The sequence below is a fragment of the Serpentinimonas sp. SMBJO2 genome (genome assembly GCF_056341105.1).
In genome coordinates this window covers 521,211-575,789 of record NZ_CP150628.1, presented here as the reverse complement: position 1 = coordinate 575,789, position 54,579 = coordinate 521,211, and the positions used below count along the sequence as shown (strand labels likewise).

General features: G+C 64.7%; 54 protein-coding genes, 3 tRNA genes, 1 pseudogene and 1 riboswitch. Of the genes and pseudogenes, 29 read left to right on the top strand and 29 right to left on the bottom strand.

All coding sequences use genetic code 11. The annotated features are described in order from the left end of the window. Positions 1–82 precede the first annotated feature (82 nt). Positions 83–1,006: a 23S rRNA (adenine(2030)-N(6))-methyltransferase RlmJ gene (locus AAAZ40_RS02635; RefSeq protein ID WP_476661034.1), complete on the top strand. Its 924-nt coding sequence runs from the start codon at positions 83–85 to the stop codon at positions 1,004–1,006. A gap of 106 nt (positions 1,007–1,112) precedes the next feature. Here the strand turns inward: AAAZ40_RS02635 and metF are convergent, their stop codons facing one another. Both metF and ahcY read right to left on the bottom strand, forming a co-directional pair. Beyond that, a complete protein-coding gene (metF, locus tag AAAZ40_RS02630) occupies positions 1,113–1,946 on the bottom strand; it encodes a methylenetetrahydrofolate reductase [NAD(P)H] (RefSeq protein WP_476661033.1) in 834 nt (277 codons plus the stop codon). A gap of 110 nt (positions 1,947–2,056) precedes the next feature. Continuing rightward, positions 2,057–3,493, bottom strand: coding sequence for an adenosylhomocysteinase (ahcY, locus tag AAAZ40_RS02625; protein ID WP_476661032.1), 1,437 nt, complete (start codon positions 3,491–3,493; stop codon positions 2,057–2,059). A gap of 75 nt (positions 3,494–3,568) precedes the next feature. Further along, positions 3,569–3,677, bottom strand: a riboswitch (S-adenosyl-L-homocysteine riboswitch). A 206-nt stretch (positions 3,678–3,883) separates the two neighbouring features. Between ahcY and AAAZ40_RS02620 the strand changes: the two genes are divergently transcribed. Together AAAZ40_RS02620 and AAAZ40_RS02615 are read left to right on the top strand one after the other, a co-directional pair. Next, positions 3,884–4,813: a polyprenyl synthetase family protein gene (locus tag AAAZ40_RS02620; RefSeq protein WP_476661668.1), complete on the top strand. Its 930-nt coding sequence runs from the start codon at positions 3,884–3,886 to the stop codon at positions 4,811–4,813. Positions 4,814–4,864: 51 nt separating this feature from the next. Then, positions 4,865–4,941: transfer RNA gene (locus AAAZ40_RS02615), tRNA-Pro, on the top strand. Positions 4,942–4,974: 33 nt separating this feature from the next. Here AAAZ40_RS02615 and AAAZ40_RS02610 read toward each other — a convergent pair. After that, positions 4,975–5,871 (bottom strand): AraC family transcriptional regulator, encoded by an 897-nt coding sequence (locus AAAZ40_RS02610; protein ID WP_476661031.1) that lies wholly within the window; start codon positions 5,869–5,871, stop codon positions 4,975–4,977. A gap of 292 nt (positions 5,872–6,163) precedes the next feature. Here AAAZ40_RS02610 and AAAZ40_RS02605 point away from each other — a divergent pair, with 292 nt between their 5' ends. Then, entirely contained in the window at positions 6,164–6,604 is a 441-nt protein-coding gene (locus tag AAAZ40_RS02605) for a protoglobin domain-containing protein (protein WP_476661667.1), read from the top strand. Here the strand turns inward: AAAZ40_RS02605 and AAAZ40_RS02600 are convergent. After that, the gene (locus AAAZ40_RS02600) at positions 6,566–6,985 is read right to left on the bottom strand and encodes a hypothetical protein (protein ID WP_476661030.1); all 420 of its coding nucleotides are present in this window, start codon (positions 6,983–6,985) and stop codon (positions 6,566–6,568) included. The genes AAAZ40_RS02605 and AAAZ40_RS02600 overlap by 39 nt on opposite strands. A 29-nt stretch (positions 6,986–7,014) precedes the next feature. Here AAAZ40_RS02600 and AAAZ40_RS02595 point away from each other — a divergent pair. Then, positions 7,015–7,621, top strand: a pseudogene (locus AAAZ40_RS02595) (type IV toxin-antitoxin system AbiEi family antitoxin domain-containing protein). A 183-nt stretch (positions 7,622–7,804) separates the two neighbouring features. On the opposite strand, the gene AAAZ40_RS02590 reads toward AAAZ40_RS02595, so the two are convergent. The 7 genes from AAAZ40_RS02590 to AAAZ40_RS02560 all read right to left on the bottom strand — a co-directional run bounded on the left by AAAZ40_RS02590 (position 7,805) and on the right by AAAZ40_RS02560 (position 18,352). After that, complete coding sequence (locus AAAZ40_RS02590) at positions 7,805–8,920, bottom strand: Fic family protein (protein ID WP_476661029.1); 1,116 nt, start codon at positions 8,918–8,920, stop codon at positions 7,805–7,807. A gap of 261 nt (positions 8,921–9,181) precedes the next feature. Further along, positions 9,182–10,339 carry a Wadjet anti-phage system protein JetD domain-containing protein gene (locus AAAZ40_RS02585; RefSeq protein WP_476661028.1) on the bottom strand — a complete coding sequence of 386 codons (1,158 nt, stop codon included), beginning with the start codon at positions 10,337–10,339 and terminating at the stop codon, positions 9,182–9,184. After that, entirely contained in the window at positions 10,326–13,700 is a 3,375-nt protein-coding gene (locus tag AAAZ40_RS02580) for an ATP-binding protein (RefSeq protein ID WP_476661027.1), read from the bottom strand. The genes AAAZ40_RS02585 and AAAZ40_RS02580 overlap by 14 nt, the downstream gene beginning before the upstream one ends. Next, the gene (locus tag AAAZ40_RS02575) at positions 13,697–14,416 is read right to left on the bottom strand and encodes a DUF4194 domain-containing protein (protein ID WP_476661026.1); all 720 of its coding nucleotides are present in this window, start codon (positions 14,414–14,416) and stop codon (positions 13,697–13,699) included. The genes AAAZ40_RS02580 and AAAZ40_RS02575 overlap by 4 nt, the downstream gene beginning before the upstream one ends. Further along, positions 14,403–15,863 carry a DUF3375 domain-containing protein gene (locus AAAZ40_RS02570; protein WP_476661025.1) on the bottom strand — a complete coding sequence of 487 codons (1,461 nt, stop codon included), beginning with the start codon at positions 15,861–15,863 and terminating at the stop codon, positions 14,403–14,405. Before AAAZ40_RS02570 ends, AAAZ40_RS02575 begins: the two co-directional genes overlap by 14 nt. Before the next feature lie 447 nt (positions 15,864–16,310). Then, complete coding sequence (locus tag AAAZ40_RS02565) at positions 16,311–17,534, bottom strand: nucleotidyl transferase AbiEii/AbiGii toxin family protein (protein ID WP_476661024.1); 1,224 nt, start codon at positions 17,532–17,534, stop codon at positions 16,311–16,313. Next, positions 17,531–18,352: a type IV toxin-antitoxin system AbiEi family antitoxin domain-containing protein gene (locus AAAZ40_RS02560; RefSeq protein WP_476661023.1), complete on the bottom strand. Its 822-nt coding sequence runs from the start codon at positions 18,350–18,352 to the stop codon at positions 17,531–17,533. Before AAAZ40_RS02560 ends, AAAZ40_RS02565 begins: the two co-directional genes overlap by 4 nt. A 436-nt stretch (positions 18,353–18,788) precedes the next feature. Between AAAZ40_RS02560 and AAAZ40_RS02555 the strand changes: the two genes are divergently transcribed. Both AAAZ40_RS02555 and AAAZ40_RS02550 read left to right on the top strand, forming a co-directional pair. Further along, on the top strand, positions 18,789–20,075 hold the full coding sequence (locus AAAZ40_RS02555; protein WP_476661022.1) for a tyrosine-type recombinase/integrase: 1,287 nt from the start codon (positions 18,789–18,791) through the stop codon (positions 20,073–20,075). Positions 20,076–20,290: 215 nt separating this feature from the next. Next, entirely contained in the window at positions 20,291–20,488 is a 198-nt protein-coding gene (locus AAAZ40_RS02550; protein WP_476661021.1) for a helix-turn-helix domain-containing protein, read from the top strand. Positions 20,489–20,529: 41 nt separating this feature from the next. On the opposite strand, the gene AAAZ40_RS02545 is transcribed toward AAAZ40_RS02550, so the two are convergent. The 3 genes from AAAZ40_RS02545 to AAAZ40_RS02535 all read right to left on the bottom strand — a co-directional run bounded on the left by AAAZ40_RS02545 (position 20,530) and on the right by AAAZ40_RS02535 (position 21,316). Then, the gene (locus tag AAAZ40_RS02545; RefSeq protein ID WP_476661020.1) at positions 20,530–20,802 is read right to left on the bottom strand and encodes a type II toxin-antitoxin system RelE family toxin; all 273 of its coding nucleotides are present in this window, start codon (positions 20,800–20,802) and stop codon (positions 20,530–20,532) included. Then, a complete protein-coding gene (gene relB / locus AAAZ40_RS02540) occupies positions 20,786–21,010 on the bottom strand; it encodes a type II toxin-antitoxin system RelB family antitoxin (protein WP_476661019.1) in 225 nt (74 codons plus the stop codon). The genes AAAZ40_RS02545 and relB overlap by 17 nt, the downstream gene beginning before the upstream one ends. Positions 21,011–21,082: 72 nt before the next feature. After that, positions 21,083–21,316, bottom strand: coding sequence for a hypothetical protein (locus tag AAAZ40_RS02535; protein WP_476661018.1), 234 nt, complete (start codon positions 21,314–21,316; stop codon positions 21,083–21,085). 606 nt (positions 21,317–21,922) lie between these two features. On the opposite strand from AAAZ40_RS02535, the gene AAAZ40_RS02530 reads away from it, so the two are divergent. The 5 genes from AAAZ40_RS02530 (at position 21,923) to AAAZ40_RS02510 (ending at position 26,295) form a co-directional block, all read left to right on the top strand. Continuing rightward, positions 21,923–22,933, top strand: a complete 1,011-nt coding sequence (locus AAAZ40_RS02530; RefSeq protein ID WP_476661017.1) for a hypothetical protein — start codon at positions 21,923–21,925, stop codon at positions 22,931–22,933. Between the two features lie 71 nt (positions 22,934–23,004). Further along, entirely contained in the window at positions 23,005–23,295 is a 291-nt protein-coding gene (locus AAAZ40_RS02525) for a hypothetical protein (protein ID WP_476661016.1), read from the top strand. Between the two features lies 1 nt (position 23,296). Further along, positions 23,297–24,034, top strand: coding sequence for a nucleotide-binding protein (locus AAAZ40_RS02520; RefSeq protein WP_476661015.1), 738 nt, complete (start codon positions 23,297–23,299; stop codon positions 24,032–24,034). Positions 24,035–24,330: 296 nt separating this feature from the next. Next, entirely contained in the window at positions 24,331–25,704 is a 1,374-nt protein-coding gene (locus AAAZ40_RS02515; protein WP_476660395.1) for an IS1380 family transposase, read from the top strand. A 330-nt stretch (positions 25,705–26,034) separates the two neighbouring features. Continuing rightward, a complete protein-coding gene (locus AAAZ40_RS02510) occupies positions 26,035–26,295 on the top strand; it encodes a hypothetical protein (protein ID WP_476661014.1) in 261 nt (86 codons plus the stop codon). Between the two features lie 139 nt (positions 26,296–26,434). Here AAAZ40_RS02510 and AAAZ40_RS02505 read toward each other — a convergent pair whose 3' ends face one another. Further along, positions 26,435–27,550 (bottom strand): IS5 family transposase, encoded by a 1,116-nt coding sequence (locus AAAZ40_RS02505; protein ID WP_476659922.1) that lies wholly within the window; start codon positions 27,548–27,550, stop codon positions 26,435–26,437. Between AAAZ40_RS02505 and AAAZ40_RS02500 the strand changes: the two genes are divergently transcribed. The 3 genes from AAAZ40_RS02500 to AAAZ40_RS02490 all read left to right on the top strand — a co-directional run bounded on the left by AAAZ40_RS02500 (position 27,527) and on the right by AAAZ40_RS02490 (position 29,727). Then, entirely contained in the window at positions 27,527–27,796 is a 270-nt protein-coding gene (locus AAAZ40_RS02500) for a hypothetical protein (protein ID WP_476661748.1), read from the top strand. The genes AAAZ40_RS02505 and AAAZ40_RS02500 overlap by 24 nt on opposite strands. Before the next feature lie 88 nt (positions 27,797–27,884). Next, positions 27,885–29,258: an IS1380 family transposase gene (locus tag AAAZ40_RS02495; protein ID WP_476660395.1), complete on the top strand. Its 1,374-nt coding sequence runs from the start codon at positions 27,885–27,887 to the stop codon at positions 29,256–29,258. A 295-nt stretch (positions 29,259–29,553) separates the two neighbouring features. Beyond that, on the top strand, positions 29,554–29,727 hold the full coding sequence (locus AAAZ40_RS02490) for a hypothetical protein (RefSeq protein ID WP_476661013.1): 174 nt from the start codon (positions 29,554–29,556) through the stop codon (positions 29,725–29,727). Between the two features lie 139 nt (positions 29,728–29,866). Here AAAZ40_RS02490 and AAAZ40_RS02485 read toward each other — a convergent pair whose 3' ends face one another. Further along, positions 29,867–30,982 carry an IS5 family transposase gene (locus tag AAAZ40_RS02485; RefSeq protein WP_476659922.1) on the bottom strand — a complete coding sequence of 372 codons (1,116 nt, stop codon included), beginning with the start codon at positions 30,980–30,982 and terminating at the stop codon, positions 29,867–29,869. Between AAAZ40_RS02485 and AAAZ40_RS02480 the strand changes: the two genes are divergently transcribed. The 5 genes from AAAZ40_RS02480 (at position 30,959) to AAAZ40_RS02460 (ending at position 33,074) form a co-directional block, all read left to right on the top strand. Further along, entirely contained in the window at positions 30,959–31,531 is a 573-nt protein-coding gene (locus AAAZ40_RS02480) for an ATPase, T2SS/T4P/T4SS family (RefSeq protein WP_476661012.1), read from the top strand. The genes AAAZ40_RS02485 and AAAZ40_RS02480 overlap by 24 nt on opposite strands. Positions 31,532–31,653: 122 nt before the next feature. Beyond that, positions 31,654–32,058: a hypothetical protein gene (locus AAAZ40_RS02475; RefSeq protein ID WP_476661011.1), complete on the top strand. Its 405-nt coding sequence runs from the start codon at positions 31,654–31,656 to the stop codon at positions 32,056–32,058. Beyond that, positions 32,055–32,294, top strand: a complete 240-nt coding sequence (locus AAAZ40_RS02470) for a hypothetical protein (protein WP_476661010.1) — start codon at positions 32,055–32,057, stop codon at positions 32,292–32,294. Before AAAZ40_RS02475 ends, AAAZ40_RS02470 begins: the two co-directional genes overlap by 4 nt. A gap of 2 nt (positions 32,295–32,296) precedes the next feature. Further along, entirely contained in the window at positions 32,297–32,503 is a 207-nt protein-coding gene (locus tag AAAZ40_RS02465) for a hypothetical protein (RefSeq protein WP_476661009.1), read from the top strand. Beyond that, entirely contained in the window at positions 32,487–33,074 is a 588-nt protein-coding gene (locus AAAZ40_RS02460) for a C40 family peptidase (RefSeq protein ID WP_476661008.1), read from the top strand. The genes AAAZ40_RS02465 and AAAZ40_RS02460 overlap by 17 nt, the downstream gene beginning before the upstream one ends. A gap of 68 nt (positions 33,075–33,142) precedes the next feature. Here AAAZ40_RS02460 and AAAZ40_RS02455 read toward each other — a convergent pair whose 3' ends face one another. From AAAZ40_RS02455 to AAAZ40_RS02440, 4 genes are all read right to left on the bottom strand, one after another. After that, on the bottom strand, positions 33,143–33,469 hold the full coding sequence (locus tag AAAZ40_RS02455; RefSeq protein WP_476661007.1) for an H-NS histone family protein: 327 nt from the start codon (positions 33,467–33,469) through the stop codon (positions 33,143–33,145). Positions 33,470–33,505: 36 nt separating this feature from the next. Further along, positions 33,506–35,341, bottom strand: coding sequence for a TraI/MobA(P) family conjugative relaxase (traI, locus tag AAAZ40_RS02450; protein ID WP_476661006.1), 1,836 nt, complete (start codon positions 35,339–35,341; stop codon positions 33,506–33,508). A gap of 87 nt (positions 35,342–35,428) precedes the next feature. Further along, positions 35,429–36,031 carry a hypothetical protein gene (locus AAAZ40_RS02445; RefSeq protein WP_476661005.1) on the bottom strand — a complete coding sequence of 201 codons (603 nt, stop codon included), beginning with the start codon at positions 36,029–36,031 and terminating at the stop codon, positions 35,429–35,431. Positions 36,032–36,033: 2 nt separating this feature from the next. Further along, positions 36,034–36,171, bottom strand: coding sequence for a hypothetical protein (locus AAAZ40_RS02440; protein ID WP_476661004.1), 138 nt, complete (start codon positions 36,169–36,171; stop codon positions 36,034–36,036). A gap of 239 nt (positions 36,172–36,410) precedes the next feature. Here AAAZ40_RS02440 and parA point away from each other — a divergent pair, with 239 nt between their 5' ends. Further along, positions 36,411–37,046, top strand: coding sequence for a ParA family partition ATPase (gene parA / locus AAAZ40_RS02435; RefSeq protein ID WP_476661003.1), 636 nt, complete (start codon positions 36,411–36,413; stop codon positions 37,044–37,046). Further along, on the top strand, positions 37,043–37,312 hold the full coding sequence (locus AAAZ40_RS02430; protein WP_476661002.1) for a hypothetical protein: 270 nt from the start codon (positions 37,043–37,045) through the stop codon (positions 37,310–37,312). Before parA ends, AAAZ40_RS02430 begins: the two co-directional genes overlap by 4 nt. 243 nt (positions 37,313–37,555) lie before the next feature. Here AAAZ40_RS02430 and AAAZ40_RS02425 read toward each other — a convergent pair. Beyond that, positions 37,556–37,631: transfer RNA gene (locus tag AAAZ40_RS02425), tRNA-Phe, on the bottom strand. A gap of 143 nt (positions 37,632–37,774) precedes the next feature. Between AAAZ40_RS02425 and AAAZ40_RS02420 the strand changes: the two genes are divergently transcribed. Beyond that, a tRNA-Arg gene (locus tag AAAZ40_RS02420) sits at positions 37,775–37,850 on the top strand. A gap of 98 nt (positions 37,851–37,948) precedes the next feature. On the opposite strand, the gene purB is transcribed toward AAAZ40_RS02420, so the two are convergent. Continuing rightward, positions 37,949–39,379, bottom strand: a complete 1,431-nt coding sequence (gene purB, locus AAAZ40_RS02415; RefSeq protein WP_476661666.1) for an adenylosuccinate lyase — start codon at positions 39,377–39,379, stop codon at positions 37,949–37,951. A 95-nt stretch (positions 39,380–39,474) separates the two neighbouring features. Beyond that, positions 39,475–42,189, bottom strand: a complete 2,715-nt coding sequence (locus AAAZ40_RS02410) for a cation-transporting P-type ATPase (RefSeq protein WP_476661001.1) — start codon at positions 42,187–42,189, stop codon at positions 39,475–39,477. Positions 42,190–42,341: 152 nt separating this feature from the next. Here AAAZ40_RS02410 and AAAZ40_RS02405 point away from each other — a divergent pair, with 152 nt between their 5' ends. Then, positions 42,342–42,959: a glutathione S-transferase C-terminal domain-containing protein gene (locus AAAZ40_RS02405; protein ID WP_476463695.1), complete on the top strand. Its 618-nt coding sequence runs from the start codon at positions 42,342–42,344 to the stop codon at positions 42,957–42,959. Here AAAZ40_RS02405 and chrA read toward each other — a convergent pair. From chrA to AAAZ40_RS02390, 3 genes are all read right to left on the bottom strand, one after another. Beyond that, complete coding sequence (gene chrA / locus AAAZ40_RS02400) at positions 42,956–44,167, bottom strand: chromate efflux transporter (RefSeq protein ID WP_476661000.1); 1,212 nt, start codon at positions 44,165–44,167, stop codon at positions 42,956–42,958. The genes AAAZ40_RS02405 and chrA overlap by 4 nt on opposite strands. Before the next feature lie 112 nt (positions 44,168–44,279). After that, positions 44,280–45,686: a Y-family DNA polymerase gene (locus AAAZ40_RS02395; RefSeq protein ID WP_476661665.1), complete on the bottom strand. Its 1,407-nt coding sequence runs from the start codon at positions 45,684–45,686 to the stop codon at positions 44,280–44,282. Positions 45,687–45,715: 29 nt separating this feature from the next. Then, positions 45,716–46,276, bottom strand: a complete 561-nt coding sequence (locus tag AAAZ40_RS02390) for a LexA family protein (RefSeq protein ID WP_476660999.1) — start codon at positions 46,274–46,276, stop codon at positions 45,716–45,718. A 95-nt stretch (positions 46,277–46,371) separates the two neighbouring features. Here AAAZ40_RS02390 and AAAZ40_RS02385 point away from each other — a divergent pair, with 95 nt between their 5' ends. From AAAZ40_RS02385 to ruvC, 5 genes are all read left to right on the top strand, one after another. Next, the gene (locus AAAZ40_RS02385; protein WP_476660998.1) at positions 46,372–48,627 is read left to right on the top strand and encodes an EAL domain-containing protein; all 2,256 of its coding nucleotides are present in this window, start codon (positions 46,372–46,374) and stop codon (positions 48,625–48,627) included. A 61-nt stretch (positions 48,628–48,688) separates the two neighbouring features. Then, positions 48,689–49,528, top strand: a complete 840-nt coding sequence (locus AAAZ40_RS02380) for a creatininase family protein (protein ID WP_476660997.1) — start codon at positions 48,689–48,691, stop codon at positions 49,526–49,528. Next, positions 49,525–50,388 carry an energy transducer TonB gene (locus AAAZ40_RS02375; RefSeq protein ID WP_476660996.1) on the top strand — a complete coding sequence of 288 codons (864 nt, stop codon included), beginning with the start codon at positions 49,525–49,527 and terminating at the stop codon, positions 50,386–50,388. The genes AAAZ40_RS02380 and AAAZ40_RS02375 overlap by 4 nt, the downstream gene beginning before the upstream one ends. Continuing rightward, positions 50,385–51,116, top strand: coding sequence for a monofunctional biosynthetic peptidoglycan transglycosylase (mtgA, locus tag AAAZ40_RS02370; protein ID WP_476660995.1), 732 nt, complete (start codon positions 50,385–50,387; stop codon positions 51,114–51,116). Before AAAZ40_RS02375 ends, mtgA begins: the two co-directional genes overlap by 4 nt. 17 nt (positions 51,117–51,133) lie before the next feature. After that, complete coding sequence (gene ruvC / locus AAAZ40_RS02365; protein WP_476661664.1) at positions 51,134–51,781, top strand: crossover junction endodeoxyribonuclease RuvC; 648 nt, start codon at positions 51,134–51,136, stop codon at positions 51,779–51,781. 10 nt (positions 51,782–51,791) lie between these two features. Here ruvC and AAAZ40_RS02360 read toward each other — a convergent pair whose 3' ends face one another. From AAAZ40_RS02360 to lpxC, 3 genes are read right to left on the bottom strand one after another with little or no spacing between them, the layout of a single operon-like run. After that, positions 51,792–53,333 carry an ATP-binding protein gene (locus AAAZ40_RS02360; protein WP_476660994.1) on the bottom strand — a complete coding sequence of 514 codons (1,542 nt, stop codon included), beginning with the start codon at positions 53,331–53,333 and terminating at the stop codon, positions 51,792–51,794. A 45-nt stretch (positions 53,334–53,378) separates the two neighbouring features. Then, positions 53,379–53,573 carry a hypothetical protein gene (locus AAAZ40_RS02355; RefSeq protein WP_476660993.1) on the bottom strand — a complete coding sequence of 65 codons (195 nt, stop codon included), beginning with the start codon at positions 53,571–53,573 and terminating at the stop codon, positions 53,379–53,381. Positions 53,574–53,586: 13 nt separating this feature from the next. Then, positions 53,587–54,510: a UDP-3-O-acyl-N-acetylglucosamine deacetylase gene (gene lpxC, locus AAAZ40_RS02350; RefSeq protein ID WP_476660992.1), complete on the bottom strand. Its 924-nt coding sequence runs from the start codon at positions 54,508–54,510 to the stop codon at positions 53,587–53,589. Positions 54,511–54,579 lie beyond the last annotated feature (69 nt).

Sequence of the window (54,579 nt, the reverse complement as noted above, 5' to 3'; positions counted from 1 at the left end):
CTAACGCCAAACACACCACCCAGGCAAGCAAAATTCAAGGCCGCTGCGGTTTGCGCGCATGGCTGTGGTTTACCATGCGCCCATGTTCAGTTATCGCCACGCCTTTCATGCCGGCAACCATGCCGATGTGCTCAAACACCTGACGCTGGTGGCCTGCCTGCAGTACCTGGCCCAAAAAGACGTGGGCCTGCTGCTGGCCGACACCCATGCGGGCGCGGGCATTTACCGGCTCGACCAGGAGCTGGCGCGCACCTCGGGCGAATCCGGGCGCGGCATCGTGCGCGTGGCCGCTGCGGCGGCGCAGGCTCGGGCGCAGGGCCAGCCGCTGCCGGCGGCGGTGCAGGCCTACCTCGAGCTGGTGCAGACCTACAACCTGGGCAGCGACAGCCTGCGCCACTATCCCGGCTCGCCCTGGATCTGCCAGACGCTGCTGCGCCCCCAAGACCAGCTCAAGCTGTTCGAGGTGCACCCGACCGACGCGCGCCTGCTCGAACGCCACGTCGCCGACCTCGGGCGCGGCAAGCAGATCGAGCTGCGCCGCAGCGACGGCTTTGCCGGCCTGCGCGCGCTGCTGCCACCGCCCACGCGGCGCGCGCTGGTGCTGATCGACCCAAGCTACGAGCTCAAGACCGACTACGCCGCCGTGCTCGACTGCCTCGAAGACGCGCTCGAGCGCTTCCCCACCGGTTGCTACGCGGTCTGGTACCCGGTGATCGCGCGGCCCGAGTCGCACGCGCTGGCGCGCAAGCTCAAGGCGTTGAGCACGCGGGTGCAACGGCCCTGGGCACAAGCGCTGCTCGATGTCGGGCAGGCCCCCACCAGCGGCCGCAGCGCCGAGGTGGCGCGTGGCCAGGCGCGCACGCCCCTGCACGCCAGCGCCATGCACCTCATCAACCCGCCCTACGCCTTGGCCGAGCAGTGGCGCGCGGCGCTGCCGTGGCTCAGCACCGCCCTCGAGGAAGGCCCAGGGGCACGGTGGCAGGTCGAGCACACCCCATCGGCCTGATGACCCCGACGCCAACCACACGCGCCAACGCTGCGCAGCCCGGTACGGGCCGCTGAGCTGCGAGCGCCGCGTGGGCGCCCGAGGTTGCGCCCCCCACTGCACTGCACTAGAGCCGCAGCCGCTCGCACAGCGCCAGCGTGGGCGCGCTCTGGTTCATGGTGTAGAAATGCAGCCCCGGCACCCCGGCCAGCTGCAGCCGCTCGCACAGGTTGCCCACCACCTCGCGCCCAAAGGCCTGGATGCTGGCCACGTCGTCGCCATAGCCCAGCAGGCGCAAGCGAATCCAGCGCGGCACCTCGGCTCCGCAGGCGTCGGAAAAGCGCAGCAGCTGGCTCGAGTTGGTGATGGGCATGATGCCGGGCACGATCGGGATCTCGATGCCCAGCGCGTGCGCTTCATCGACGAAGCGGAAATAGGCGTCGGTATTGAAAAAATACTGCGTGATGGCGCTGTCGGCACCGGCGCGCACCTTGGCCAGCAGCGCCTGCAGATCGGCCTGCGGCGAGCGCGCTTGCGGATGCACCTCGGGGTAGGCCGCGACCTCGATCTGAAAGGTGCTGCCAAACTCGGCCCGGATAAAGGCCACCAGGTCGCTGGCGTACTGGAACTCGCCCCCCAGGCCGTAGCCGCTGGGCAAGTCGCCGCGCAAGGCCACCAAGCGCCGCACCCCCATGCCCTGCAACTGGCGCAACTGCTCGCGCACCCCGGCGCGGGTGGCGCCGATGCACGAGAAATGGGCCGCCGCCGGCACGCCCTCGGCCAGAATCTCGGCCACGGTGGCAAAGGTGCCCTCTTGGGTCGAGCCCCCGGCGCCGTAGGTGACCGAGCAAAACTCGGGCCGCTGGGCGTAGAGCTGCTGGCGCACGGCGCGCAGCTTGACCGCGCCCTCGGGCGTTTTGGGCGGAAAAAATTCAAAACTGATGGGCAAGGCCTGGGCCATGATCGTGCTCCGTGGGGCCGGGCCGCCACGCCGCAGCGGCCCGATGCAAAGCCGGCGCGGGCGCCGCCCCCTGTTTGGGCAGCCAGGCGCAGCGCCAGCCTGAGAGGGGCTCAGTAGCGGTAGCTGTCGGGCTTGTACGGGCCTTGCTTGGGCACGCCGATGTAGGCCGCTTGCTCGTCCGACAGCTCGGTGAGCATGGCGCCGACTTTCTTCAGGTGCAGGCGCGCCACTTTTTCGTCCAGGTGCTTGGGCAGCACATAGACCTTGCCGGCGTCGTAGCCGTCGGGGTGGCCGTAGAGCTCGATCTGGGCGATGGTCTGGTTGGCAAAGCTCGAGGACATGACGAAGCTCGGGTGCCCGGTGCCGCAGCCCAGGTTCACCAACCGGCCCTTGGCCAGCAGGATGATGCGCCGCCCCGAGGGGAAGATGACGTGATCGACCTGCGGTTTCACCTCTTCCCACTGGCAGCGGGCCTCGAGCTCGGTGACCTCGATCTCGTTGTCGAAGTGGCCGATGTTGCACACGATCGCCTGGTCTTTCATGCGCGCCATGTGCTCGTAGGTGATCACGCCCTTGTTGCCGGTGGCGGTGACGAAAATATCGGCGTGCTCGGCGGCGTAGTCCATGGTCACCACGCGGTAGCCTTCCATGGCGGCTTGCAGGGCATTGATGGGGTCGATCTCGGTCACCCACACCTGGGCCGAGAGCGCGCGCAGCGCCTGCGCCGAGCCCTTGCCGACGTCGCCATAGCCCGCCACCACGGCCACCTTGCCCGCGATCATGACGTCGGTGGCGCGCTTGATGCCATCGACCAGCGACTCGCGGCAGCCGTACAGGTTGTCGAACTTGCTCTTGGTGACCGAGTCGTTGACGTTGATGGCGCGAAACAGCAGCGTGCCCTTGGCCGACATTTCTTTCAGGCGGTGTACGCCGGTGGTGGTCTCTTCGGTCACGCCGATGATCTGCGCGCCCTTGCGGCTGTACCAGGTGGCGTCGGTGGCCAGCTTGGCACGGATGGCGGCATACAGAATGCGCTCCTCGTCGCTGCCGGGGTTGGCCAGCACCTCGGGGTGGCGCTCGGCCTGTTTGCCCAGGTGCATGAGCAGCGTGGCGTCGCCGCCGTCGTCGAGGATCATGTTCGGGCCTTCGCCCTCGGCGCCCGCTGGGCCAAAGTCAAAGATGCGGTGCGTGTAGTCCCAGTACTGCTCCAGCGTCTCGCCCTTGAAGGCAAACACTGGCGTGCCGCTGGCGGCAATGGCGGCGGCGGCGTGGTCCTGGGTGCTGAAGATGTTGCACGAAGCCCAGCGCACCTGCGCGCCCAGCGCCTGCAGGGTCTCGATCAGCACGGCGGTCTGGATCGTCATGTGCAGGCTGCCGGTGATGCGCGCGCCCTTGAGCGGCTGGCGCGCGGCGTATTCTTCGCGGATCGCCATCAGGCCGGGCATTTCGGTTTCGGCGATGCGGATTTCTTTGCGCCCCCATTCGGCCAGGCCGATGTCGGCGATCACGCAATCGGCGAGGAGGGGGGATTTCAAGGCAGCATTCATGGGCTAGGCTCCGGCACAACAGGGTTGGGTTCAGACCACCGCTCGCGGCTGCCATGCAGCGCTCACCGCACGAGGAGTGGGTGAGCGTCGTTGCGGGTGGGCCAGCAGCAGCGGGTGCTGCGGCCGGTTTCGAGCCTCACACCGCCGCCGCTTGGGGCTCGGTGCTGCAACGCTCCTCGAAACACGCGCGGATTATAGGCCAAACAGATGAGGCAGGCCCAGATGGGGCCGGCCCGGACGGCGGGGCACGCAGGCGCTTCCCTATAATGCCGGCACATACTTTTCGCTACGCACAGAGCACCCGATCAATTGAGCGCCGCGCCCTTCTCCGCAACCGCCCCGCTTGCCACCGCCTCCCCCGCTCCTGCCTTGGCGCTGGTCGCGCACGACATGCAAGTGGTCGATGGCGTGATCCGCCAGCAGCTGGGCAGCGAAGTGCTGCTGGTGGGCCAGGTGGCCGAATACCTCATCGGCGCCGGCGGCAAACGGGTGCGCCCGGCGCTGCTGCTGCTCATGTGCCAGGCGCTGGGCTGCACCGACGCACGCCGCCACAGCTTGGCGGCGGTGGTCGAGTTCATCCACACCGCCACCTTGCTGCACGACGACGTGGTCGATGAGTCGGCCCTGCGCCGCGGCCGCGACACCGCCAACCACCTTTTTGGCAACGCGGCCAGCGTGCTGGTGGGCGACTTTCTGTATTCGCGCGCCTTCCAGATGATGGTGCAAGCCGGGCTGATGCGCGTCATGGACGTGCTCGCCGACGCCACCAACGTGATCGCCGAGGGCGAGGTGCTGCAACTGATGCAGATGCACGACGCCGCGCTCGACGAAGCCGCCTACCTGCGCGTGATCCGCGCCAAAACCGCCAAACTGTTCGAAGCCAGCGCCCGCCTAGCCGCCATCTTGTCCCACAGCGACGCCGCCACCGAAGCCCACTGCGCCGATTACGGCCAGTCGCTCGGCGCCGCCTTCCAGGTCATCGATGACGTGCTGGACTACGAAGGCGAAGTCGATGAAATGGGCAAAAGCCTGGGCGACGACCTGCGCGAAGGCAAGGTCACGCTGCCGCTGATCTGCACCCTGCAGCGCTGCCGCCCGGACGAAGCGGCCCTCATCCGTGCCGCCATCGAGCAGGGCAACAGCGCCCAACTGCCCGAGATCATCCAAATCGTGCGCCGCAGCGGCGGCCTGGCCGACGCGCGCCTGGCCGCCCAGGCGCAGGCCCAGCGCGCCATCGCCGCCGCCCAAACCCTGCCGCCCAGCCCCGGCCGCGAGGCTTTGGTACAATGGGCGGCTGGACTGCTGGAGCGCCGCTCCTAGCGCAAACCGCCCCCAGGCACGGGGTGCGTTGCAAGGTGCAAAGTCCACACACGGGGTGTAGCTTAGCCTGGTAGAGCGCTACGTTCGGGACGTAGAGGCCGGAGGTTCGAATCCTCTCACCCCGACCAGAATTTTCCGGCGCAGGTTGACCAGCCCGGGGCTCAGGGCGGGGACAACCCTGCCTCGGCCACCGCTGCACCCCACTGCCGCGGCCCGACCCCGTGGCGCCGCCTGAACGCCCGCGACAGCGACGCCGACCCGGAAAAACCAACCTCGCCGGCGATGCACTTTAAGGGACGGCCTTCGCGCAACAGCGAGGCGGCCAGACTCAACCGCCAGTCGCCCAGATAGCGTGCCGGCGTGACCCCGGTGGCTTGCTTGAAGTTCGCCGCAAACGCGCTGCGCGACATCCCCGCCGATGCCGCCAGCCCTGCGAGCGACCAGTCGCGCGCCGGCTCGCCGTGCATCGCGACGATGGCGCGCGCCAAGCGGGGGTCGGCGAGCCCGGCGAGCATGCCGCCGGTGATTCCGGCCTCGGCCGGGTGGTCGAGCAGCCAGCGCAGCAACTGGATGACGACGACCTCGAACAGCCGCTCGACAAGCACCGCCGAGCCACAGCGCATGCGGTCGGTCTCGGCAAACAGCAGGCCCAGCGCCGGCTGCAACCCTTCGATGCGCGCCAGCGGTACGCACACCAGCGGCGGCAGCGACTGCACGATCGGGTTGTGCGGCGCGCCGTCGAACTCGAGGACGGCGCAGGTCAGGCTCGCCCAGTCGCCGCCGGGCAGCACGAATTCGTGGGCCAGCGGCCGCGCATAGAGCAACACGGCGGGCTCGCGCAGCGTGAGCACCGGCGCGACCCCGGCGTGCCTGTCGTGGTGGACGACCAGCGCGCCGCGCCGCAACACATGCAGGTAGGCCTGCCCGGCCTCGTGGTCGTGGCCGATGCGCCCGCTCAGCGCGCCGCTGTGCAGGAGTCGCGCACGCAGCCGGAAGCGGTGCAGCAACAGCGACAGGCGGTCGATCGGCTCGAGGGTCGGCGCGGCCGGCTGCGACATACAGAATATGGATTCTGGGTTAAGTGTTTTGGACTTTTAGTGACCAATTGTACAGAAATCGCACCTATTATTGCATCGGGCATACCCGCCCAGTCTCGTTCCACTCACCGGGAGACCGCCATGAACCCCTCCGCCACGACCGCCCGCGCCAGCGTCGCAGGCTACGCCTACGGCGGCGCGCAGCTCGCGCGCGCGCCCTACACCCTGGCCGACCTGGCCTCGCTGCAGAAGACCCTGCTGTTCGGCGACGACGACGTGCAGGCGTTGCGCCAGAGCCAGCCAATCCTGGCCGATCAGACCGAGGCCATCCTCGACGTTCTGGTACGGCTTCGTCGCAGCCACCCCCGAGCTGCTTGTCTACTTCAGCGATGCCCGCAGCGGCCAGCCCGACGCCGCGTACCTGGCGGCGGTGCGCCAGCGCTTTGCGCTCTGGATCCTCGACACCGCCGCCGCGAACTACGACCAGGCATGGCTCGACTGGCAGTACGAGATCGGCCAGCGCCACAGCCGCATCAAGAAGAACCGCACCGACGGCGTCGACTGCGCGCCGCTGGTCCACTTGCGCTACCTGCCGGCGCTGACCATCCCGATCACGACCACGCTCAAGCCCTTCCTCACCTGCAAGGGCGCAGCGGCTGAGGATGTCGAGCGCATGCACGCAGCCTGGGTCAAGTCGGTGCTGCTGCAGACCATCCTATGGAGTCACCCGTACGTCAAGGACGGGGAGTTCTGACCTCGCCAAGAGCTGATAATTTGACACGAGGCTGGCATCGAAGACCCGCTGCAGCGCACCATGTAGCCCCACGACTGAGTAGCTCAGTCCGGTGGTGAGGGCCAAATCCAAGGTGCTCAACCCGTCTTTTTGGTCAGCGCAGGCAAGCTGAAACTTTACGCGGAACGTGGTTTCGTGGTTTTCGGCAAGGTAAAGCCCGGGTGTCGGAGCCAGCGTCCCCTCTTCCACTCTGCGCCTGGGCAGCGTCTTCATCAGGCGCTCGTACTGCTGCAAACGCAGCATGCACCACCCCAGCCAACGCTGGACATCGAACAGGCCTTGGGGGTCTGTGATGGTCATGGCGGCACGAATTTGTTCCGGGTTTTCGTCAAAATATTGCATTGGAAGAAAAAACGGAACATACTTCCGTCATGCTCGCCGACACCCACACCCAGCGCGTCCTCGATCTGGCCAGCCAGAAGGGGCTGCTGCGCGCCAGCGATCTGGACGCCATCGCTGCACCCCGGGTCGTCTTGACGCGCCTGACCGCCGTGGGCCTGCTGAACAGGGTCGGGCGCGGTCTCTACCGCCTGCCCCCATCATCCAGGCTCGGATGACGAAGGCCTCGCGGCTGTTGCCACCAAGGTACCTCAGGCCGTGTTCTGCCTGTTGACCGCGTTGCAATTCCATGAGCTGACCACGCAGCTGCCGCGCCAGATCTGGATCGCCATGCCGCGCGGCAGCCACGTGCCCCGGATCGACTATCCGCCTGTCAAAATGGTTCAGATGACCGGCGACGTCTACACGGCGGGCGTCGAGGAGCACCTGCGCGACGGTGTGAAGCTGCGGGTCTACGGCGCGGCCAAGACGGTCGTGGACTGCTTCAAGCACCGCAACAAGATCGGTCTGGACGTGGCGCTGGAGGCGCTGAAGGACGTGCGCGCCAAGCACAAGGCCACGGCGGACGACCTGTGGCGCTTTGCTACGATCTGCCGCGTGGCCAACGTGATGCGCCCCTACCTGGAAGCCACCGAATGAACGACATCGCGGCTTCCGTGCGCGCCCGCCTGCTCAACGTCGCCAAGGCGCAGGACGCGGATTTCAATCAGGTGCTGGTGCGCTTCGCGCTGGAGCGCATCCTCTATAGCCTGAGCCAGGCCACTGGGAGGTACACTACCTGCCTCCATGCCGCAACAATGTGGGCGCAGACGCCGATGCACTTCAGTCCGCCAGTTCGTAGCCGGTGCTGCGTCCGCCACCGGGCGCTTTCTTCAACACGCCCAGGTCCAGCAACTGCGTGATGTCGCGCAGCGCGGTGTCGGGCGAACACTTGGCGATGGCGGCCCACTTGCTGGTGCTGAACTTGCCCTCGAAGCCGCCCTGCAGGCGGTTGAGCAGTTTCACTTGCCGCTCGTTCAACGACAGACCCGCCCAGCGTTGCCAGAAGCGTGCCTTGACCAGCACGGCATCCAGCGTGATTTGCGCGCTGGTGACGGCGCGCCCGAGTGTGCCGAGGAACCACGACAGCCAGCCGGTGGCGTCGAGCGTGCCCTTCTGCGTGCGTTCCAGCACGTCGTAGTAGTCGCGGCGCTCACGCTGGATTTGCGCCGACAGGCTGTAGAAGCGTTGCGGGCTGCCGTCGGCGCGGGCCAGGAACAGATCGCCCACGGCGCGGGCGATGCGTCCGTTGCCATCGTCGAAGGGATGCAGCGTCACGAACCACAGATGCGCCAGCCCAGCCTTGATGAGTGCGGGCGCGCCCGTTTCCTCGTTGGCCCATGCCAAAAACCGCGCCATCTCAATGGGCAGCACCTCGGCCGGCGGTGCCTGGAAGTGAACCTTGCGCCGCCCCACCGGGCCGGAAACCACCTGCATCGGCCCAGCGGCATCGTCGCGCCACTGGCCCACTGCGAGCCTGTTCATGCCCGAGTACCCGGTCGGGAACAAGGCCGCGTGCCAGCCGAACAGGCGCTCGACGGTCAGTGGTTCGGCGCTGCGCGAAGTGGCGTCGAGCACCATCTCCACGACACCTTCGACGTGCCGATCCACCGGCGCGACCGCGCCAACGTCCACGCCCAGACGCCGGGCGATGGACGAGCGCACGGATTGCGCGTTCAGCACTTCGCCTTCGATTTCACTGGTCTTGACCACGTCCTCGGTCAGCGCGGCAAGGTTAGCCTGATCGCGCAGCGCCAACCCCACGTCGGCCAGACGGCCCAGCAACACGCCTTGGGCGCGGCTGACCTCGGTCAACGGCCCAGTGAGCGCCGACAGGTCGTAGCGCCATTTCGGCCAGTCGTTGGCCTGCCAGATATAGGGTTTTTCTCCGCCATCCATGCGGAGATTAAACACCTTATTCGCCGCATAGGCAAGTCATTCTCCGCGCGATATGCAGCGAAGAAGGGGGCACCCCCGGTGGCCACCCAAAGTGCTCCACTTATGGCCACCCAAACTGCTCCACCCGGCCGGGGGTGACCTGATGCATTGAGTCTGGCAAGCGCCGGCTGCCCTGGCCGGAAGCCGAAAAAGTACTGAACGCGCTGCGCTGATCCGGTTCTGCCATCGGCAGGCAACCACTGCGGGCCAGTGGTTTTAGGTCTATGTCCGCTGCAACGCGCCCCATGCGGTAGCCCAGTCGATCCGCTCCTGCTCCAAACGAACGTTTTGCCCCCAGCGCTGCTGCTTGAGATCCCGATAGAGTTGCTGCTCTGGCTCTGTCAGGAGTGTCAGTTCCGTTGCCGGATGTTGCGCCGGTTCATCCACCCACAGCGCCTTGTGTCGAAGCAAGGTGTCTTCGTCCATGAGCACGGATTGCAACGCTGGAATGCATGAACGGGCGCGATGCAGGATGGCAAATCCATGGGTGTCCAAATCACCCCAATAAATGCACTTTGCGCGGGCAAGCCAAGGGAAGCGGGCCAACACGTCGACGTGATAGCCCAGACGCATGAACACGACCGCGCCCGGCATGTCGGACATTGCCAGTCCGGTTTGAAGGTTCTCGACAATGAACGCATGCGAAACCGGCAAATTGAGACCCGCCAGGTCTTCCACGGGTGCAGTGATGTCACCCACGCCACCGACTCTGGCTCGCAACGCCTGATCCAGCACCCGCATTCGCACGAGGAGTGGAGGTGCTTTCAGTCCGCAGCGCTGGTAGAAATCCAGTTCGCTGGAAGAGTCCTCTTGAATCGCGGCCACCAGATCCGTCAGCAGCCCTTTGCGCCCATCGAGCCATTTGCTGTCCAGCCCGGACACCGGCAGCTGGCGGGGGTAGAGGTCGGATTGTGGATGATTCGCTATCCAATCCAGCATCTGCGCAAGCCGATGAAAATCGGCATCGCCATAGTCCGCCAGGACATCAAAATACCTCGGCAACGGCTGCGCCAGTACCGGCCAGCGAGCGGTGAGTGTCCGGTAGCGCGATCGAGCACGCTCCCAGCGTGCCGACGCACCAATCCACATGGCCACATCCCCTGGGCCGTGCAACGCCAGCTTCTCCGGTATCCGCTGAACGCCAAGCGCTTTCCACCGGCGCTCACACCAGGACAGTGCGCCGATTCCTTGCCATTGCTGCCATGCATTCACCCAGGCACGAACGCCGTCGACTTGCCTCAGCGCAGCCTGCTCCGTCGGCAGACCGAGCGCAACTTCCAGCGGCCATTGATCCTCGCCCGCATCACCGATCAACCACTCGCGGTGCTTGTTTTGAAAGCGACGGACAAGCAACTGCCGAACATCGTCAGGAAGCTTCAATGCCAGCCTCCTCGCGTGCCTGCTCTGGCAGCTTCAACCGCTGACGGTCAGCGTCGTACTCGATCAGCAGGACGCCTGAGACGCGCCGATCGCTGATATCCACGAAGCAGGCGCCGCCGATGAATGGCTCAAGGGTCATGACGGACTTCAACGGCGTAGCCACCACCATCTGAAAGCCGAAATTGGCAAAGATGTTCATCGCCAAAGCGGTGAACTCGTTATCCGCCTTGTCGAAGGCTTCATCCAGCACGACGGGCGCATACATCGGCACGCCGTGGTCGTTCCCGCCCAGTTGATACCGCAGGGCTGCGGCCAGGCACGTGGTGGCCAGTTTCTGCCGTTGGCCGCCGGACTTGCCTGCTCCGCTGCGGTAGATCTCGACCTCGACGCCGCTTTCATCGATCTCCCGCCCGATGAACTCAACATGCTGTCGAACATCGAGCACAGTTTCGCGCCAGCGCTTTTGCTCGGGGTCCTGGCTGGCCAGTCGATCCACAAGTCGGCGCAGGGCCACGAACCGTGCCTCGGCAAACTCGCGATCCTGCGTCCATGCATGGCCCAGCGCCTGCTGGATCTCCTGCTTGAATTCCTTGACGTCGACAAGCTGCCGATCACTGGCGTCGATGTGGAGATAGGTGCGTTGATTGGCGCTCTGGTTGAAGGGCACCTGGCCAAGGCTGTCGTTGACCAGATCCATCCGTTCCAGGATGGCCTTGCGTGCATCGTTCAGGTAGGTGGCAAGCGCTGCCAGATTCTGGTGGCTTTGGTTTTGCAGCAATTCAAAGAATCGCTGCTCATAGGCGGGCAGACCATCCGTTTCCAGACGAACCAGTTTGGCGAAGAAATCTGGCGCGCTGGCAAGGCTCGTGTCCATATCGCCCGCGTCCATCGGCCATTGCCGCTTGAAATCGGCAAAGCGCGCTTCTATTTCCTTCTCGCAGGCGCCAATCCCACGGTTGAGCTCTTCGATCTCCGCATTGAGTGCACGTTCTACAGACGTTGTCACCTTGTCGAGGTTGTCGAGCCGCACGGCATCGGACTGTTTGGCGAAGCGCCCGTCTAGACCCGACACCTGATGGGGCGTCAATGGAACGATAGACGCGTCCTGCAGGAGGGATTCCAGTTTCTGGGTGCTGGTCTTGATCTGGTCAAGAATCGAGTCGTGCGCACGCGTGGCCTGCCGAAGATCCTTGTCAGCGGCATCGACGCGTTTCATTTGCTTCTCGATCTGCTCACTGATTTGCTGCAGGGTGGTGTTGCCCTCGCGCGCTTCGCGGATCTGCCGCTCGATGGTGGAGATGCGATCCAGCAATGGCAGCACATCGATTTCCTGCCACTGGAGATTCACCAGAGTCTGGCACTGCATCGCTCGGGCAGCACGATTCTTGTCCTGGTCGGAGAGTTTGTCGATCTCCGCGCCGAGGCGCGCAATGGTGTCAGCCAGCTCCTGCGCCTGCGCTTGAAAGATCCCGAGCTTCTCGCGGTTATCGAATCCGAGCACCCAGTTTCGTCGGTCGCCGACACTTCTGCGGTCGTCTTTCTCATGCCGGGTTTTGCTGTGCTTGACCTGGCCTTCACGGGTGATGGCGCGATCTGCGCTCCTGAACGACGTCATTCCATCGACGCACGCGTAATCGAAGCGTTGCCGCAGCTCGGCCTGGAGCCAATCGGCATACGTCCCCTCCTTGACGTTCAGCTTGAGGACGAGCGTATTGGCCCCGATGGGCTTGGCCTGCCACGTCTCCGGGCGGCCAGTCCGGTAATACACCAGGCGCTGCCCAAGGTGGGTGGTGTTGATGTGATTGGCCAACGCCGAATACTGGCGCTCGTCCACCAGGAGCGAGAGCGCAAACCCGTGCAGTACGCGCTCGATGGCTCCCTGCCATTCGGCCTCGTCAGACTTCACCTCGATGAGTTCGCCTGCAAAGGGCAGTGCGGATTCCGAGATCCCGATGGCAGCGGCAATGTTTCGGCGCATTTCCAGCATGTCGGCTGGAATGTTCGATGGCTGGCGCTGGAGTGCCTGCACCTCTTTCAAGGTTTGCGTAAATGCTGCCTCGGCGTCCCGTTTTTCACCGGCCAAGCGAAACTGGTCTTCGCGGTTCGCGTTGCTGTGCTGCTCCCAGTTTTCGACCTCCTGCCGCGCGTTGCCCAACAGTTCCGCGAAGGCTTGAGGCGAATCCGGGAGACTCCACCCCAGCTTCTTGCATGCCTCTTCGGCCTGACCGCGTTTGCGCAGGCGATCTGTGCGCTGGCCCTCCAGCCCCGATTTCTCGGCCTCCCATTGCTCGATCTGATCACCGCCTGCCTCACGGTGCTGTCGCTCCAGATCGCGCAGGATTGCGGCGTGGTTATCCAGGGTGCTTTGACGCCGCCCCACCTCACCTTCTGAACCGTTGGCTTGCACCTCCAGGGCTGCCACGTGCTCTTTGAGGAGATCAATACGGCGAGTCTCACGGTAGCCATCTACCCCCAGCCGAAGCTCATCCAAGCCATTGCGCTGCAGCATCAACGAGTCCCGGCGCTGATGCTGCTCCCGCGCTGGCGCGAGCGTTTGAACCTGCTCGCGGGCCGTGACGACCGCTTGGTGGGCCGCATTGAGTTCTCCAAACTCACTGACCAAGCGATCCGCCACCTCGAAGGTCTCGGGCTTGTCGAGCATGAAGTCGCGCAGGAAGGTATTGAGGTCGCCGAGGTTTTTGGCGGACTGGGTTTTGTGCAGCAAACGCAGCGCCATTTCGCTCTCGATGCCGAGCAGGCGACAGAACCGTTCGCAATAGGGACGAAATTCGTCGCGTGCAAACGCCTCCGGGAAGGACTGCTTGAGCTTGCGGATGTCGAAGTTGGATTGGCCAAAATCCTCCAGCTCGCGCAGGTCAAAGGCCCGCTCCATGACGAGGTAGTGGCGTTTGACGTCGGCGCTGCCATTCGCATTGCCCCGCAACCAGAACACCTGAACCAGCACCACAGCGTGCCCCAAGGCGTTCTGGTAGGTCAGCGCCAAGGCTGACCAGGTCGTCCCCGCGCGCAGGTAGCGGGTCGCGATCTCGCCCGACTCCCCATCCTTCTGTTCGGCCCACGCACCCCGTATGTAGGTGACGAGGTTGCGGTCACGGCCACTGCGGTCTGCCTCGCGCGCCGCCGCGTTGAAATCGATCCAGCGCGGTGGCGTCAGCAAGGCCGAAAACGCATCGAGCAGCGTCGACTTCCCAGCACCGGATCGACCCACAAACAAAAATCCGCGTTCGCTGATCGGCACGTCGTGCAGGCCGGAGAAAGTGCCCCAGTTGTAAACCTGCAGGCGAGTCATTCGGAACTGCTCGCGGGCAAACAAAGAGGCGGTTTGGGGTTCCGAGATCATTGGTCGGCCTCCTCATCGGCGTCAGTCTGAACCAGTTGCTCTGGTGCATCGAAGGCCGCCATGCGCTGATACAGCTGCGTCAGCGCCTGTATTTCCTCTGCCGAGAACAGGAGCTTGAGCGTCGGCGAAATCTCGAAGCGATCCTCGCTCGAGCGAATTTTCTGCAGGATGCTGTGCTTCTTGATCTTCTCGATGGAGGCGTGAACCCGTTTCACGAACCCTGCACGGTCGGTATTGGCGGCGCGCTCATAGAGGGAGAGAAACTCGGTGATCTCGTCTGTCGACACCACGGCACGGTCGCCCTGCGAATCCGCCTGGGTCAATCGCTGGCGCAGGTGGAGCAGCAGGATGGAGTCGATGAAGGTCAGTTGGGCGCGACGCAGCAGCAGGGGCACTTCGAGGTCGCCGGTATCTGCCTGGCGCGTGAAAGCCACTTGCACATCCCGATCGATGACCAGTTCGAGAAACAGCTCGGCAAGGCGCCGACGGATCACCGCTTCGTCTCGCGCCAAGATCGCCCAGAGTTTGGGATGCCGACGTCCATCGAGCGACGGCCCTGCCAGCAGCTGCACCAAGGCGCGCCGGGTATCCAGTGCCAACTCGCCGCTGTCGCCCAGGAACAGGGTGTTGGCGGGTGCCTGAGCTGCATCGGGTGCCTGTGCTTCGGCTGGCAATGCCGATTCGTCGCTGATGAACCCATTCTCAGACCAGTTCATTGGCCCGCTCCCGCAAAAAGAAGATCTTTGGAATTCGGGCGCTGCGACGCTCGTCGTCGCCGCCAACCCAGCCTACGGTTTCACTGTGGTCGGCCTTGAACCCATGCCGACTACCCAACGCCAGCAGGCCAACGACGCTGCCCAGCCCCTGTGCAGCGGGGAACTGCTCCAGCACGTCGGCAATCGAGGCCTGGGAGCGTTGCTCCAGGACTGCCAGCACGTTGGCCTTCAGGGTTCGGAAGTCGATCTCGGACTGTGCGACCAGTTCGCTCACCGACTCCAGGTCGATGGGCGGCGCGTCCCCTTCTGCCATCTGCCCAGGCAAGGCTTGCAGGGATGGGTCGTGCAGAACCCATTGAGACAAGGAGCGCAACCGACTGCTCGTGAGTTCCAGCGTGTACTGGAGGGTTTCTGTGGCCCTGACCTCGTTCTTCAGGGCCAGAGCGGCGCGCTGGGCGTCTTTCAGCAGGTGATTGAGTCGGCGTTGCTCGAGGTATTCACGACTCTGGACGAAGTGCTTCAGGCTGCGCGCGAAGGTCTGGAGCACCTCGTGCACCATGCCGCCCTGCTCGAGCAGGGTGCGCGTCAGCCGCAGCAGGAACCGTCGCTCCTTGGCCTCGAGCTGCCCCACGAACTCGCGCGACATGACGCTATCAAGCGCCTGATCAAGCGTGGCCGCCTGTTCTGGGTCCGTGAGCAAGCGCCAGAAAGCCGAGAAAGTCCTGCCGGCGTCGCTCTCTGAAATCAAATCGATTCCGGCGAACAGCGAATCCAGCACCTCGCCACGATTGCCATCGTTGTCCATGATGCGTTCACGCAGCTCGCGATTGAGCTGATCGAACTGATCGCGGACGCGGCGGAAATCACCGGCCAGATCGTCGGCCAGGGTGATGATCTCCCGCGTGCGCTCGAGCGCCGTTGCGGGGGGCAGCACGCGCATCTGGCCCTTCTGGATGGCGTCAATCTCCTTGTCGATGCGGGCTTGCTCGGCCATGAGCCGGTCGATGCGGCGGAACTTGTCGGCGTCGGTGTCCTCGGCAAGTCGGGCCAAGGCCTCGATGACGAGCGTCAGGCGGCTTTCGGTCGCGGCGGAATGCGGCTGTGCCAGTCCAGAGACAAACCGAATGGCTTCGACGGCCGCCGTGGAGAGTTCATATTCCTCTTCTGAAGCGCCAACCGGGAAGCGTCGCTCCAGGTACCCATCGGCGAGCCAGCTGGCGACATACGCCTGTGCCGTTTGCGGAAAGTCTTCGCCTTGGGCGCGCAGCTCTTCCAGATCCCTTGCAATGCGTTCGTGAAAAATGGAGGCCGGGAGGCTGCGCTCGCTCTCATACAGGTGAGATTGAAGCAGGCCAATGACGGTGGGCCCGGTCGTCGAGGCAAGCAAACGCCACAGCGGCTGCGCCCGCATGCGCCGGTAGGTGGCGATGGCTTTGTCTGCCTTCATTGTGCTCCTGCCCTTGGACTTTCAATCCCCCAGTTGGTCGCCCCTGATTTATTCTCGGGCTGGATCCGTTGCAACGCGACGGCGGTGTTGACGGTTTGGGATGGCCACGCCCGAGCAGGCCTTGCGCAGGAACAGGTGCGAGACCGAGGCTTCGATCTGTTGCCTGCGGCTCGCGAAGACAGCACCGCCAGCGGATGGCGCAGGTCGATCATCTGATCGATGCGGCTGCGAAAGAAATCGTCGGTGGCGCTGCAGGCCAGCATCAGAAAACCCCCAGAAATCAGCGCACACGCGCATCAAGGTGGCAGAAATTATACCGCAAAACCGGGTGAATAGGAAAGAAAATCAATGGGTTGAGAATAAATCGAATGGGCGACCAGGTGAAGCCAGTCGGCCCGGTCTGCGCTTTTGTGGCCCTGCCAGCCGAGGCCCTGGGTCGCAAGGTGGTCATTGTCGTGGTGCGGCAAGGCGTTGAAGCGGCGGTACCGCCAATGGCCCGGTCGGGGTCAGCTCGATCTGGTAACGGGGAGTGAATGGCGTTCTGCTGACCTCGACCCCCTGAATCCGATCCACCCGGTAAGTTCTGGATTCCCCGGTTTCATGCTTGACGGCACAAAGCAGCAGATTTCCGTCCATGCTGCGGCGCAGCGAGTATGGCTCGATCAGCCGCCAAGAGTCCTGATAACGCAAATTGACGCACAGGCGGTTGGTGGCAGCGAATCTCACGGACTCCAGCGGGATTGCGGTGCGCCATGCATAAACCATCGCCGGCGGTTGCCACGCAGGGTCCAACGAGCCAACGATGGGCGCCGATCCCAGTGAGGGCTTTTCTGCTTCACCATAGAGCCAGCGAAAAACGCTCGGAATCTCGTTCCAGAACTGCTCGAGGTCGGGCAAGACGGGCAACTGATGGGCGAGCATGTCCTCCCACTCGGCGGCCAGCTTGATCTTGGTATCCTCACGCTGCAGGCTTTCGATGGTCGGGACAGGGATGCCCTTGAACGCGCATTTTTCCTGCAGCGTTTTCAGCACCACACCCCGGTCGGGCTGAATCTCGTCATGCCGGTACAGATGCACGACGTCGTATAGATCGCGAGGGCGCTCACGTTCTGCCAAGGCCCTCATCTTCTCGGCAAAAACCTCCTCGAAGCAGTAGCTCAAGACATGGATGCCATCATCCGGACAGTTGCTGTAGGGATGATGCACTGCCCTTTTCTGTGGCGGCAGGACGAGTTTTTCCTTGCTGGTCAGGTCGAACTTGATTCGCGCCAGGTTGCGCTTCTGCATCTGCGGGCCGACGTAATAGACGCGCCCCTCCGCGTACCTGCCACCGTCGAGCACTGACAACTTGAAGCGAATCTGCTCTCCAGGAATCTCGATGCCGCTCTGCTCATAGACCCATTCCGCCATTTGACGGAATGCCTGCAGCAGGTAGTCCTTGTCGAGCTGGGCTTCCTCGGTCACTGTGAAATCCAGGTCCTCGGAAAACCGATACGTCTCGAAGTAGCATTTCTTCAAGCACGTTCCGCCCTTGAAGACCCAGTTTTCCGAAAGCTGAGGATTCGCGGCAATGCCGGCCAGCAGCCAACCGAGGACGTAGTCCTTTTCGACGACGTGCAGATCCAGCGAAAGCTCGCGCGCCAGTTCCGAGATTTCCTGCTTTTCGATCACTTCACACCCGCCTTCCAGTCGTGGGGCACCCAGAGCCGCCACCGCATCACCAACGCCTCGGCAGGCATCTTCGGATCGATGCGCGCGTTGCCCATCGTCAGATGGCGCTGGCATCGCTCGATTGCCTCGGCCTCCTGCGGAGCGTTGGCTTCCAACAGAAACCCCAGGCGCTTGAATACTGCGCCGTTGCCCAGACGCTCGGCATACTCCATCAATTGGCCGAGGTTCTTGGCATCGGAATCGAGGTAGTTTCTGAACATGTCCTGGACGGAGCGAATGCCACCGCCAAGCTGGGGATCGGACAACATGTCCAGCATGGTTCTGCTGGGGTCGGAAACGGAGACTTTCACCGAGCCACGCCAAACCGTCTTCAGGCCGAACATTTTTTCCGGGGCAATGGTGGAGAGCCAAAATGCCGCCCCTTTGAGCGTGGGCTTTCTGTTCCGTGGACGCGTCGTGGTCATTACCACCGTCGTCCGAAAAATCTGTTCGGTCAGATCCCAATGCTCGGCCGCACTCCAGCCGCCGATGTAGCACGGCGAGTAGAGACTGACGGCGACCAGCCAGGAATCTTCGAGTCGCAAATCAGACCGCTCGGCCTCCAACGGCACAGGCACGTAAAGCCCTCTGGCCACCCGCGACAACCAGCCCTTCTGGCACCACCGCGCCAGTAGCTTCGAGGCCTCAGCCTGGTCAAGCCCCATGACCCTCGCGGCTTGCTCATTGGTGATCGTTCCCTTTGTGCCGCGCATGACGGCGGACAAGCGCTCGCGGTCAAGCTTGCCTAGACCAGACAGGTGATGGCTTACGTTTTCCATGGCGCACTTACTCTCATACCGTGCGAATTATTGCGCTCAACGTGTACCTGGTCAATCTTTCGCAGCGTCATTGTTCGCTGAATATACGAATATTTGCGCTTTCAATATACTTCAACGGCTCGACTGGTAGTGAAGCGCGACCCACATGTCATGCGGGGCCCAGAAGCGAAAACGCCCAACCGGAGCCGGTTGGGCGCTGAATGATGGTGGCCTGGGGCAGAATCGAACTGCCGACACGCGGATTTTCAGTCCACCCCAAAGCGTTATTCCTGATGTTGACTTAAGTTGACTAAATCAACGAAAATCAACGACTTAATAAATCCCATACTTTATTGTCAAGTATCAATTCGTTGATTAAAGATGCTTTAAAATGCACCTGACCGCATACACAGCGCATACGTGAAGCGATGCGCGGATTGAACAAACGGACTGTAGCATGACCACCCCTGCCGCCCTGACCGTTAGCCGCATCGAAGCCGCCACCTGTCCAGCAGGCAAGCAGCAGGTGTTCTTGATCGACAAGACCGTGCCGGGCTTGAAGCTGCGCGTGACCAGCGGCGGCGCCAAGTCGTTTGTGTTCGAGGCGCGCGCCAAGGGCTCCAACACCAAGCGCTACACCATCGGCGATGCAGCCTCTTGGACGCTTGGCGCGGCCAGAGCCGAAGCGCGCCGAATGCGCGTGCTCATGGATCAAGGCATCGACCCCAAGCAAGAAGCCCGCGAACAGTATGCTCAGGCGGTGCAGGAGCAAAACCAGCGTGCCCGTGAACTGCTCACCGTTGGCGCGCTGTGGGATGCTTACCTGAACGAGCGCAAGCCCTTCTGGGGTGAGCGCAGCTACTTTGACCACTGCAAGATCGCTCAGGCTGGCGGCGAGGCACACAAGCGCTGGGCTGGCAAGACCACGGTGCCGGGGCCGCTGCACCCGCTGATGGGGCTGCGACTGGCTGAACTCGATGCCAAGACCATCGAGGCTTTGGCCCGGCGCGAGGCCCAAACCCGCCCTGCTCGCCTGCGCCTTGCGCTGCGCTTGCTAAAAGGCTTTCTGAACTGGGCCGCTGCTGAGGGGCACGATCTGGATTCAGGCGTCATCCTGTCGCGCAAAGCCCGAGAAATCGCCGGGCCGCCCGGCGTCAAGGATGATGCGCTTGAGCGCGGCCAGCTTGCGACGTGGTTTGCCGCTGTTAAGGCCATCACCAACCCGGCGGTACACGCTTACCTGCAAGTGCTCCTGCTCACGGGTGCCAGGCCCGGCGAGGTGCTCGCCCTGCGCTGGGAGGATGTGGGTTTTCCGTGGAAGACCTTAACGATTCGCGACAAAGTGGAGGGTGCGCGCACCATCCCCTTGACGCCCTATGTGGAGCATCTGTTGAACGCCCTGCCCCGGCGCAGCGAGTGGTGCTTCACGAATTCAGCCGGTGAGATGCCAACGAACGCGGCTGATCTGCACCGTAGAGCCTGCGCCAGCGCCGGGCTTGAGGGGCTGACGCTGCACGGGCTGAGGCGCAGCTTTTCTACACTGACCGAATGGCTGGAAACGCCTGCCGGGGTGGTGGCACAGATTCAGGGCCACAAGCCCAGCGCCACGGCTGAGAAGCACTACAAGCGCCGCCCGGTGGATCTGCTGCGCGTCCACCATGAGCGCATCGAGGCATGGATACTGGAGCAGGCTGGGGTGCAGTTCACGCCAGCGAAGCCGCTCAAGTTGAGCGTGGTGGGTTGAGGGGGTTTAGGGGCGCGCTCACGCGCGCGGGTTGGGGGGGCAGGTTGTGATGCCCTCATGTTTCGCTAGGTCGTCGGTTTGCGCTTCGGGCGCTGGTCGAAGGGTGTCCAGTTTTTGGATACCCTTGGACTTCGGGTGCAGGTCTGATGGTGTCCAGCTTTTGGACGCCATCAGCAGTCTCCAAAGCGCCTGTCCCCGTGAATGCCCCTGTAGGCATGAACATCACTCTCAAACCCCTCCAAACCGAAACCCGCAGCGTGCTCACCACTGAGGAAGCCGCCGCGCATCTGAACCGCCGGCCGCAGACTCTGCGCAAGTGGGCCATGAACGGCGATGGGCCGATCCAGCCGATCAAGGTCGGGCGCCGCCTTGGCTGGCCGGTTGCCGGGCTGCGCAAGCTGGTTGGCGCGTAGTTGCGTAGGTGCGCCGGCAAGGCGCCGGCAACGGCGCGGCATCAGTGGCGGTAAACCTCTTTGCGGTCGCCGATGCGCACCACAAGGATGCGCAGAGCGCCGTCCTCGATGTTGGCGATGATGCGCCAGTCGCCGACGCGGTACTTCCAAAAGGCCCCCAGCCTGGAGCCCTTGAGGGCTTCGCCGATGCTGCGGGGGTCGTCGAGCCCCGACACACGCTCACGCAAAAAAGTGGTGATGCGCTTGGCTACAGCCTTGTCCAGCGCGGCCAAGTCTTTCTTGGCTTTGTCGTCGAGATCAATCCGCCAAGCCAAGATCGCGCTCCACTTCTTCCAGCGTGTATGTGCGGCTGCGGCCTGCACGAACGTCGATCAGGCGTTGCTCGGCCAAGTACAAATCTTCGAGGTCGTCCAAGTGCTCCAAGATGGCCTCGCGGGCGTAGAAGGTCTTGGTGCGGCCGGTGGCGCGCGCCAGCGCGTCAAGGCGGCTTTCCACCTCGGCGGGTAGTCGGATGGCAAGCATGTTTCAGCTCCTTTGGATGGGTTGATACGAGTATAGCGTATGCCGCCAAATCGTGCAGCCTTGAGATGGGGTTCACCCGCGCCGCCACGGCGCCAGTGCCGACAAATCGATGATCTTCGACCTAGGCAGCGCTGGCTGCTCGGGCTTGGCTGCGCGCTGGCGCTCGCGGTAGGCGCGCTGGCGCTCGGCTGGTGTTTTGGCTGCGCCGGTGGGTGGGCGCCCACGGCGGGGCTTGGGTGCTGGCGCGGTGGCCTTGGTGGCAGCGGGTGCAGATGGTGCGATGGGCGCGGCGGTGAGGGTGTCCATGCCTTTATTTTACGTTACTGCGTTATGGTTTGTCAATGATTAACGTGACGGCGTTACGATAATTCGACAAGCAACCGCCGCTCTGTTTGCCCCCCTGCCCGCTGCCACAAGGCGGCACGGAGTTGAGGGCTTGCCGGCGCTTGGGCGCTGGGTTGCTGCCTGAGGTTGCATGGGGTGCCGGGGCTTGCCCTGGCTGTGACCGCGTAGCGGGGAACAACGGCGGCTCAGATCAGCGCGCCAGCGCTGGCTGCCCGCCCTACCTTGCACCGGTATTTCTGCGAGGATTTTATGGATTGCGAGGGGATATGAGTCAAGTCTGAGCCGCTTCCGATGCTCTTATGAACTTAACCTGTGCCGCGATCGATCTGCTATCGAGTCGCTTACTAGACGTAGTGAGTCGATGATGTGTTGCTTTTGAGTCTTACTGAGCCTTAATGATCCAAAGGTGTGTTGACTTCGATGTTTGCCTGAGATTAGAATGTGGCTACGTGAGTCTGCATGATTTGCTTTTTAGGCTTGGGTGTGCTACCTTTGATGTCTAGATGAGCCCGTCTGAGTAAGGCTTAAACCGGTTCGAGTTTTCCTTTTGTGGATGTGAGGTTGTAAATGGAACCCGCCTTGAGTGTTGAAGCTGAGCTAAGCCAGCCGCCGCCGTACTGGAAACCTACGAAGCTGGATCGCCTGATGCCGCGCCTTGCGCTCATTGAGCAAGCGAGGCGGCTGGGTTGGCGCATGTCTGATATTCAAGCGAAGCTGACCGCTGAGCTTGATCTTGGTGAAATGAGTGCGAACACCTTTTCAGTGCTTGTCTCCACCGCCCGCCGCCGTGCCGCTGCCCAGGCTGCCGCGCCTGCTGTGTCCGCCGCGCCTGCCGTCCAAGCCGTCCCCGCCCCTGTCGCCCCGGCTGCTCCCACCATCCCCGCCGCTCCCCCGTCTTCGCCGGCAAGCAGCGTCACCGAGAAAATGGCCTTGCTGCGTGCCGACCATGCGCGCCGGGCTGCTGCTCGGGCTGCGGAGCTTGCGGCTGAGGCGGGTGGCGTTGCGCCGGTGGCCGTGGCGGTTGCATCTGCGCCTGTTGCAGTGCCCGCGCCCGTTGCTGCTGTGGCTGCGCCGGTTGTCGCTGCTCCTGCCGCTGCGCCAGCGCCTGCCCCGGCTCAAAAGCCTGCCGCTGCTGCTGGCACCCTAACCCGAGGCGAGAAGCTGGTTCAGATAAGGGCGTTGCAGCTTGCAGCGCCTGAGCCTACCGATCCGGCTTTGATTACCGCGCTGCGGGTGCGCAAGGGCTGGCTCAAGCCCGAAAGCCCGATAGTGGATAAAGCAGCGACTGAGGGCCTCAAGAAACTCGGGGCGCTTCTGTGCCCGCCGCCTGATGCTGATAAGCGGTCTGCCACCGTAAAGAAGATCAACGAGGTTGCCGCTGAGTACCTGAAGTCGGTGCCTCAAGCGCGCCTGCTCATAGAAGAGTCTGCGGTTGAACATCAGGCATTTTGGGATGCCGATCAGCCCTACATAGATCAGTCCGACGAGGATATTCACGAAGAGATGGTTACGGCAATCAAGATGGCAAATGCCGACCGGCTGCGGGCTGCTGAAGCCAAAGCATCGGCTGGCTCCTGAGCGTTTGGGGCCGTGCTGGCCCGGGTGAATCGAAAAAGTTGTGGCCTGTTCCAGTCCGCGTCCCTGTAGGTGTGACCAACTTTCGAGGAACCCAAACCATGCTTGACCTTACCCGCCCGCCGCCGGATCGACCGGCGTCACCGGCGCTGCGCGTTGAACTGCTTGCGCAGCAGCTTGAGCGCATCGATCGTGCCCGCCGCCTTGGCTGGCGCATGGACGACATTCAAGAGGCCCTATGCGCAGAGCTGGGGCTTGGCGAATTGAGCGCTGGCAGCTTTGCCCAGGCGCTGCACAAAGCCCGCAAGCGCACCAACCAAACCCAAACCCATACCCAACCCCAACCCCAAACTTCGGAGATTTGAAATGAGCAAAACTGTAATTTTTTCCCACGGCGATAAAGGCGGTGTGGGCAAAAGCCTTGTTTGCGCGACACTTGTAGATCTGTTGATTGAAGACAGCGTGCGCGTCGCGTTGGTCGATGGCGACACTGATAATGCCGACGTTGCCCAGCGCTTCGAGGGATCGGGCATCCCTGTGGCCAAAATCCGGCTGTCGGATTTTTCTGAGTATGAAACCGCCGTAAACCGGCTGGTTGATTTTGCTCAGGAAGCAATCGAGCAGCACGGTACAGAGGTGATCGTGGTCAACATGCCCGCTGGCGCATCAGCCACTGTTGACCGGGATCCGCAAGTGATCAAGGAGGCGCTCAAGAGCATCAATGCCAAGCTGCGCGTCATCTTGTCGCTCGGCAACAGCTCCCTGTCGCTTCAGAGCTTGAACGACATCAAAGAAAAAGGCATGGGCACGGTCGGACCAACCCTTGCGCTTGCGCCCAAGCATTTCAAGGATGAGGGATTGCTTGAGCGATTGAAGGGCGGTGATTTTGACTACGTTTCCGAGTTCCCCCGTCTTGAACCTGACTCGATGCGGCTGGTGCTGGAAAACCCCGAGATGCTGCTCATTGATATGACTGACACGCGAGTTAACAAGTCGCCAATTCTGCGCATCCGCATTGACCGTTTTCGTAAAGCCGCGCGCGAGATTTTCCGTCCCATCGCCGGTGAGTATCTGGCAGAACTGGTGAAGCAAAATGACGCATGATTCGCTCGATGACGAGTTGCCGCCTGCACCAAAGCCTGCACCAGTTGCGTCGCCAGCGCCAGCGCGGGCCAAGTTGAGCCCAGGCGGTGCAGATGTGCGCGCTGTGGTGCTCAATCAAATGATCAGTGCTGAGCTTAAGACCAAGTTTGCTGCGCTTGATGCAGATGATGCGTCTTGGCTCATTGCTGCTTTAGTCCTGAATCCGTGACCTGAGTCCCGCAAACCCCATGTTTTTCTATTATAATCAACGAACTATCCACAAACAAACGCGCACCCACTAGGTGCAAGCGCCGCAAATGACTGACCCAGTCGAGTTCGTTGTCAAGAAGCTGCCCTACGACCTGAGCAGCCACGGTGGCTTGGCCTTGGTGGGGCGCTTGTTCAAGCGCATCAACCTGCCAGCGATGGTGGACCCCAAGTACCCGGTGCGTGCTGGCATCGCCAACAGCGACATCCTCAAGTGCTACGTAGCCATGCTCACCTTGGGCAAGAACGACTTCGAAGCCGTCGAAGCCTTTCGCAAGCAGCGCTTTGCCCACCAAGCCTTGGGCCTGCGCGCCGTGCCCTCCAGCGCCACCTTGCGCCAGCGCTTCGACGCCATGGGCTGCGAGTGGAGCGAACTGGCCGACTCGATCAACCGCGCCCTGCTGGGCCTGCACATCGATGGTGCAGCGATCGACTTCGGCACCCTGCCCAGCGGCCACCTGCCACTGGACATCGACACCTTCGTCATGGATCAGAGCGACAGCGCCAAAGAAGGCGTCTCCTACACCTACGCCGGCGTCGATGGCTACTGCCCCATCGCCTTGTACTTGGGCACACGCGGCTACTGTCTGGAGCTCGATCTGCGAGCGGGCAGCCAGCACAGCGCGCGCGAGAGCGAATACAACATCGAGCGGGCACTCGGCTCCGCCTGTGCGGTGGCCCAAGCGCCTTTGCTGCTGCGCGCCGACTCGGGCTTTTGCTCGCAGCACCTGATGGCGCGCACACTGGAACAAGCGGACAAGCTGGGGCGAGCCGTCGATCTGCTGATCAAATGGAACCCACGCTCGGCGCCGGTGGAGCAAATTGCCGCCCAGCGCTGCGCCGATGTCAGCACCGTCTGGAACCAGATCCGAGCCGGCAAGCGCGAGTGTCTGTGGAGCGAAGCACTGCCTGCCGTGCAAGTGCCCCAAGGAGGCAGCCGCACCCTGCGCCGCGTCTATCGTCTGACCGAGCGCACGCTGGACAAGCGGGGCCAGCCCTTGCTCTTTCCCGAGTACGTGCTGGAAGGCTGGAGCACCACGCTGGGGCCAGAAGTCACGCATGAGCAAGTCATCACCCTGTACCGAGACCATGCCACGCACGAGCAGTTTCATGCCGAGTTCAAGACCGACATGGACTTGAACCGACTGCCCTCGGGCAAGTTTGCCACCAACCATCTGGTGTGCTCGCTGGCGGCGCTGGCCATGAACCTGCTGCGCATCGTGGGGCAGTACACGCTGCACGAGAGCGACAGCCCGATGCGCAAGACCGCACTGCGCCGGCGCATCAAGACCGTGATGCAAGAGCTGATGTACAAGGCCGCGCGCGTCATCAGCCATGCGCGGGGCTGGGCATTGGGCATCTCGGGCTCGGACTCGGGCTTTGCGGTGTTTGAGCGTGCCTTTGGCAAGATGAAGGCAGCTTAAGGTTGCTGGCTGGGTCAGATCGGGCTCAGCGAACTCACGGATTGCGAAAAACGCGGGGTTCTGCGGGGCTAAGGCTGCGCTGGTGGTGGCGAAAGCGGGCGAAAACACGGTTAGATGGGCTTGCAAGCGCCTTGTGCGGGGTGTTTGTGAGCGCCGATGGGTCTTCGCGCGGCCCGCTGGGCGGGAAAAGTGCGAGAAATCTCAGTTTGGGGCGGCGGTTGGGCGGGCATGTCGTGATGCGGGGATTGAGGTCACGGATTCAGGTTAGTGTCAAGCGCGTGCGAAGAGAAGATTGGGCGCATTGCGGGTGATATGCAGCAGCGTGTGTCTTTGAGCTTGACCGGCACTGATAGCGCCTCGCTGAAACTGCTGTTTGCCGATGTCGTTGATGAGCGGGTCGGCAGCGCGGTTCACGCTGCAGTAAAAGGCAGTGTCGGTCTATCTGTCGATAGGTCGATTGACCGGCATTTTGCGGGCCTCGTCGATTCGCAGAATGACCGCTTTGCCAGCCTGTCCAAGTCGATCAGCAAAATCTGCGGCGAAGGCGGTGCTGGCCCGGGCGTTGACCTGGCAGCGCTAGCAGGCCGTTGAAAATCCACCAACCCAAAGCACTAGCCTCGTGGAATTTCCAGCAGCGCACGCTTCCTATCCGGCCACGATGCCGTTTTGTGCATCATTTGCGCCATTTTGCATCATATTTTGCCCATTTTGGACGCACTTGTGCCTTGAATCACGCATGACGCGCATCCCACCAGCCGCCCATGCTGCCCATACGAACCAGGTTGTACGCAGCAAAGCACATCAGCGCCTGCCCGGCCAGCTTGGCGTGACTCTTGAGTTTGGTCTTGGCCAGACCGCCCACGGTCTTGATCCAGCCAAAGGCCTCCTCGATTCGCTTGCGCACCTTCAGGCTGGTTTTGTAGGTGGCGTGGCGCGTGGTGCGCCCGTCGATGGCCGATTGCTTGGCCTTGGCCGCCACATGCGGCGTGACCTTCAAGCGCCGACAAGCCTGGACGAAGTCCTTGCTGTCATAGCCCTTGTCCGCGCCGAGCGTGGCCCGTTGGTTCTTCTTGTGTCTGCGCTTGAGCATCCTGAGCGCCGCTTCGCGCTCTGCGGTGCCCGTGGCATGGGTGATCTCGACATCCACCACCAGTCCGTGGCGGTTGTCCATCAGGATGTGGCCCATGTGCGCCAGGCGCGCCTTGTCGCCGTCGCCCTTCCTGTACAGGCGCGCATCGGCGTCGGTGCTGCTGACGTGGGTGGCGTTGCTGCGCGCCTGGCCTTTGAAGTCGACCTCGGCGTTGCGCCCCGAGGGCGGTGCTGGATCGTCGTGGTCTGGATCGCTGGGCTTGTCGCTGTCTTTGCGCTTGAAGCTCTTGTGCGAGGCCCAGGCCTCAATCAGGGTGCCGTCAACGCTGAAGTGCTCGTCGCCGATGAGCTGCGCCCAAGCCGCCGTGTGGCGCACGCGCTCGAAGAAGACGCGCGCCAGCTCTTCGTTGAACAGCCGCTCGCGGTTGGCGCTGAAGGTGGAGTGATCCCAGACCTTGTCTTCCAGACCCAGGCCCACGAACCAGCGATACAGCAAGTTGTAGTCGATGGCCTCAACCAGTTGACGCTCGCTGCGGATGGTAAAGAGGATTTGCAGCAGCAAGGCTTTGAGCAGCATCTCGGGCGGCACCGAGGGGCGGCCGTTGCGGCTGTAGACGGCATCGAACTCAGCGCTCATGCTCGCCAGCAGGGCATCGACCAGAGCGCGCAGTTTGCGCAGCGGGTGGCGCGCCGGTACCCGCTCTTCGAGGCTGACGTAGCTGAACATGGCACCTTGGAAGCTCTGCGCACCTCTCATCGGAAATCTCCTACAACTGCACTTTACCCTGATGCATATGATATCACATGTTGGGCGGGTGTGGGAGGGTTTTTCAACGGCCTGCTAGAGCGCATTGTCGAACGTGCGATTGAGCGTCGCCCGGCTGGTGCTGCGGCGGTTGATATGTCGGCGATTGAGCTCACGGTCGAGAAAGCGGTTGAGCGCGCGATTGAGAAGGGAGCAAGGTCGGAGATAGTCATGCTCGCCATGCTCCTGAATCCGTGACCTGAGTCCCGCAAACCCCATGTTTTTCTATTATAATCAACGAACTATCCACAAACAAACGCGCACCCACTAGGTGCAAGCGCCGCAAATGACTGACCCAGTCGAGTTCGTTGTCAAGAAGCTGCCCTACGACCTGAGCAGCCACGGTGGCTTGGCCTTGGTGGGGCGCTTGTTCAAGCGCATCAACCTGCCAGCGATGGTGGACCCCAAGTACCCGGTGCGTGCTGGCATCGCCAACAGCGACATCCTCAAGTGCTACGTAGCCATGCTCACCTTGGGCAAGAACGACTTCGAAGCCGTCGAAGCCTTTCGCAAGCAGCGCTTTGCCCACCAAGCCTTGGGCCTGCGCGCCGTGCCCTCCAGCGCCACCTTGCGCCAGCGCTTCGACGCCATGGGCTGCGAGTGGAGCGAACTGGCCGACTCGATCAACCGCGCCCTGCTGGGCCTGCACATCGATGGTGCAGCGATCGACTTCGGCACCCTGCCCAGCGGCCACCTGCCACTGGACATCGACACCTTCGTCATGGATCAGAGCGACAGCGCCAAAGAAGGCGTCTCCTACACCTACGCCGGCGTCGATGGCTACTGCCCCATCGCCTTGTACTTGGGCACACGCGGCTACTGTCTGGAGCTCGATCTGCGAGCGGGCAGCCAGCACAGCGCGCGCGAGAGCGAATACAACATCGAGCGGGCACTCGGCTCCGCCTGTGCGGTGGCCCAAGCGCCTTTGCTGCTGCGCGCCGACTCGGGCTTTTGCTCGCAGCACCTGATGGCGCGCACACTGGAACAAGCGGACAAGCTGGGGCGAGCCGTCGATCTGCTGATCAAATGGAACCCACGCTCGGCGCCGGTGGAGCAAATTGCCGCCCAGCGCTGCGCCGATGTCAGCACCGTCTGGAACCAGATCCGAGCCGGCAAGCGCGAGTGTCTGTGGAGCGAAGCACTGCCTGCCGTGCAAGTGCCCCAAGGAGGCAGCCGCACCCTGCGCCGCGTCTATCGTCTGACCGAGCGCACGCTGGACAAGCGGGGCCAGCCCTTGCTCTTTCCCGAGTACGTGCTGGAAGGCTGGAGCACCACGCTGGGGCCAGAAGTCACGCATGAGCAAGTCATCACCCTGTACCGAGACCATGCCACGCACGAGCAGTTTCATGCCGAGTTCAAGACCGACATGGACTTGAACCGACTGCCCTCGGGCAAGTTTGCCACCAACCATCTGGTGTGCTCGCTGGCGGCGCTGGCCATGAACCTGCTGCGCATCGTGGGGCAGTACACGCTGCACGAGAGCGACAGCCCGATGCGCAAGACCGCACTGCGCCGGCGCATCAAGACCGTGATGCAAGAGCTGATGTACAAGGCCGCGCGCGTCATCAGCCATGCGCGGGGCTGGGCATTGGGCATCTCGGGCTCGGACTCGGGCTTTGCGGTGTTTGAGCGTGCCTTTGGCAAGATGAAGGCAGCTTAAGGTTGCTGGCTGGGTCAGATCGGGCTCAGCGAACTCACGGATTGCGAAAAACGCGGGGTTCTGCGGGGCTAAGGCTGCGCTGGTGGTGGCGAAAGCGGGCGAAAACACGGTTAGATGGGCTTGCAAGCGCCTTGTGCGGGGTGTTTGTGAGCGCCGATGGGTCTTCGCGCGGCCCGCTGGGCGGGAAAAGTGCGAGAAATCTCAGTTTGGGGCGGCGGTTGGGCGGGCATGTCGTGATGCGGGGATTGAGGTCACGGATTCAGGAGCAGAGATACCGCCAGTGACAGAGCGCCCGGTGTTTACGATTCGCAAAAAAGCCGAATTGATTTTTAGCTTGGAGGATTATGTCAGCAAGGGGATCATGACTGAGCAACAGCGGGCCGTGATCGAGCAGGCGGTTGCTGAGCGGCGAAACATCCTGATTGCAGGCGGCACCGGCACCGGGAAAACGACACTAGCAGGCCGTTGAAAATCCACCAACCCAAAGCACTAGCCTCGTGGAATTTCCAGCAGCGCACGCTTCCTATCCGGCCACGATGCCGTTTTGTGCATCATTTGCGCCATTTTGCATCATATTTTGCCCATTTTGGACGCACTTGTGCCTTGAATCACGCATGACGCGCATCCCACCAGCCGCCCATGCTGCCCATACGAACCAGGTTGTACGCAGCAAAGCACATCAGCGCCTGCCCGGCCAGCTTGGCGTGACTCTTGAGTTTGGTCTTGGCCAGACCGCCCACGGTCTTGATCCAGCCAAAGGCCTCCTCGATTCGCTTGCGCACCTTCAGGCTGGTTTTGTAGGTGGCGTGGCGCGTGGTGCGCCCGTCGATGGCCGATTGCTTGGCCTTGGCCGCCACATGCGGCGTGACCTTCAAGCGCCGACAAGCCTGGACGAAGTCCTTGCTGTCATAGCCCTTGTCCGCGCCGAGCGTGGCCCGTTGGTTCTTCTTGTGTCTGCGCTTGAGCATCCTGAGCGCCGCTTCGCGCTCTGCGGTGCCCGTGGCATGGGTGATCTCGACATCCACCACCAGTCCGTGGCGGTTGTCCATCAGGATGTGGCCCATGTGCGCCAGGCGCGCCTTGTCGCCGTCGCCCTTCCTGTACAGGCGCGCATCGGCGTCGGTGCTGCTGACGTGGGTGGCGTTGCTGCGCGCCTGGCCTTTGAAGTCGACCTCGGCGTTGCGCCCCGAGGGCGGTGCTGGATCGTCGTGGTCTGGATCGCTGGGCTTGTCGCTGTCTTTGCGCTTGAAGCTCTTGTGCGAGGCCCAGGCCTCAATCAGGGTGCCGTCAACGCTGAAGTGCTCGTCGCCGATGAGCTGCGCCCAAGCCGCCGTGTGGCGCACGCGCTCGAAGAAGACGCGCGCCAGCTCTTCGTTGAACAGCCGCTCGCGGTTGGCGCTGAAGGTGGAGTGATCCCAGACCTTGTCTTCCAGACCCAGGCCCACGAACCAGCGATACAGCAAGTTGTAGTCGATGGCCTCAACCAGTTGACGCTCGCTGCGGATGGTAAAGAGGATTTGCAGCAGCAAGGCTTTGAGCAGCATCTCGGGCGGCACCGAGGGGCGGCCGTTGCGGCTGTAGACGGCATCGAACTCAGCGCTCATGCTCGCCAGCAGGGCATCGACCAGAGCGCGCAGTTTGCGCAGCGGGTGGCGCGCCGGTACCCGCTCTTCGAGGCTGACGTAGCTGAACATGGCACCTTGGAAGCTCTGCGCACCTCTCATCGGAAATCTCCTACAACTGCACTTTACCCTGATGCATATGATATCACATGTTGGGCGGGTGTGGGAGGGTTTTTCAACGGCCTGCTAGCGAATGCGGTGTTGCAGGCAATCGCTCGGATTGATCCGCATGCGCGGATTGTGATCATTGAAGACGTGCGTGAATTGCAGTGCGAAGCCCGCAACCGGATCTTTCACCGCACCACGGATGCTATTGATCAGACTGCATTACTGCGGACCACGATGCGTCTGCGCCCGAATCGGATAGTGGTCGGTGAGGTGCGCGACAAGAGCGCGCTGGCATTGCTCAAGGCTTGGAACACCGGGCACCCCGGCGGCGTGGGGACGGTACACGCCAACGATGCGGCTGCGGCTCTGGTGCGCATAGGTCAACTGGTGCAAGAGGCCAATGTCCCGCCAGCGCCGGATTTGATCGCTGAGGCGGTCAATCTGGTGGTGTCTATCAAGCGAGAGCAGCGCGGGCGGCGGGTGGATGAGATTGCGCGCGTGATCGGCTACGAGAACGGGGCTTATGTGCTTGAGCGGGCTTGACGCCATGGCGTCATGGCGTCATGGCGTCATGGCGTCATGGCGTCAGATATTTCAGAGGCGATGCCCAGCCTGTCCCAGCCCGCGCCCCTGTAGGTATCAGCAACTTTTTTTGGAGAACGATTGTGAACAGACGAGGCTTGATTTTAGGTACGGCGGGTGCTTCGGCGCTGCTGCTTGTGGGCTGTGGCTCTCGGGCTGGCTCGGAGTTTGAGGGCTATTGGGCCGATTGGTCAGAGCAAAATCCCAGCCGCATCGTTGGAATGAAAACCATCGAGCGCACGAGCGGAAACAATTTTCTGCTGCGCTCGCGATTTCGTGGACGCAGAGAAAAGATTGAAATTGCGCTCACCTACCAATCGCCGGGGTTGCTTGCTGGCTCTCATCAGGGCGCACGATTCGAGGTGCGACGTGTTGCTGATGATTTGCACATGACGCTGATCGGTGAAAAGTCGTTTGGCGCAGTCCTGAAGCGCTCGAACGCACAAGAATATGCAGAGTTCGTGGCTCAAATCACGCGCCGGCCATGAACACCCCCGTTCTCGAAATTGAAGAAGCGCTGTGGTCTGTGGTATCGGATCGCGGTGTGGTGTCTATGCGCTCACTCTACAAGATGTTCCCACAAATGAGGCAACACGCGGTCAATCGCGCTGCGTCTGTGTTGGTGGCGGCGGGTAAGTGTGAGTTTTACGGCGAAGGCGCGCTTGGGTACAAATTGCTCATGAACGCTGAAGGCAAAACCCCTGGTAGATTGATTGGAAACTGAAAATGGACTTTGAAGAACTGTCGAAAGCCCTCCTCGAAGCTGCGCGCAATCATGGCGTGCGCGCGGTGTTGGATGTGAGCTTGTACGCTGAATCGTTGGGCATCGAGCCTGATTTGCTGCGCAGTGCGCTCTGTGAGTTGATCGAAATGGCGGCGTTGGAGGCCAAGGACGATGACGTTTTGGATGATCTGTATGACAACGAACCTTGACCGTCGTGCCCTGCTGGGCGCTCTGCTGTGCGGCGCTGCGGCGCCAGCGCTGGCCTTTGGTGTTGACGGAGCCTCGGGCTTGCTGCGTGCAGGTGATATGGTCTTCCGGTTGGGAACGCAAAACTCGATCACTGAAATGATCGTGCGCTATTCCCCTCTGCCTGCTGCGCGTCGGCGCTGGTCGCATGCCGGCGTGGTGGTTTCACCCACTCGCGGCGGCGGGGCCTTGGTGGCTCATGCGCTTGAAGCTGGCGTGGTGCTGGAGACCTTTGAGGTTTTTCGGTCTGAATCGCGGGCGGTGGGCGTGCTGCGCGGGCCTGCTGAGGCGGCTAAGACGATTGGGCACACTGCGGGCTCGATGCTTGGGCGTCCGTTTGATGACCGTTTGAGCCTGGCAGATGACGGTGAGCGCATCTATTGCACCGAAATGCTCAAGCGTGCTCTGGCGGTTGCCGGGGTGCGTGTGGGCTGGACGCTCAACGATGTACCCTTCTTTTCCGAGAACGTGTTGCACCCGGATAGCGCCTGGCTGGATCTGCTGCGCGCTGGATTTGGCGAGGTGCAGGTTTGAAAGTCTGAAGGTGCTCAAAGAAAAAGCCGCTGGATTAGAGCGGCTTTTTTCATGGGCGCGGGGGTTGCTTACTGCTGCGCTTCCTCGGCTGCTTCCTCGATGCGCAGCGAATCCACATTGCCTTCGCGCTCGGCGGCTTTGTACCAGTTGGGAGCGCGGCCAAAGCCTGACCACACAGAGCCGGTCTTGGGATCCCGGAAGCGTGGGGAGTTCTTGGGAATGCGCGAGGGCTTGCGCATCTCTTGCAAGTCTTCAGCGGTGACGCCCAGCTCTTTCATTTTGATCCGGGTCTCGGCAATGAACTGTGTGCGCTTGGCATGGCGCAATTCGTTGGCCCGGCGCAACATTTCGTGCGCCTTGGCTTCCAATTCTTCGATGCTTTCATGAATTTCCATGATGGTTCTCCGGTTGGTTGTGAAAACCCAATTGTACTATCTTTCCGAACTTCTGTCTGGTACTTTGTTGCCTTTACGCTCGCGCTCTTCGTGCCAGATGTGGGTTAGCTCGATGTTCGCTACGGCGATACCGCGCCTTGCGCATTCCCGGGCGGCGCGCTCTTTGTAAGCGTCGTCGCCGGTAATGAAAACCTCGTTGCCATAACGCTTTGCCACCAGCCCCAGCGCAGCGCGCATAGCCTCATCGTCATCTGAGCGCACTACGTCAACCCGCTGACCTGCATCCCTCACCCGCTCTGCACCGGCTTCGTCGCGATAAATGACGCAACTTTTGTCGCGTGAAACTTCAATGTGCGCAGTCGCCAGGCTGAAAGCGTCTGCGCCTTCGATGCTGCCTGCTGGGTGTCCGGGCTGCCCGGGGTGTTGTAGGTCTTCACCCTCAAAGCCGGGGCTGTTCTTGCTGCGCTTGCGCTGCTCGCGGTATCTGATGCCGCGAAGCGCGGCTATGGCGGCTTCGTCGTCGTGCAGGCGGGCGCGCATCTCAAGGAACTGACGCCAGTTCGTGGAGTAAATGGCTTTGACGCTGGTTATCTGCGCGCCATGCGCAGCCTTCAGGGCGGCAAGGGCCTTGGTGTCTTCGCTCTGCGTGAGAAGGGTAGCGATGTGATCCCCGAAGGCGGCGCTGTGCTCTGCCTTGCGCTGCCGGCGTGTGCCGGAAGTGGCGGCAAAGAGCGCTTGTCGCTCGCGCTTGTGCTGCTCTTTGAGTGCTGCCATTTGCGCCCGCCTTGCCTTCGGCGCGGTGCGGCAATGCTCGGCGTAGCGCTCTAGCAGTGCGGCCCTTTCACGCTCGCGCTCTAGCCGCTGCTGCAAGCGCTTGGCGGGGTCGCGGGCAGTGGGTTTCTCGGGGGCGGTGGGCTCGATACCTGCGGCACAGCGCTTCTGGAAGTCAAGCAGCGTATCCGTGCGCGCTGCGGCGCGCGGGCTTGGGGGCAGGTATGAACCCAAGCGGGCATCAAGAGCCTTGCCTGACAGATTGCGATGCACTGCACTGGCTTTCACGGCTTGGGTGCCGTGCAGGCCCTCACCGGCAATGATGTAACCCGAATGCTTGGGCTCGATGCGCAAGCCCAGCGCTCCCAGGTCGCGGTGCAGGTCGGGCCAGCTTCGAGCGGCGCAGAGTTTGTCGAGGTGCGGGGTGCAGTAAGCGGCTATGCCTGGCACGCCATGCACGCGCTCAATGGAGGCTTCTTGACTCTGCTCGCGGGGACGGTTTTTGGGGGCTCTGACTACTCTGCCGTCTTGCACTTCGTAGGGGCCGGGGGAGTGCGCCCAGCCTTGAGCCAGCTCAACTTCGCGCATGGCTTTGTCAAGCACCAGAAAATCTTGCTTGGGCGGCCCCAGATAGTGCAGGTCTTGCGGGTCGTACTTGCAGACTGCGATATGGACGTGGTGATGGTCGGTGTCGCGGTGGATCGCGTACATGCCAGCGGCATCTTGCATCCCCAGCGCTTTGAGCGTGTGCAGCGCGGCCGCCTTGGCTTGCTCGTTGGTGGGTTGCTCGCCTGGCTGCCAGTTGAGAGCAACGTGATACAGCGGGTCGCTGGCGTCGAGGCCCTTGGCGCGGGCGCGTGTGACTATGGCGTCAAGCGTGGCGATGGCGTTTTCTCGGGTCTGAGTGCCGGGGATGTTGAGACAGCCGGAACCTGCCACCCCTTCCCTTGCGGCGTAGGTGATCAGATCGGCAGCACCTGAGTCGCGCCCTTGAGCGAGTAGATCGGCTCGCCCTTTATCTGGCTCGTCGATGTAGTCGAGCAGTTCTTGGGGGGCGGACTTGCGCGCCGGGGCTTTGCGTTTGATGACTTTGGCTAACATGATACCTACAGGGATGCGGGCCGGGACAGCCGTTCAAGGCACAAAAAAGCCCGCAGGGCGCGGGCTGGGTTGGTGGTGCGGTTGGGCTTAGTTGCTGCCTCCCGTATCCGGCGGCCGGCAGTCGATGAACGGCACCGTCCAAACGTTTTCCTGGATGTTGTCGCGGGCTTCGCGCTGAATGCGGGCCTCGATCCAGCGTTGCCGGTCAAACGTCCGGGGCTCGCGTCCAGCTGCGATCAGGCGGGCGTTGTGTGCGTCCATCGCCGCTTCGCGCTGGTCAATCTCGGTGCGCAGCGCTGGTGTGAGAGCGCCGTAGGTCACATGCACCTGAAAACCCTGAGCGAACCAAGAGGTCTGCGCGCACTGGGCAAAGGGCACGCTGGAAATCTCGGATTCGACGGGCTCGGGGATGCAGAAGTCGAACGTGAAGCTCGATGGCATCGATGGCAGATTGGTCAAGCTGTCGCGATCGGGGATTTGGTCTGTCCACTGCCCGTTACTCAGCAGAAAGCCCGTTTCATCCCCGCGCGTGGCGTATAGAAGCACAAAGCCGGGGTGCCCCACTGCCTCAGCGGAGATAGGCATCGTCACGCGCGCATGGGCGCGGTCGAAGCTGCAATAAGCAGTCTGCGCATGTGCAGTCATCGTAGCCGCTGCGAGAGCGGCTACGGCCAGAGAGGCGGCGCGCATGATCAGCAAGCCAGCAGCAGATGCAGCGCAATCCCGCCAACCACAAACGGCACAGAGAAGGCGGCGAGTTCGCGCAAGCGCTGGGTGATGCGCGAGGGGATGCCAGCGGCGGGGGCGGCAAAGGTGAGGGTGGCGGTCATGATGGGCTCCAAGGTTGAAAGGTTGACACACGAAGCAGAGGCTGGCTTGGAAGTCTGCGCCTGCTTAACTACAGGGATCAGTGCTGGGACAAGCTGGAGATTTTTTCGCTGGTGCGGCGGCGGCTGGCTACTGATGGCGCACAATCTGGCGTCATGGCGTCATGGCGTCATGGCGTCATGGCGTCATGGCGTCATGGCGTCATGGTGTCATGGCGTCAACTTTCAACCAAGGAGTAACTATGCAAACGATAGCTTTTCTGGCTCAAAAGGGCGGGGGTGGCAAAACCACGCTAGCGGTGCATACCGCCGTGGCGGCGGTGGAGGCCGGGGAGGCGGTGGTTGTTATCGACACCGACCCGCAAAAGAGCGCCACCGTCTGGAGCGACATTCGGCCCCAGGAAGCGCCCTTTGTGGCTACCACTGCCGCTGCGGATCTGGGGCGTGTGCTCGATGCGGCGCAGCAAGAGCGCATGACGCTGGCGATTGTGGACACTGCGCCCCACGCGGCCCCCGATGCCGGGCGCATCGCGCGCGCGGTGGACCTGGTGGTGATTCCGGTGCGGCCCAGCGCTTTCGACATTGCCGCCGTGGGTAGCGCGGTGGACATCGTGCGGGCGGCTGGGGTGCAGGCGGTGTTTGTGCTGTCTGCCTGCCCGTTTCGCTCACGCGAGATTGCCGAGACCCGGGCGCTGCTGGCTGAATACGGCTTGCCTGTTGCGCCGGTGGAAATTGTGGATCGCCGGGCCTTCGCTCGGGCTGTGGCCACGGGCCGGGCCGTGACCGAGTTTGAGGGTGACGGCAAAGCAGCGGGAGAGATTCGCGCGCTGTGGTCTTGGCTGAAAGAGCAGATGGAACAAAAAGAGGTGGCGCTGTGAACAACAAACCTACAGGGCTGGCGGCTTTTAGTCGCAAGGGCGTAGTGGCTGCGCCTCAAGTGGATGAGCCTACCGTTGAGAAGGTGGGCGCGGTTCGCGGGCGCGGGAAAAAAGAGGTGGTGGCGCTCACCGTGCGCCTGCCTCGGGCGCAGTGGGAGCGGCTGCACCAGCTCGCAGCGGCTGAGGGCACCAGTATTCAAGCGCTGGCCGTGCAGGGGCTGTCGAGGGTCTTTACTGAGCGCGGCTTGCCGGGGCTGGATGCGTGAGGGTTGGCGTCATGGCGTCATGGCGTCATGGCGTCAAAAGGTGCCCTGGCGCCGTGTATGCGCAATGTATGCGGAGCGATCTTGGCTTGCTCTGCGATCTGCGCCTGCTGGGCGTGGCCTTGAGAGGCTTGGCTTGCAGGTGTTTTTAGTTGCCCCAAAACGCATACGCTGCGCATACATATTTGACTTGAGTATAGGGATTTAATCTTAACCCTATGCAAGTCTTTGAATCTTAAGAAATTCTGGTGGCCTGGGGCAGAATCGAACTGCCGACACGCGGATTTTCAGTCCGCTGCTCTACCAACTGAGCTACCGGGCCACAGCCGACATTCTAGCACAGCCCAGCGGCTCTGATGCGCCCGAGATGCGCCCGCTGCGCCTGCCCCTTGGCCATCCTGATCCCGCCTGGGCCCTTGCTGGGGCGCTTGGGCTTCGCCAAACTGCTAGAATGACAGGCTCTGCGCGGCTGTAGCTCAGTGGATAGAGTATCGGCCTCCGAAGCCGAGGGTCGTGGGTTCGATCCCCGCCAGCCGCGCCACCCATGGGCTGCGCCAGCCATGCCATCTGCCGCGGCCCCTGTGCTCGCAGCAGCGCCGGGCCTGCCTCTTGCGCCGGTGCCCCAAACCCAACGCCCGATCACGCCCGCCGCGCCAGCGCCTCGGCCAGGCCGGTGTAGCCAGCCGGGGTGAGGGCCAGCAGGCGCGCCTGGTCGGCGGGCGGCAGGTCGAGCGACGCGATCAGCTCGTGCAAGGCGGCGCGCGTGACCGCCTGGCCGCGGGTGGCGCTCTTGAGTTTTTCGTAGGCGCCGGCCATGCCGTGGCGGCGCATCACGGTCTGGATCGGCTCGGCCAGCACCTCCCAGGCCTCGTCCAGGTCGGCGGCCAGCGCGGCGGGGTTGAGCTCGAGCTTGGCCAACCCGACGCGCAGCGACTGCTGCGCCAGCACCGCATGGCCCAGCGCCACGCCCATGTTGCGCAGCACGGTGGAGTCGCTCAAATCGCGCTGCCAGCGGCTGATGGGCAGCTTTTCACTCAAGTGGCGCAGCAGCGCATTGGCCAGCCCGAGGTTGCCCTCGGCGTTTTCGAAGTCGATCGGGTTCACCTTGTGCGGCATGGTGGAGGAGCCGATCTCGCCCGCCTTGAGCCTTTGCTTGAAGTAGCCCAGGCTGATGTAGCCCCAGAGGTCGCGCGCGAGGTCGATGAGGATGGTGTTGCTGCGCGCCACGGCGTCGAACAGCTCGGCCATGTAGTCGTGCGGCTCGATCTGGGTGCTGTAGGGCTGAAAGCTCAGACCCAGGCCGATGGCGGCATTGGGCGCGCTGCTGGCGCTGGCAGCGGGGGTTTCGACCACGCGGCGGGCAAAGGCCTCCCAGTCGAAATCGGGCCAGGCCGCCAGGTGGGCGTTGTAGTTGCCCACGGCACCGTTGAGCTTGGCCAGCAGGGGCACGGCCGCGATGCGCTGGCGCGCGCTTTGCAGGCGCTGCAGCACGTTGGCCAGCTCCTTGCCCACGGTGGTGGGGCTGGCGCTCTGGCCGTGGGTGCGGCTGAGCATGGGCACCGCCGCCCAGCGCTGCGCCAGGTCGCGCAGCTGCGCGCAGATGGCATCGAGCCCCGGCAACAGCACCTGCTCGCGCGCCGCTTGCAGCTGCAGGGCGTGGCTGGTGTTGTTGATGTCTTCGCTGGTGCAGGCAAAATGCACGAACTCGCCCAGCGCCTGCAACTGCGGCCAGCCGGCAAAGGCACCGGCCACGCCGAGCTCGGGGTTGCCGCGAATCCAGTACTCGACCGCCTTGACGTCGTGGTTGGTGGTTTTTTCGATCGCCTTGATGGCGGCGGCGTCGGCCGGGCCAAAGCGCGCGACGATGGCGCGCAGGTGCGCCCGCGCCTCGGGGGTGAGCGGCGGCGCGCCGGTGAGGCCGGCGTCGCACAGCTGCTCGAGCCAGACCAGCTCGACCTGCACCCGGCAGCGCATGAAGCCGTATTCGCTCAAGATCGGGCGCAGCGCGTCGAGCTTGGGCTGGTAACGCCCGTCGAGCGGCGACAGGGCGGTGAGGGGGGAAAATTCCAGTGGGGATGTGGCTGCTTGCATGGTGGCGCCGATTGTAAAAGCGCGGCCTGGGTCGCTTGGGGGCTGGCAGCGGCTGCTTGGGGTGCGCCTGCGCCTCAGCCTCTGGCGGCGCGCGCTTCCAGCGTCTTGCGCAGCAGTTTTTCGGCACCGATCACGGCATAGATCGTCAAGCCCACGGCCAGCACCGGCAGCCATTCCGCGGCCGCGATCGGCGCGGTATGAAACAGCGTGTTCATCAGCGGCACGTAGGTGAGCAGCAGCTGCGAGCCCATCATCGCCGCGATGCCGACCCAAATCCAAGGGTTGCTCATGAGCCCGAGCCGCCACATCGACTGGCGCAGCGAGCGCATGTTGAGCAGGTAGAACGACTGCCCGACCGCGAACACCGCCAGCGCGATCGTGCGCGCCTCGGACTCGGACAGCCCGCGCGCGATGGCGTGGTGGAACAGCACGGTCGCGCCGATCATCAGCATCACACCGACGAGCACGATGCGCAGCACCAGCTCGAGGTTGAGGATCGGCGCCTCGGGCCGCCGCGGCGGGCGCTGCATGATGCCGGCCTCGCGCGGCTCGAAGCACAGCGTCAGGCCCAGCAGCACGGCGGTGGTCATGTTGATCCACAGCGCCTGCACCGGCAGGATGGGCAGCGGCTGCGCGGCCAAAATGGCGGCGATGATCACCAGCCCCTGCCCGGCGTTGGTGGGCAAAATCCAGCTGATGAACTTGACGATGTTGTCGAACACGCCGCGACCCTCTTCGACCGCGGCCTCGATGCTGGCGAAGTTGTCGTCGGTGAGCACCATGGCGGCGGCCTCTTTCGAGACTTCGGTGCCGGTGATGCCCATGGCCACGCCGATGTCGGCGCGCTTGAGCGCCGGCGCGTCGTTGACGCCGTCGCCGGTCATGGCCACGACCTCGCCGCGCGCCTGCAGCGCCTGCACCAGGCGCAGCTTCTGCTCGGGGGTGACGCGCGCAAACACGGCGGTGTCGGCGGCTGCGGCCTCGAACGCGGCGGCGTCCAGCGCCTCGAGCTCGCGGCCGCTGAGTGCGCGCGGCGGGTGCTCGCGGCTGGCGTGCGGATCGAGCCCGATCTCGGCGGCGATGGCCGCGGCCGTGACCGCGTGGTCGCCGGTGATCATCTTCACGCGGATGCCGGCGGTGTGGCAGGCCTGCACCGCGCGCACCGCCTCCGCGCGCGGCGGGTCGATCATGCCTTGCAGGCCGATGAACTCGAGGCCGCCGGCCACATCATCATGGCCGATGCGCGCCAGCCCGGCACCGCTGCGGCGCGCAAAAGCCAGCACGCGCAGGCCCAGCCGGGCCATGGCCTCGACTTGGGCGTGCACGGCGTCGGGGTCGAGCGGCTGCAGGCTGCCGTCGGCGGCCAGCGCGTGGCTGCAGCGCGCCAGCACCGCCTCGACCGCGCCCTTGAGGTAGAGCTGCGGCGGCGCGCCGCCGTGCAGCGTGGCCATGTACTGGTGCTGCGACTCGAAGGGCAGCGCGTCGAGCCGCGGGTGCGCCGCCGCCTCGGCGGCCTCGAGCAGGCCGGCCTTGCGCGCGGCCACGATCAGCGCGCCCTCGGTCGGGTCGCCGTCGATGCGCCAGCCGCCGTCATCCTCGCGCAGCACGGCGTCGTTGCACAGCAGGCCGGCGCGCAGCAGCTCATGCAGCGCCGGCGGCAGCACCGGCAGCGGCTGGCCGTCGCGGCTGAGCGCGCCCTGCGGCGCGTAGCCCACGCCGCTGACCTCGGCACCGGCGCCGCCGGCCCACAGACGCTGCACGGTCATCTCGTTGCGCGTGAGGGTGCCGGTTTTGTCGGAGCAGATCACGGTCGTGCTGCCCAGCGTCTCGACCGCTGGCAGGTGGCGGATGATCGCGTGGCGGCGGGCCATGCGGCTGACACCGATGGCCAGCGTGACCGTGAGCACCACCACCAGCCCCTCGGGGATCATGGCCACCGCCAGCGCCACCGCCGCCATGAACATATCGACCAGCGGCTTGCCGTGCACGAAGGTGCCGACGGCAAAGGTGAGCGCCGCCAGCGACAGGATGGCCCACATCAGCCAGTGGCTAAAGCGCGCGATGCGCTGCGTCAGCGGCGTGGCCAGCACGTCGGTCTGCGCCAGCAGCTGCGAGATGCGACCGATCTCGGTGCCGGTGCCGGTGGCCACCACCACGCCGGTGGCCGTGCCGTAGTGCACCAGGGTCGAGGAATAGGCCATGTTGCGCCGGTCGGCCAGCACCGTGTCGGCGGCCAGCGGCTCGGCGCTTTTTTCGACCGGCAGCGACTCGCCGGTGAGCGCGGCCTCGGCCACGCGCAGCTCGCGCACCCCGAGCAAGCGCAGGTCGGCGGGCACCTTGTCGCCCGAGGCCAGCAGCACGATGTCGCCGGGCACCAGCGCGCGCGCGTCGATGCGCTGGCGCTGCCCGCCGCGCAGCACCGTGGCCTCGGTGGTCAGCGCCCGCGCCAGCGCCTCGAGCGCGCCCAGCGCCTTGCCCTCCTGCACGAAGCCGATCACGGCGTTGAGGAAGATCACGCCAAAGATCACCGCCGCGTCGGTATAAGCGCCCACGGCGAGCTTGATGACCGTGGCCACCAGTAGGATGTGCACCAGCACCTGGTGAAATTGCAGCAAAAAGCGCAGCAGCGGGCCACGCCCCTTGGGTGGCGGCAGCGCATTGGGGCCGTGGCTGCGCTGGCGCGCCTGCACCTCGGGTGCCTCGAGGCCCTGCTGCGGGTTTGCATCCAGCCGCCCGAGCACCTCGTCGGGCGGCAGGCGGTGCCAGGGTGTTTCAGGCACGCTTTTCATGTTGCAGGCAAACTCCAGTGGGGCAAGGGCAAAAAGCCAGGCTGTAAGGGGCAAAACCCGGCAGCGGGCCGATAATCATTCTAACCACGGGCGCTGGCGCCACCGCCTCAGCCCCGTGCCCCGTGCCCATCTCGAACCTTCAAGGAGTACCCATGCAACTCATCGGATCGCTGACCAGCCCCTACGTGCGCAAGGTGCGCGTGGTGCTGGCCGAAAAAAAGCTCGACTGCGCTTGGGCCGACGAAAACGTCTGGGCCGCCGACACCCGCATCCACCAGCACAACCCGCTGGGCAAGGTGCCGTGTCTGCTGCTTGACGACGGCACGGCGGTGTACGACTCGCGCGTGATCGTCGAATACCTCGACACGCTCTCGCCGGTGGGCAAGCTGATTCCGGCCAACGGGCGCGAGCGACTGGAAGTAAAAGTATGGGAGGTGCTGGCCGACGGCGTGAGCGACGCCGCCTTTGCCGCGCGCATGGAGGGGCACTGGGAAGGCCGCACGGCCGCGCAGCGCAGCCCCGCTTGGATCGAGCGCCAGCTGGGCAAGATCGCGCACGGCCTGCGCGCCATGAGTGCGCGCCTAGGCGAGCAGCCTTTTTGCCACGGCCAGCACTTTACGCTGGCCGATGTGGCCACGGGTTGCGCGCTGGCCTACTTGGATTTTCGCTTTGCGCACATCGACTGGCGCGCCGCCCACCCCAACCTGGCCCGGTTGCAGGCCAAACTGATGCAGCGCCCGAGCTTTGCCGACAGCGTGCCGCCGGGCTAAAACGCAGCCGCCGTCAGCGCCCCGAGTGCGCCGCTGCCCAGCACCACCAACCACGCCGGCCACTTGCCCCACAGCAGCGCCAGCGCGGCCAGCGCCAGCAGGGCTGCATCTTGAGCGCTGGCCACCACCCCGGCCAGCAGCGGCTGCAGCAGCGCCGCCAGCAGCAGCCCGACCACGGCAGCGCTGACGCCAGCGATGGCGTTTTGCGCCTGCGCGCTCTGGCGCAGACGCTGCCAGTGCGGCAGCGCCGCCAGCAGCACCAGCATGCCCGGCGCAAACACCGCCAGCAGCGCCAGCACGGCGCCCAGCCAGCCGCCCGCCGCTGCACCTAGGAAAGCGGCAAAGGTAAACAACGGCCCGGGCACCGCCTGCGCCGCCGCGTAACCGGCCAAAAAGGTCTGCAGATCGACCCAGCCTTTGGGCACCACCTCGGCTTGCAGCATCGGCATCACCACGTGGCCGCCGCCAAACACCAGCGCACCGCTGCGGTAAAACACCTCGGCCAGCGCCACCCAAAAGCTGCCGCTGGCCCAAGCCCCCAGCGGCAAGGCCAGCAGAATCAGCGCAAACAAGGCGAGGCAAACCCAGGCCGTGCGGCGGCTGAGCGCGATCTGCAGGCCTTGTGTGCCTTCTGCCGCCGCCGCGCTGGGGTCTGACGCCAGCACCCAACGGCCGGCCGCTGCGCCCAGCACGATCACGCCCATCAGCGTCCAGGCGCTGGGCCACAGCAACACCGCCAGCGCCGCCAGCAGGGCCAGCGCGCGCCGGGGCGCATCGGGGCACAGGCTGCGCCCCATGCCCCAGACGGCTTGCGCCACCACCGCCAGCGCCGCCACCACCAAGCCCGGCAACAGGCCCTCGGGCAGCCCCTGCCCGTGGTGCAGCAGCAGAAACGCAAAAGCCACCAGCAGCAGCGCCGAAGGCAAGGTAAAGCCGCACCACGCCGCCAAGGCGCCGCGATACCCCGCGCGCGACCAGCCCAGCGCAAAACCCACCTGGCTGCTGGCCGGCCCGGGTAAAAACTGGCACAGCGCCACCAGGCTGGCGTACTCGTGCTCGTCGAGCCAGCGCCGCCGTTGCACAAATTCGGTGCGGAAATAGGCCAGATGCGCGATCGGGCCGCCAAAGGACGTGAGCCCGAGGCGCAAAAAAACCTGAAACACCGCCCATGGGTGGTGGTCGGCGGCGGGAGCGGTGTTGGTGGTCATGGGGAGTGGCGACGTGGCGTGCATCAAACGGCCGTCAGCCTACACCCTGTTGATGACAGCTCAACGGCTGCGAGGGGATGGGGCGTGCCCGCATCTCGGCCTCGCAGCCTCTTCAGGCCCGCACCTGCCACAGCTCGTCCCAGCGCGTGGTGTAGCGCGGCGAACGGCGCTGCTGGCGCATCTGCCAGGGGCGCGCGGCAGGCTCGGCGCAGCCCGGCGCCGGCGGGCCGCCACCCCCACCCGAGGAACCCAGCCGCAGGGCCTGCGCACCAAAGCGGGCGTTGACGGTATCGAGCGCCTGCATCAGGCGCTGGCTGCGCCCACTGCCCTCGCCGTCCCCGCCGTCCTCATCTGGCGCACCCCAGTCGAGCGTGGCCTGCGGCGGCGCCGCTTGCAGATCGAGCAGCATCACCCCGGCCTTGGCGTAGCGGTAACCGGGCCGGTACAGCGCCTGCAGCGCCTGCAAAGCGGCACCGACCAAGCGCACGGTGTCGTCGCTGGGCGGGCTGAGCGGCAGCACCAGCGAGCGCGCGTAGGGTGCGTCTTGGAGCCTGAAAGGGCTGGTGCGGATGAACACCAGCAGCGCGCCGGCGCGGCTGCCTTGCTGGCGCAGCTTGAGGGCGGCGCGGCTGCAGAAGTGGCTCAGGGCCTGGCGCAGGTCGTCGAGCTCGGTCACCGGCTGCCCAAAGCTGCGGGTGCAGGCGATCTGCTGCTTGGGCGCCGGCGCTTGCTCGAGCCCGATGCAAGCCAGCCCGCCCAGCTCGCGCACGGTGCGCTCGAGCACCACCGACCAGCGCTGGCGCACCAGCGCCGGGTCGAGCCGCTGCAGTTGCAGCGCCGTCTGCACCCCGTGGGCCTGCAGCTGCGCCGCCCAGCGCGGCCCCACGCCCCAGACCTCGGCCACCGGCGTGCGCTGCAGCAGCCAGTCGCGCTGGCGCGCGCTGAGCTCGAGCAGGTTGCAGACCTGGGCCAGCCGCGCCGGGTAGCTGCCGGGTTTGCGCTCGGCGCTCTTGGCGATGTGGTTGGCGAGTTTGGCCAGCGTTTTGGTGGCGCCGATGCCGATGCAGGTCGGCAAGCCGAGCCAGCGCTGGATGCGCTCGCGCGTCTGGCGCGCGCGGGCGCTGGCGTCGGGCACGCCGGCGAGGTCGATGAAGCACTCGTCGATCGAATAGATTTCCTGCCCACAGCCCAGTGCGGCGGCCACCTCCATCAGGCGCTGGCTCATGTCGCCATAGAGCGCAAAATTGGCCGACAGCGCCACCAGACCGGCCTGCTGCTCGAGGTGGCGGATGCGAAACCACGGCGCGCCCATGGCGATGCCCAGCGCCTTGGCCTCTTCGGAGCGGGCGATGGCGCAGCCGTCGTTGTTGGACAGCACCACCAGCGGGCGGCCGATCAGGCGCGGTTCGAACACCCGCTCGCATGAGGCATAAAAGTTGTTGCCATCGACCAGCGCAAAGGCGCCGGGGTGCTGGCGCGCCAATGGGGCGGCAACTGGGGCAGCGGCTTGGGTGGACATAGGCAAGGTCGGCACTCAGAGCGCTGCGCTCAGTAATCCATTTTTTTGATGGTGGCCGTGACCACGCCCCACACCTCCAGCGTCTGACCCTCGCTGAGCACGATGTCGGGGTAGTCCGGGTGCGCCGCCACCAGCCGGGTGCTGCCAGACTGGCGCTGCAGCGTCTTGACGGTGAGCTCGTTGTCCACCAAGGCGACCACGATGTGGCCATGGCTCGGCGTGAGCTGGCGGTTGACGACGATCAGGTCGCCGTCGTCGATGCCCCGGCCGCTCATCGAAACGCCGCGCACGCGCGCCATGAAGGTGTAGGGCCGGTCGAGCGCCAAGTGTTCGAGCAGATCGACGCGCTCGTGCTGAAAATCGGCCGCCGGCGAGGGGAAGCCGGCCGGCGTGCGGCTGTCCAACAGCGGCATGCACAGCGCCGCCCCCGGCCCAAACAGGGCGCGCAGCTGCTGCAAGCTGGCCGGCTCGAGCCACTGCAAGGCCGCACCCGCCGCCATGGCGGGCACAGCCGGACGGGCCAGCGATGGCGTGGCGGCAGCGGCAGAGCGGGCGCTGGCAGGTCGGGCGGGCGCGGCGGGGCGGTTCATGGGGGCTATGCTAAACGCTTTGCGCCGCGGCCCTCCTGTCACGCGCCTGCGGCCTGAATATGCTTAAATGGCAACTTCAACGCTATTTTTTGCGCATGACCGCCACCCGCCCTGACGACACCGCCCGCCCCAGCGCCATCGGGCACCCGGCTGCGGGGCGCTGGGCGGCGCAGGCCAAGACATTGCAACGCGGCCTGCTGTGCGCCTTGCTGTGGATGCTGGTGGCCGAGCTGTCGCTCCACTTCGCCATTGAAGGGCTCGGGATGAGCCTGATCTGGCCCGCCAACGGCGTGGCGCTGGGTGCGGTGCTCGCCTACGGACCGGCCATGATCCCGGCCCTTGCGCTGGGGGTGGCGGCTTGGCACGGCTGGCACGGCATCGGCACGCTCGAGTCGCTGATCGGCGTCGGTGCCTTGGTGCTGGCGCTGCTGCTGGCTTGGGTTGCGCTGCGCCTGCTCTACCCGCGCATCCAAAGCCACAACCCGTTGCTGCGCACCGCCAGCTTTCACCTGCTGGCGGTGCTGCCTGCCAGCGCCGTGCTCACCTTGCTGGGCAGTTGGCAGTTTCTGCTGCTCGACACCCCCGCCTGGGCCGATTACGAGGTCATGATCCTGATGGCGCTGTCGCATGTGTTTGGCCTGCTGATGTTTGGGCACGCCACCCAACTGTCGCTCAACGCCCTCAAGCACCGCGCCTACCCATGGCGCCGCCTGCTAGACCGCCAGACCGTGCTGTGGTGCAGCCTGTTCGTGTCGTTTGGGCTGCTGGCCCATGTGGCCGACCGCGCCAACCTGGGCTCGGCCGAAGCGATGCGCTACCTATTTTTGGGGCTGGTGGCGTGGGCCGCCTTTGGTGCCCGCCCGCTGCTGGTGCACTGGGCCACGGCTGCGGCTTCGGTGACCATGGTGGCGCTGGCCCCAAACTACCCGGCAGCGGAGGCGTACGCCCTCACTTGGATCATCGACCAGACCGTGCTGCTGATATTTTTGGCCGCCGTGGGTTTTCTGGTCTCGGCCGTGATGGCGCAGCGCCGTCTGCTCGAACGCGCCCTGCGGCGCTCGGCGCACACCGACCCGGTGACCGGGCGGCTGAACGAAACCGGGCTGCTCGAGCACCTGCGCCGAAGCGCCCCGCACCCCGACCTGCTGGGCGTGGAGGCCTGCAACCTGAGCCAGATCGAAGACCGCTTTGATCTGGCGCTGGCGCGCTCGGTCGAGCGCGACATCTCGATCGCCTTGGGGCAACTGGCGCCCAGCGGCAGCCAGATCAGCCGCATGAAAGAGGGCTTCTTTGTGCTGTGCCTACGGCCCGGTTGGGCCAGCAAGGGCTTGGTGGAGGGCATACAGCAGGCTCTGGACGGCAAACGCTACGGGGTGGCGGGGGAATCGACCCGGCTGCAACTGGCGATCGGCCGGCTCGACGACGATGGGCAGCCCTTGCAGCCCGAGCAGCGGCTGGCCTTGCTGGCCCAAGCCACGCATGTGGGCTGGAACGGCAGCACCGCCGCCACCCGCAACCCGGCCCGGCCCGAAAACCTGCTGCGCCTGCGCCGCCAGCAGCTCGAGTGCCTCGACCACCTGCGCGAGCTGCTGCACCAGCCGCAAGCGGCGGCCACCACGGGCCTGTGGCTGGCTTGCCAGCCGATCCAGCGCACCCTGCACGAGCAAGCAGAAGCGGGGGCCGAGGTGCTGCTGCGCTGGACCCTGCCCGACGGCAGCCCGATGTCGCCAGCCGAGTTTTTCCCGATGGCCGAGCGCCACGGACTGGCGGCGGCACTCGATCGCTGGGTGCTCGCCGAAGCCGCCGCGCAGGTGCGCCCGCTGGCCCAGCAGCGCAACAAAAACTGGAAGCTGTCGGTCAACCTGTCGGGCGCATCGGTCTCCGACCCCGGCTTGTTCGACGACATCGTCGCCGTCATTGCCGCCAGCGGCCTGAGCCCGCGCCAGTGGTGCTTCGAACTCACCGAAACCGCCGGCATCGCCCAGCGCCCGCAGGCGGTGGAGCTGTTCCAGCGCCTGCGCCGGCACGGAGCCAGCACCTCGCTGGACGATTTTGGCACCGGCCTGGCCACCTTTGACTACCTCAAGGCGCTGGAGGCCGACTACCTGAAGATCGACGGCTCCTTTGTGCGCGAGATCGAAACCAGCCGGGTCGATCAGCAGATCGTGCGCTCGATCTGCGGCGTCTCCAAATCCATGAACCTGCTCACCATCGCCGAGTGCGTCGAGCGCGAATCGCAAAAACACCTGCTCGCCGCTTACGGGGTCGATTTCGTGCAGGGCTTTGGCATTGCCCGGCCACGCCCCTTGCGCGCGCATGTGCAGCAGCTGCTGGCCACCGGAAGCCCCTGACCTTGGGGCGCGGGGGCCTGGCCTGGCCCTCGCCCGACCCGAGGCGCGTTAAGATGCCCCCATGAGCACCGCACCCCACCTGCCACGCTGGGCCGATCTGTGCAGCACCGACTTCGCCGCCCTCGACCCGGCGCGCACGGTCGCGCTGCTGCCCGTGGCGGCGATCGAGCAGCACGGCCCGCACCTGCCGCTGTCGGTCGATGCCGACCTGGTCGAAGGCGTGCTGGCGGCGGCGGCGGCGCATTGCGAGCCGCTCTGGCCGGTTTATGTGCTGCCCACGCAGGCGGTGGGCTACAGCAGCGAGCACCAGCGCTTTGCCGGCACCCTGACGCTGCAGCCCGACACCGTGCTGCGCCTGTGGCTGGAACTGGGGCAATCGGTGGCCCGCGCCGGCGTGCGCAAGCTGCTGCTGTTCAACGGTCACGGGGGCCACAACGGCTTGCTCGAGGTGGCGGCGCGCGAGCTGCGCGGCCAGTGCGGGCTGCTGGTCTATGGTGCCAGCTGGTTCAACCTGCCCTTGCTCGACGCGCAGGGGCAAGACCTGCTGCTGCACTTTAGCGCGGATGAGCGCCGCTTTGGCATCCACGCTGGCCAGCTCGAGACCTCGATGATGCTGGCGCTGCGCCCGCAGCTGGTGCGCATGCAGCAGGCGCGCCACTTCCCCTCCAGCTCGCAAGAACGGGCGCAGCGCTGGCCCATTCTGGGCAACGGCCGCAGCGCCAAGCTGGGCTGGCAGATGCAGGACTACCACCCCGAGGGCGCGGTGGGCAACGCCGCCGCCGCCGACGCCGCCTTGGGGCACGAGCTGCTGCACGCCGCTGGCCGCTCTTTGGCGGCGCTGCTGCGCGAGCTGTGTCAGATGCCGCTGCCCGCGTTCGCACAAGGAGCGCCGGCACCGTGAAACTGTGGCGCTTTTTGGGCTCGATCAGCACCCTGCATTTGGCGCTGGCGGTCTCGCTGCTGGCGCACGCGGCCGTGCTGACGGTGCAGATCGTGCACCCGCAGGGCCTGCAACGGGTCTGGCACGACACGCCGCTCGATGTGGTGCTGGTCAATGCGCGCGCGCCGCAAGCCCCCGAGCGGGCGCAGGCCATTGCCCAAGCCAACCTGGCCGGTGGTGGCGAGGCCGACGCCGGGCGTGCCGCCTCGCCGTTGCCGCCGGCCGTGATCGAGCGCAGCGGCGACGCGCTGCAAGAGCAACAGCGCCGCCTGCAAGACATGCGAGTGCAGCAGACCCGGCTGCTGGCCCAGTTGCGCCAGCAAGTGGCCACCCTCGCCCCCGTGAGCGCAGCGCTGGCGCAAGCCGACCCGCAGGCGCTGGCCCAAGAAGAGCGCCGGCTGGCCTTGCTCAAGGCCTTGGCCGAAATCGAGCAGCGCGTCAACGAGCAAAACGTACGCCCGCGCAAGCGCTACCTCGGCCCCGCCACGCGCGAGGCGGTCTATGCCATTTATTACGACCAGTTGCGCCGCCGCATCGAAGACCACGGCACCGCCAACTTTCCGCAACTCCAAGGGCGCAAGCTCTTTGGCGAGCTGAGCATGGTAATCACCGTGAACCACGACGGGCGCGTGCTGGGCACCGAAGTGGTGCAAGGTTCGGGCCAGCCGGCCTTGGACAGCCGCGCCGAAGCCATCGTGCACAGTCTCTCGTTTGGCCCCTTCACCAGCGCCATGCGCCGCCAGGCGGACCAGATCGTGGTGGTGTCGCGCTTTCGCTTCAGCCGCGATGAAACCGTGCAAACCCGGGTCGGTAGCCAATGACAACCCGCCCCACTTGGAAGCGCTTTGCGCTGCGCTGGCTGCTGTGGCTGCTGCTGGCGGCGCTGGCGCTGCAGGTGTTTTTTTTGCTGCGCATCGCCACCATGGTGCTGATCGACCCGGTGAGCACCACCTTTCAGCGCTCGGAAGCCTGGCGCCTGGCGCAGCAGGACGGCGAGCTGCGCTGGGCGCAGCAGTGGGTGCCTTACGAGGCCATCTCGCCCCACCTCAAGCGCGCCGTGATCGCCTCCGAGGACGCCGAATTTGCAACCCACTTCGGCGTCGACTGGGAAGCGCTGCAAGCGGCCTGGGAGCGCAATCTGCGCCGTCAGGCTGCAGCCGAGGCGCGCGGGCGCAACGCACGCCTGGTGGGCGGCTCCACCATCACGCAGCAACTGGCCAAGAACCTGCTGCTGTCGGGCGAGCGCACGCTGCTGCGCAAGGGCCAGGAGCTGGTGCTGACCAAAATGCTCGAGCTGCTGCTGAGCAAGGAGCGCATCCTCGAAATCTACCTCAACAGCGTGGAGTGGGGCGAGGGCATTTTTGGCGCCGAAGCGGCGGCGCGGCACTACTTTGGCAAACCGGCGGCGCGCTTGACGGCGCACGAGGCGGCACGGCTGGCGGTGTTGCTGCCCGCGCCCAAGCGCTTCCAGCGCCAGTTTCGCGCCGGCTTCATCGACCAGCGCGCCGCCACCGTGCTGGCGCGCATGGGCGACGCGCAACTGCCATGAGCACGCCCGCGCGCAGCGTGCGCATCCTGGGTATCGACCCCGGCTTGCAACGCACCGGCTTTGGCGTCATCGACGTCTGCGGCCCTGAGCTCACCTATGTGGCCAGCGGTGCCATTTGCAGCCAGCGCCGCGACGGCACCCAGGTGCTGAGCCTGAGCACGCGCCTGGGCGTGCTCTACGACGGCATCCGCGAGGTGGTGCAGCGTTACCAACCCGAGCAGGCGGTGTGCGAGATCGTGTTTGTGAACGTGAACCCGCAAGCCACGCTGCTGCTCGGCCAGGCGCGCGGCTGCTGCCTCACGGCGCTGGTGAGCGCCGGCCTGCCGGTGAGCGAATACACCGCCTTGCAGCTCAAGAAGGCGGTGGTCGGGCACGGCAAGGCGGCCAAAGCCCAGGTGCAGGAAATGGTGCGGCGCCTGCTGCACCTGCCGGGTTTGCCCGGGCCCGACGCGGCCGACGCGCTCGGGCTGTGCATCACCCACGCCCAGGTGGCGCGCACCCAGGCGGCGCTGGCACGCTCGGGCGCTGGCCCAGATGGCCCTGATGCCCACCTCACCCAGCCGCCCCCGGCCTTGCTGGGGAAGGCCAGTGCGGCCAGTGCAGCCAGCGGCGCCGGCCAGCGCAGCAGCCGCCCCAGCGCCTACCGCGCCGGGCGCTGGCGTTAGCGACCGAGCCTCAGGCCAGCGTGGCGCTGGCAAAGCCGACCAGGTTGCGCGCCTCGCGGCTGAACTCCACGCCCACCAGGTGGATGGGCAGGCCGTCGGCGCGGTATTTGGCGGCGTAGTCCTTGGCCTGCAACTGTTCCAGCGCCCGGCCTTCGGGTTCCATCTCCACCACCTTGAACTCGAACAGGTAGAGGCGCTCGGGGAGTTTGACGGTGAGGTCGATGCGGCCCTGATTCGTCACGTCTTCGGCGACCAGGTCCAGCCCTATGGCCGCCAGATGGCTGTAGAACACGCTGGCCCAGTAGCCCTCGTACTGCGTGATCGGGTTGTTGCGGTACCAGTCGTGCGGGATGCTGGCAAAAAAGCCGGTGAAGTAGGCGCGCAGGCCGTCCAGGTCGGCGGCGGCCATCAGGTCGTGCAGGCGCAGGCTGTCCACGCTTGCTGCGGGGCACAGATTCAGCAGCAGGGTGCTGTTGAGCGCGCTGCGCACTTCGCGGTTCGGGTAGCGCAGGGTGTAGTAACCCATGGCCCCGACGCGGCGCAGGCCCGCGATGGTCAGGTAGCCGGTCTGGAACAGCAGCGCCTCGACGGCGAGCGCCTCGACCTCGAAGCTGCCCAGCAGGGCCTCGGTGGCGTGCAGCTTCTCCAGCGCGGGCATAAAAGTGCGGCGCGCCTTGAGCAGCTCGACCAGGAAGGTCGGCGTGCCGGTCTCGAACCAAAAGGAGCGGAACTCACGCTCCTTGAACAGCAGCAGCAGGTCGAAGGGGTTGTAGACCGATTCACCCAGCCAGTTGTAGCCGTTGTACCAGTCGCGGATCAGTTGCCGGTCCAGCCCTTCCAGCTCTGGCGCGAACACGCTATCAACGTCGGCCTCGGTGTAACCGCACAAAGCGGAGTAGTCGGCCGACACGGTGATGTCGTGCAGGTTGTTCAGTCCGGAGAAAATGCTGACCTTGCTGAACTTGGACACCCCAGTCAGGAAGGCGAACTTGATGTAGGCGTCGCTGTCCTTGATCACCGAGTAGAGGTTGCGCAAGCCCTCGCGCATGGCCCGGGCGACTTCGGGCTCGCTCAGGTTATCGAGGATGGGTTTGTCGTACTCGTCCACCAGCACCACGACGCGCTGGCCGAACTTGGCCTGCGCCGCCTGAATCAGCGCGGCAAAGTGGGTGGGAATATCGTCTGCATCCTGGCCAGCTAGGCCCAATTGCACGCGGTTTTGCTCGAGCAGGGCACGGATGCGCCGGTCGAGCTGCGCCCGGCTCTCCAGCCGCCCGCTGCCAAAGCTGATGCGGATCACCGGATACTTCAGCGACCAGTCCCAGCGCCCGTGGCAGTACAGGCCGCGGAACAAGGGCTCGTTGCCGGCAAACAGCTCGCCCAGGGTGTCGAGGAACAGGCTCTTGCCGAAGCGGCGCGGGCGCGAGAGGAAGTAATACTTGCCTTCCTGGATCAGCTTCAGGGCGAAGGCGGTCTTGTCGACGTAGTAACAGTCGTCTTCGCGGATTTCGCGGAAAGTCTGGATGCCGATGGGCAGCTTCTTGCGCTTCATGGGCGCATTATGCGCTTGGCCGGGCCACTCGGGGGGCGCAGCGCGTTAGCCGCCAAACATCGACCAATCAAACTGCGACAGGAACAGCACGCCAAAGAAGACCACGATCGCCAGCATCGTCCACTTGAACAGGGCAAAGCCCCAGCGCCGGTATTTTTGCTGGCCGGTGACGAGGTAGAGCACAAAGCTCAGGGCGCTGGCACCGAGCAGCATGAAGATCAGAATGCGCACGACCATCATGGCTGTTCAGGCCCTACCAGGCCGGTGCCAGTTGCGCAAAGCCGCGCGGCGCGCTGCGCTCGCTCTCGAAGCTCAGCAGCTCGTAGCTGTCGGGCTGCGCCAGCAGCTCGCGCAGCAGGCGGTTGTTGAGCTCGTGGCCGCTGCGGTAAGCGCTGTAACTGGCCAGCAGCGGCTGGCCAAGCAGGTACAGGTCGCCCATGGCGTCGAGGATCTTGTGCTTGGCAAACTCGTCGGCGCAGCGCAGCCCGTCGGCATTGAGCACCTTGACGTCGTCCATGACGATGGCGTTGTCGAGCCCGCCGCCCAGCGCCAGCCCCTGCCCGCGCAGCGCCTCGACGTCGCGCGCAAAGCCAAAAGTGCGGGCGCGGGCGATGTCGCGCGCGTAGGGGTCGCGCCCGAGCTCGAACTCGACCTGCTGCGCGCTGGCGTTCACGGCCGGGTGCTCGAACTCGATCTCGAAGCACAGCTTGTAGCCGTGGTAGGGCTCGAGCCGCGCCCATTTGAGGTGCCGGCCTTCGCCCTGGCGCACCTCGACCGGGCGGCGCACGCGCAGAAAGCGCCGCGGCGCAGCCTGCGCCACGATGCCTGCGCTTTGCAACAGATAGACGAACGACGCCGCCGAACCGTCGAGGATCGGCACCTCTTCGGCCGTGATGTCCACCATCAGGTTGTCCACCCCGAGGCCACAGCAGGCGCTCATCAGGTGCTCGACCGTGCTCACCCGCACGCCGCCGCTGGCCAGCGTGGAAGCACGCCGTGTGTCGCAAACCGCAGTCGCGCGCGCCGGGATGGTGACCGGTTCGTTGAGGTCGGTGCGCCTGAACACGATGCCGGTGTCGGGCGCAGCCGGGCGCAGCGTGAGCTCGACGCGCTCGCCGCTGTGCAGTCCGACGCCCACGGCGCGTGTCAGGGTTTTGAGGGTGCGCTGAAAGATCATTGAGCGCATTGTAGTTTTATTGCGCGCCCAAGCCGCCTGCGGCGCCACAAACCCTTTGTAAGCGCAGTA

Coding starts and splice junctions, on each gene's coding strand:
- AAAZ40_RS02410 (WP_476661001.1), bottom strand. CDS start 42,189: ATGAAAAGCGTGCCTGAAACACCCTGGCACCGCCTGCCGCCCGACGAG.
- AAAZ40_RS02355 (WP_476660993.1), bottom strand. CDS start 53,573: ATGATGGTCGTGCGCATTCTGATCTTCATGCTGCTCGGTGCCAGCGCC.
- AAAZ40_RS02395 (WP_476661665.1), bottom strand. CDS start 45,686: ATGTCCACCCAAGCCGCTGCCCCAGTTGCCGCCCCATTGGCGCGCCAG.
- AAAZ40_RS02590 (WP_476661029.1), bottom strand. CDS start 8,920: ATGGATGGCGGAGAAAAACCCTATATCTGGCAGGCCAACGACTGGCCG.
- AAAZ40_RS02485 (WP_476659922.1), bottom strand. CDS start 30,982: ATGAGAGGTGCGCAGAGCTTCCAAGGTGCCATGTTCAGCTACGTCAGC.
- chrA (WP_476661000.1), bottom strand. CDS start 44,167: ATGACCACCAACACCGCTCCCGCCGCCGACCACCACCCATGGGCGGTG.
- parA (WP_476661003.1), top strand. CDS start 36,411: ATGCAAACGATAGCTTTTCTGGCTCAAAAGGGCGGGGGTGGCAAAACC.
- AAAZ40_RS02495 (WP_476660395.1), top strand. CDS start 27,885: ATGACTGACCCAGTCGAGTTCGTTGTCAAGAAGCTGCCCTACGACCTG.
- AAAZ40_RS02360 (WP_476660994.1), bottom strand. CDS start 53,333: ATGAAGCGCAAGAAGCTGCCCATCGGCATCCAGACTTTCCGCGAAATC.
- AAAZ40_RS02505 (WP_476659922.1), bottom strand. CDS start 27,550: ATGAGAGGTGCGCAGAGCTTCCAAGGTGCCATGTTCAGCTACGTCAGC.
- AAAZ40_RS02575 (WP_476661026.1), bottom strand. CDS start 14,416: ATGAACTGGTCTGAGAATGGGTTCATCAGCGACGAATCGGCATTGCCA.
- AAAZ40_RS02635 (WP_476661034.1), top strand. CDS start 83: ATGTTCAGTTATCGCCACGCCTTTCATGCCGGCAACCATGCCGATGTG.
- AAAZ40_RS02555 (WP_476661022.1), top strand. CDS start 18,789: ATGACCACCCCTGCCGCCCTGACCGTTAGCCGCATCGAAGCCGCCACC.
- AAAZ40_RS02550 (WP_476661021.1), top strand. CDS start 20,291: ATGAACATCACTCTCAAACCCCTCCAAACCGAAACCCGCAGCGTGCTC.
- metF (WP_476661033.1), bottom strand. CDS start 1,946: ATGGCCCAGGCCTTGCCCATCAGTTTTGAATTTTTTCCGCCCAAAACG.
- AAAZ40_RS02515 (WP_476660395.1), top strand. CDS start 24,331: ATGACTGACCCAGTCGAGTTCGTTGTCAAGAAGCTGCCCTACGACCTG.
- AAAZ40_RS02610 (WP_476661031.1), bottom strand. CDS start 5,871: ATGTCGCAGCCGGCCGCGCCGACCCTCGAGCCGATCGACCGCCTGTCG.
- AAAZ40_RS02530 (WP_476661017.1), top strand. CDS start 21,923: ATGGAACCCGCCTTGAGTGTTGAAGCTGAGCTAAGCCAGCCGCCGCCG.
- AAAZ40_RS02600 (WP_476661030.1), bottom strand. CDS start 6,985: ATGCAATATTTTGACGAAAACCCGGAACAAATTCGTGCCGCCATGACC.
- AAAZ40_RS02620 (WP_476661668.1), top strand. CDS start 3,884: ATGCAAGTGGTCGATGGCGTGATCCGCCAGCAGCTGGGCAGCGAAGTG.
- AAAZ40_RS02580 (WP_476661027.1), bottom strand. CDS start 13,700: ATGATCTCGGAACCCCAAACCGCCTCTTTGTTTGCCCGCGAGCAGTTC.
- AAAZ40_RS02570 (WP_476661025.1), bottom strand. CDS start 15,863: ATGAAGGCAGACAAAGCCATCGCCACCTACCGGCGCATGCGGGCGCAG.
- AAAZ40_RS02440 (WP_476661004.1), bottom strand. CDS start 36,171: ATGACCGCCACCCTCACCTTTGCCGCCCCCGCCGCTGGCATCCCCTCG.
- lpxC (WP_476660992.1), bottom strand. CDS start 54,510: ATGATCTTTCAGCGCACCCTCAAAACCCTGACACGCGCCGTGGGCGTC.
- AAAZ40_RS02405 (WP_476463695.1), top strand. CDS start 42,342: ATGCAACTCATCGGATCGCTGACCAGCCCCTACGTGCGCAAGGTGCGC.
- AAAZ40_RS02535 (WP_476661018.1), bottom strand. CDS start 21,316: ATGGACACCCTCACCGCCGCGCCCATCGCACCATCTGCACCCGCTGCC.
- relB (WP_476661019.1), bottom strand. CDS start 21,010: ATGCTTGCCATCCGACTACCCGCCGAGGTGGAAAGCCGCCTTGACGCG.
- AAAZ40_RS02470 (WP_476661010.1), top strand. CDS start 32,055: ATGAACACCCCCGTTCTCGAAATTGAAGAAGCGCTGTGGTCTGTGGTA.
- AAAZ40_RS02460 (WP_476661008.1), top strand. CDS start 32,487: ATGACAACGAACCTTGACCGTCGTGCCCTGCTGGGCGCTCTGCTGTGC.
- AAAZ40_RS02560 (WP_476661023.1), bottom strand. CDS start 18,352: ATGGAAAACGTAAGCCATCACCTGTCTGGTCTAGGCAAGCTTGACCGC.
- AAAZ40_RS02520 (WP_476661015.1), top strand. CDS start 23,297: ATGAGCAAAACTGTAATTTTTTCCCACGGCGATAAAGGCGGTGTGGGC.
- AAAZ40_RS02390 (WP_476660999.1), bottom strand. CDS start 46,276: ATGAACCGCCCCGCCGCGCCCGCCCGACCTGCCAGCGCCCGCTCTGCC.
- AAAZ40_RS02455 (WP_476661007.1), bottom strand. CDS start 33,469: ATGGAAATTCATGAAAGCATCGAAGAATTGGAAGCCAAGGCGCACGAA.
- AAAZ40_RS02465 (WP_476661009.1), top strand. CDS start 32,297: ATGGACTTTGAAGAACTGTCGAAAGCCCTCCTCGAAGCTGCGCGCAAT.
- traI (WP_476661006.1), bottom strand. CDS start 35,341: ATGTTAGCCAAAGTCATCAAACGCAAAGCCCCGGCGCGCAAGTCCGCC.
- AAAZ40_RS02445 (WP_476661005.1), bottom strand. CDS start 36,031: ATGCGCGCCGCCTCTCTGGCCGTAGCCGCTCTCGCAGCGGCTACGATG.
- ahcY (WP_476661032.1), bottom strand. CDS start 3,493: ATGAATGCTGCCTTGAAATCCCCCCTCCTCGCCGATTGCGTGATCGCC.
- mtgA (WP_476660995.1), top strand. CDS start 50,385: ATGACAACCCGCCCCACTTGGAAGCGCTTTGCGCTGCGCTGGCTGCTG.
- AAAZ40_RS02385 (WP_476660998.1), top strand. CDS start 46,372: ATGACCGCCACCCGCCCTGACGACACCGCCCGCCCCAGCGCCATCGGG.
- AAAZ40_RS02380 (WP_476660997.1), top strand. CDS start 48,689: ATGAGCACCGCACCCCACCTGCCACGCTGGGCCGATCTGTGCAGCACC.